Origin of the sequence: Alkalilacustris brevis (assembly GCF_003350345.1) — a bacterium.
GTDB lineage: Bacteria > Pseudomonadota > Alphaproteobacteria > Rhodobacterales > Rhodobacteraceae > Alkalilacustris > Alkalilacustris brevis.
The window spans coordinates 1-56,048 of record NZ_QNVJ01000039.1; the positions used below are offsets into that span (position 1 = coordinate 1).

Consider the following 56,048-nt stretch of genomic DNA (forward strand, 5'->3'; position numbering starts at 1 on the left):
CCCGAGGTGGGCGCGGATGCGCCCGCCTGGGGGGCGGGCGGGCGCATGCCCGGGCCGCAAGCGCCCCGGGCGGCATGAAACCTGTCAAGCGCGGGCAAGCCATGGCGAGCGTTACACGCAATCAGTTTCCCACCAATTTGCGCAACGCCACTTGGGACGGGCGCTGCCCGGTGCTTTGCACCGGGCAAGGGATGCCATCAGGCGACGCACAGCGCAGTCCCCCAACGAAAAAGGCCGGCCGCGTCACCCGCAGCCGGCCCCAATCCATGCGTCACGAATACCCGTCAGCTCAGCGTGCGCTCGACCTCTTCGCGCTCGAAGATCTCGATCACGTCGCCGGGGCGGATGTCTTCGTAGTTCTCGAAGGCCATGCCGCATTCCTGGCCCGAGATGACTTCCTTGACCTCGTCCTTGAAGCGCTTGAGCGTCTTGAGCGTGCCTTCGTGGATCACCACATCGTCGCGCAGCAGGCGCACACCGGCCGAACGCCGCGCCACCCCTTCGGTGACAAGACAACCCGCGACCTTGCCCACGCCGCCAGAGACCTTGAAGACCTCCTTGATCGTGGCATAGCCGATGAAATGCTCGCGCACCTCGGCGGAAAGCAGGCCCGAGGCCGCCGCCTTGATGTCATCCACAAGGTCGTAGATCACCGAGTAATAGCGGATCTCCACGCCCTTCTGATTGGCGCTGTTGCGCGCGGGTGCGTTGGCCCGCACGTTGAAGCCCAGCACCGGTGCGCCCGAGGCCTCGGCCAGGCCGATATCGGATTCGGTGATCGCGCCCACACCATAGTGCAGCACGCGCACGCGCACCTCTTCGTTGCCGACCTTCTCCAGCGCCTGCACGATCGCCTCGGCCGAGCCCTGGACATCGGCCTTCAGCACCACCGGCAGCTCGGCCACGGTTTCATCGGCCTTGGCCTTGGCCATCAGCTGTTCCAGCGTGGTGGCCGCACCAGCCGCCGCGCGCTTGTCCTTCGCGGCCTGATGCCGGTAATCGGCAATCTCGCGCGCCTGGGCCTCGGTCTCGACAACGTTGAGCACGTCGCCCGCCTCGGGCGTGCCGTTCAGGCCCAGCACCTCGACCGGCACCGATGGCCCGGCCTCTTCCACGCGCTCGCCCTGATCGTTGATCAGCGCACGCACCTTGCCCCACTGTTCGCCGACGACAAAGATGTCGCCGCGCCGTAGCGTCCCATACTGCACCAGCACCGTCGCCACCGGGCCACGGCCCACATCCAGCTTGGCCTCGATCACCGCGCCCATGGCCGCGCGATCCGGGTTGGCTTTGAGTTCCAGGATCTCGGACTGCAAGGCGATGGATTCCAGCAACTGGTCAAGCCCCATGCCGGTGGTCGCCGAAACCTCGACATCCTGCACGTCGCCTGACATGGCCTCGACCACGACTTCGTGTTGCAAAAGCTCGGTGCGCACCTTGTTCGGGTCCGCATCGGGCTTGTCGCATTTGTTGATCGCGACGATCATCGGAACACCGGCCGCCTTGGCGTGATTGATCGCCTCGATCGTCTGCGGCATGACCGAATCATCGGCGGCCACCACCAGCACGACGATATCGGTGACATTTGCACCGCGCGCGCGCATCGAGGTGAAGGCCGCGTGGCCGGGCGTGTCGAGGAAGGTCAGCACCGCCCCCGATTCCGATTTCACCTGATAGGCCCCGATATGCTGGGTGATACCGCCTGCCTCGCCCGAGGCGACGCTGGTCTGGCGAATCGCATCGAGCAGCGATGTCTTGCCGTGATCGACATGGCCCATGATCGTGATGATCGGCGGGCGGGGCTTCAGATCCTCTGCCCGGTCCTCGACAGTGTCGATCACCTGTTCGACATCGGAATCCGACACACGCACCACGTGATGGCCGAATTCCTCGACGATCAGTTCGGCTGTATCGGCATCGATCGACTGGTTCTGCGTAACCATCAGGCCGTTTTTCATCAGCGCCTTGACCACATCGGCCACGCGCTCGGCCATACGGTTTGCCAGTTCCGAGACCACGATGGTTTCAGGCACCTGCACGTCACGCACGACCTTTTCACGCGGGGCGGACTGGCCCAGCGCCTTCTGTCGCGCCCGTTCCTGCTTGCGCTTCATGGCAGCCATGCTGCGCTGGCGGCCTCCGTCGCCTGCCAGCGCCTCTTTCAATGTCAGCTTGCCTGAACGGCGCCCGCCGTCGTCGCGGGCCTTGCCGCCGCGTCCCTCGCGATCGGCCTGGCGTTCGCGATCGGCCTTGCGCGGCGCCGGGCGTGCCTGGGCGCGTTCGGACACGGGCGCGGTGGCTGCAGGATCGGCAGGTGCCGGTTCCGAAGCGGGCTCCGCCGCGCGCTGGCGCCCTTCCTCCGCCTCACGCTTTTCGCGCTCTTCCTCTTCGGCCTTGGCGCGCAGGGCATCCTCGCGCTCGCGCTCCTCGCGCTCCTTGGCCTCGATTTCCTCGCGGCGGCGCTGGCGCTCTTCCTCGCGGCGGCGCTCCTCTGCCTCGCGGGCGATGGCCTCATCCTCTTCGCGGGCCTTCGCCGCCTGAAGGGCCTTGAGACGGCGCTCCATCTCGGCATCGGTTATGCCGGCGGGCCGTCGCGACGGGTCGCCTGCCGGTGCCCCGGCCTTGCCCGAGCCAGCCCCGGCAGATTTCGCCCCCGCACCAGCTTTCGGCACCACAACGCGCTTGCGTTTGGTTTCCACCACGACGCTCTTGGTGCGCCCGTGGCTGAAGCTCTGCTTAACCTGGCCGGGCCGGGCCCCGCGCAGGCCAAGGGGTTTCTTACCGTCTGTATCGCTCATGCGTCCTGTCAATCCTTCCCGGCGTCATCCGCGCCGATCTGCCCGCGAATTCCCGCAAGCCTCGCAGCTTCCTCTACAACACGCGTTGCGAGTCCGCCAGCCGCGAGCGCGGCATGTATCACATGTTCGCGCCCGAATGCCAAACCCAATTCTGCAGCGCTCAGGGCGCCAACCCTCGTATTCGCCCCCTCTGGCGGCCGCAGTCTGCTTTTCTCGCGCGGCGATCCGTCAGTGGCCTGCAAAAGCACCGCCGCCTCGCCCTTGACCAGCCAGTCGCGCGTCTTTTCGTAGCCGCAGACCGCCTGTCCGCTCTTGCGAGCGAGCGAGACCAACTCAACCACCCGGCGCGCCAGCTGCTTTTCGACCATGTCCTCCAGGTCGCCGGGCACATTGACAGCCTGCCGGGCCGCCCGGGCAAAAAGACGCCGCGTCACCGCACGTTGCAGCGCCGCACGCTCGGCCGAAACCCAGATGCCACGCCCCGGAAGGCGCCCCAACACATCGGGCACGATCTGTGCTTCGGGGCCGACCACGAAGCGAATCATCCCCGAAGGCGCATCGCTGCGCCCGGTGGCGATGCACCGCCGTTCAGGCGCTTCACGCTCGGCCTTGCGTCCACCACGGGTCATATAGCCCCCTTGCGGCAAACGTTCCAGGCAACGCGTCAGACGCGCGGCTCTGATTCGCCTGTCAGTTCGGCACCGGCATCGGAATCGGCATCCACATCGGCATCGGCTTCCGCCTCTTCTGCTGGCGCAAGCTCGGCGGGATCGACCCAGCCAAGCAGCACCCGCGCCGTCATCACCAGATGCTGCGCTTCTTCAAGGCTCACGTCAAAGGGCTCGAGCAGCCCATCATCCTTGACACGTTCACCATCGACAGTGGTCCAGCCACCGGCAAGTTCCCAGTCGGCGCAGGTGGCGAAATCTTCCAGCGTCTTGATGCCGTCGTTCGCCAGAGCCTCGACCATCTGGGGTGTCAGCCCCTCGAATTCAAGCAGGCTGTCTTCCACTCCCAGGGCACGGGCGGCCTCGATCGCGCGGGTATTGGCCTCTTCAAGACGATCCCGCGCACGCGCCTGAAGCTCCTGCGCGGTATCTGCGTCGAACCCGTCGATCGACAGAAGCTCTTCCTGGTCGACGTAGGCCACCTCTTCGAGCGAGGCAAAACCTTCCGCCACCAGCAACTGCGCCAGAACCTCATCGACATCCAGCTCATCAACAAAGAGCTTGGTGCGCTCGGCGAACTCGGCCTGGCGGCGTTCGCTTTCCTCGGCCTCGGTCATGATGTCGATATCGAGCGCGGTCAACTGGCTGGCCAGCCGCACATTCTGCCCGCGCCGCCCGATGGCCAGCGAAAGCTGATCGTCGGGCACCACCACCTCGATCCGGGCGGCATCCTCGTCGATCACCACCTTGGAAACCTCGGCCGGCTGCAACGCGTTCACCAGGAAGGTCGCCTGATCCTCATTCCAGGGAATGATGTCGATCTTTTCGCCCTGAAGCTCGTTGACCACGGCCTGCACGCGGCTACCGCGCATCCCGACACAGGCGCCGACCGGATCGATCGAGGCGTCATGCGAGATGACCGCAATCTTGGCGCGCGAACCAGGGTCACGGGCCACCGCCTTGATCTCGATGATGCCGTCGTAGATTTCCGGCACTTCCATCTTGAACAACTCGGCCATGAATTCGGGCGCGGTGCGCGACAGGAACACCTGCGGGCCGCGCACCTCGCGGCGCACATCCTTGATATAGGCGCGAATGCGGTCATTGGGGCGATAGCTTTCGCGACCGATCTTGTCCGAGCGGCGCAGAACACCCTCGCCCCGGCCAATGTCAACGATGACATTGCCGTATTCCTCGCGCTTGACGACACCGTTGATGATGGTGCCGGCGCGGTCCTTGAACTCCTCGTACTGGCGGTCGCGCTCGGCCTCGCGGACCTTTTGCAGGATCACCTGCTTGGCCGATTGCGCGGCGATGCGGCCCATCTCGACGGGGGGCACTTCTTCGGTGATCTCGTCGCCGATCTGCGGATCTTCGAGAAACTCGCGCGCCTGCTCTACGGTCAGTTCGGCGTGATGGTTCTCGACCTCCTCGACCACGGTGCGCACCCGGGTGAAGGCCGCGCGGCCGGTCTGACGGTCGATATGCACGCGGATATCCAGATCGGCGCCATAGCGCGACTTGGCCGCCCGTGCGAGGCTGTCTTCCATCGCCTCGATCACCAGATCGGGGTCGATCATCTTTTCGCGGGCGACGGCCTCGGCCGTCTGCAAAAGCTCAAGCTGGTTGGCGCTGGTGATGACCATCGTCTCAGTCCTTCCCGGATGGGGTGTCGGTGTCAGGGCCGCCGCTGGCGGTATCTTCGGTATCAGTGTCGCTTTCGATCACGTCGAAATCGCCTTCATCAAGCACACCGGCTTCCTTGCGGGCGCGCAGCATTTCGGCGATCAGCTCGTCGGTGAGGATCAGCTTTGCGTCGGAGAGCCAGTCGAACTTAAGGCCAACGGTGCCCTCGGGCAGGTTGACCAGAATCTCATCGCCCTCGACCCCTGCCAGCACCCCCTTGAAGCGCCGCTGCCCGTCGATCAGCTCTGTCGTCTCCAGCCGGGCCTCGTAGCCCTGCCAGATGTCGAAATCCTTGAGCCGCGTCAGCGGCCGGTCGATCCCCGGCGAGGACACCTCGAGCGTGAAGGCATCCTCAAGCGGATCCTCGACATCCAGCACCGCCGAAACGGCCGTGGAGATGCGCGCGCAATCCTCGACGACGATGCCGCCATCAGGGCGGTCGGCCATGATCTGCAAGGTGGCCTTCTTGCCCCCCTGCAGACGCAAGCGCACGAGTTCGAATCCCAGCGCCTCGATGGCGGGGGTCACGATCTCGGCCAGGCGCCGATCCATGGGTGTCTTGGCGATAAGGTCGCTCAAAAGCGGCTCCAGAAACAAAAAAGCGGGCCAAGCGGCCCGCGAACATTCTCGGTGGTGCCCCGGGTTTGGACCCCGCAGCGCCGCTGTTGATGCCCATATAGGCCCGCACGCAGGCATTTGCAATAGAAAGCCTCGGGGGCAGGCCCCGGCCCGCCCCTTCAGCCGCCAGCCCGCGGGGCCGGGGCGGCATTTCAGCTGTCCTTCTTCCGGTCGCCGCTGCCGGTCGGCTTGTCCTTGTTGGTTTCCGGCCCCAACGCTTTCTCGAAATCCAGCCCAACCTGATCGCCGATCTTCCTGAGCACCGGCAATTGCACCGCCATGTCGAGCACCGCATCCAGTGCCTGATCGACAGCGCCGCGCCGCGCCTTGGCGTCGCCCGCCTCGCCCGTGCCCCGGCCAAGGCCCGAAAGCTGCGTGATGTTGATATTGCCGATCTTCTCGGCAGGTTTCACCATCTCGGCAACGATGCGCGGCATAGCCTCAAGCCGGGCCTTTTCAAGCTCCAGCGCGATCACCGCCTCCGAGCGGGTATTCTCGGCCTCGATCCGAGCGCGCTCGACCTCGACCTCGGCCAGCCGCAGCGCGCTCATGGCCTGGGCCTCAAGCCGGGCGGCCTCGGCCCGGTCGGCGGCGGTGACCTTGTCGTTCTCGGCGGCGATCCGGGCGCGCGCAGCGGCGGCTTCGGCCTCGGCACGTGCGGCCATGAGCGCAAGCTGGTGGCGGCGCTCGGCCTCGGCGCTGGCGCGGGCGGTCTCGATCTCTTCATGCGCGGCGGTGGCGCGGGCGCGGGCACTGTCGGCCTCGGCCCGCGCGGCGCTTTCCTCCTGCGACTTGCGCGAAATCAGGATGGCGCGTTCCTGTTCAGCCTCTTCCAGCACACGGGCGCGGGCTATCTCGGCTTCGCGGATGGCCTGCTCGCGGGCGATCTCAGCGGCCTGGATCTCCTGCTCCATACGGATGCGGGCAGCGGCCGAGTCGCGTTCGGCCTCGGCCTTGCGGCGCGCCACCTCGGCCAGTTGCGCGGCGATCAGGGTCTCGATCTCCTGGCTCTGGGAAATCTCGGCGCGACGCTCCTCAAGGTCGATCTCGAGCTGCCGCTTCGCCGTCTCCATCGCCGCCCGGCGCACGCTGACCTGGGTCTCACCGTCGATCTCGGCGCGCTCTTTCTTCGACTTGGCGATCACCTCGGCCAGCTTGCGCATGCCCACGGCATTGAAGGCGTTGTTCTCGTCCAGTGCGGCAAAGGGCGTCTGGTCAAGCGCGGTGAGCGACACGCTATCCAGTTGCAGCCCGTAACGCTCCAGCACCTCGCGCAGGTTGTCGCGCACCTCAGCCACGAAGGCGCCGCGATTCTCGTGCAACTCGTCCAGCGTCAGGCGCGCCGCGACCGAGCGCAGCGAATCCACCAGCATCCCGTCGAGCAACTCGCGCAGCTGATCTGGCTGGAAGCTGCGGCGCCCCAGGGTTTGCGCCGCGCGCGCGATAGCGGCTTCCTCAGGGGCGACTGAAACGTAGAACTCGGCCCCCACATCGACGCGCAGCCGGTCCTTGGTGATGATCGAGGCCTCGGCGCGGCGCTCGACGAGCAGGCGCAGGGTCTGCATATTGACCCGCGCGATTTCATGGAAATAGGGCAGCGCCAACACGCCGCCGTCGATGACGACGCGGCGCCCGCCAATGCCGGTTCGCACCAGGCTGACCTCGTTCGTCGCGCGCTCGTAGAACCAGGCGAACAGGGCCACCAGCCCCGCCAGCACTATCACTGCGACGATGATCCAGATGACTGCGCTCATTTTCTGTCCCTTTCGGTCGGGCGCACCACGCCGGGCGCGATAAGGTCAAAGCCCATGCGTGCCGCACAGGAATTCGGATGTCTGGCCGCCATCGGCAGGCAGGATGGCCCCGCGCACCGCACGCGACCTGTCAGACAGAAGGAAGGCCACCACCGAGGCCACATCCGCCACGCCGGGCGCATCATCGGATCCGGCAGCATGAATCACGGTGTTCATTCGCAAGCCTGCCGCCGCCTGGGGCGGGGGCGGCTGCAAGGCCCAGGCAGCCAGCGCACGAGCCATGAAACCGGCCAAGGCGCCGCCCGCGAGTCCCTGGGCTTCCAGAAAGCTTTCGACGTCTTCGAATCCCAGTTCGCGCGCGGCGCGTATGGCAGGCAAGGCCGCAACCCAGTCGGCGGCCTCGCGTCCGCCCAGCGTCACGACAGATGCGCCATCGGCCATGCGCGGCGCCAGTGCTGCGGTCAGCCGCTTGACCCCCAGCAGCCCGATTTGCAGGGCCGTAGCATCATCGACCCGCGCAGGAACGCCCAGCGCATTGACTAGCCCGTCCACGCCCTCGGGCAGCACCTCTGCAAGCGCGTCGAGACTGCGCGGGTCGCCCAGATCGGCGCGATAAAATTCTTCGACATGGTCGAACGCACGTTCGATATCCACGCCCAGGACCGTCGCGCCCATCGCGGTGCAGGTCTGCGCGCAGGCCCGCCCAACCCCGGAGGCCGAGCCGGTAACGACAATCGTCTTGCCCCTCAGAAACGGCAACTCGCCCCGGTGCGGTGTTTGCGGTTCATCCGTCATAGCCACTCTTGCCCTCAGAACATTGGCGGGTAATGCCGCCCGCCACGTTCAAGCGTGATCCAGCGCGTTTCGGTGAAGGTCTCGACCGACCAGCGCCCGCCATGCCGCCCCAGCCCGCTGGCCTTGGACCCGCCAAAGGGCACATGCGGCTCGTCATTCACCGAAGAACAGTTCACATGGCACATGCCGGTTTCCAGCTTGCGCGACATCGCCAGCGCGCGCGCCTCGTCGCGGGTGATAATACCGCAGGACAGCCCGTATTCGGTATCATTGTTGATCGCGATGGCCTCCTCGTCGGTCTTGAACGGGATAACCGGCACGACAGGGCCGAAGGTCTCGTCGCGGTAGACATCCATCTCCGGGGTCACACCGGTCAGGATCGTGGGTTCGACAAAGCGGCCCCTTACGCCCCCACCCAGCGCCAGCTTGGCGCCCTTGGCCAGCGCATCTTCGATCTGGCCTTTTACGCGGGCGACCTGCCGGTCGTTGATCAGCGGGCCGATCACGTTGCCCTTGTCGGCAGTGTCGCCGATCTTGAGCTTGCTCGCCCGTTCCACAAAACGGCGCAGGAACTCGGGATAGATCGACTCGTGGACGAGCACCTTCTCGACCGACATGCAGATCTGGCCCTGGTGCATGAAGCTGCCGAAATTCGCCGCTTGGGTGGCGCGCTCCATATCGGCGTCCTCCAGCACGATCAGGCTGTCCTTGCCCCCCAACTCGACACAGCATTTCTTGAGATGCGCGCCCGCCTTGGCCGCAATCGCCCGGCCAACCGGCGTCGAACCGGTGAACGAGATGCCCTTGACCAGCGGGTGTTCGACCAGTTCGTTGCCCATCTCGGCGACATTGTCGCGCGAACAGGTGACGACGTTGAACACCCCGGCGGGCAGCCCGGCCTCTTCCAGAACTTCGGCAAAGAAAAGCCCGCCCAGATAAGGCGTGTCTTCCGAGGGCTTCAGCACGATGGTGTTGCCCATCGCCAGCGGGAAGGCGAAGCCGCGCGACGTCAGGATGCCGGGGAAGTTCCACGGCGAGATCACCGAAACCACCCCCATCGGAAAGCGCACCGCTGTCGAGAACTTGCCATGCTCGGACGGCAGCACCTCGCCGATCGCATCGAAACAGGCTCCGGCGGCGGCGCGGAACACCTCGGGCACATAATGGGCTTCGAACATGCCCTTGCCGAACCAGCCGCCGCCTTCGGCCTGCGCGGCAGCCACGAAATCGGGCACGCGACGTTCCCAGATATCGGCGATCTTGAGCATGTAATGGGCGCGCTCGGTGAATTTTAGCTCCGACCACCCGGCAAAGGCAGCATGGGCGGCCTCGATGGCAGTGCGCGCCTCGGCTCGGCCGCCGTCGGGCGCCTCGGCCCATAGGCTGCCGTCATTGGGGTTGATGTCAGGAAAGGTCCGGCTCGCGGGTACCCACTGGCCGTTGATGAACATGCCCTTGAGTGCATGGCGGGGGCGTGCGTCCAGCATGTCAGTGCTCCTGCTTGCGTTCGAATTCATTGCTTCCGGGGCGGCGGCGCCAGACCTCGATGCGGGGGGCACGCCAGACCTCGATCACGGGCGGGCTGTCGGGGCGATCATCACCAACTGCGTCTGCGTCACGCGGTCCGGCAGCCTCGGGGCGCGGTGCATGTGACGGGGAAAGCCGCTCGCGCAGGGGCGACAGGGGCCGGGTCACGACACGCACCTGCGCGCGCGCGTTGGAAGCGGTACGCTCGATCTCGGACAGGGCCGCCCGCAGCCGGGACGTGGCCGCATCGGCAGACCCCGCGCGCGGGGCCGCGGCCATTGGCCGCCCGCCACCCGGCTCACTGTGCGGGCGCTGCCCTGCGCGGGTCACGAGCGCATCAATATCAAGCCCCGCCAGATCGCTGGCCGGCACCGTGCGGAGGGGCCGGGGCCGGGGGCGGAAGGCATCGGCACGCGGCGCGGGCTCGGCCGGCGGTGCGCTGTCTGCCTGTGCCTCGGTCCTGGTGGACGCCGCCACCGTATCGGGCGCCTGCGCCGCACCTGCCCCGCCCAGATAGGCCGCCTGCACGGCCGGATCGTTCATCAGTTCGCGCGCGGGGGCCTCGTGATCGATCTGCCCGTTCTCCAGCAGATAGCCACGGTCGGCGATGGCAAGACTCTGCCGGGCGTTCTGTTCGACCAGCAGGATGCCGAGACCCGCCTTGCGTACCTCGGCCAGGTTCTGGAACAGTTCCTTGCACAACAGCGGCGACAGGCCCAGCGAGGGTTCGTCCAGCATCAGGATTTGCGGACTGGACATCATTGCCCGGCCGATGGCGACCATCTGCTGCTCGCCCCCCGACATGGTGCGGGCAACCTGCCCGCGCCGCTCGGCCAGCTTGGGGAAAAGCCGCATGAGCCTGTCGAGATTGGCCTGCTGGTCATCTCGCGCCCGGCGGGGGTTGGCGCCAAGCGTCAGGTTCTCGCGCACGGTCAGATCACCGAATATGCCGCGCCCCTCGGGCACCAGCGCGATGCCGCGCTCGACCACCTTGTGCGAGGGCAAGCCAAGCAGCTCCTCGCTATCCAGCCGGACAGAGCCCGTCACGCGCCCCTCGCAAATGCCCGCGATGGCCTTGAGAAGGGTGCTCTTGCCCGCGCCATTTGCCCCCAGGATCACGACGATCTCGCCGGGTTTGACGGTCAACCCGGCGCTTTCCAGCGCGCGGTGCTTGCCATAGGCAACCGAGAGCCCCTTGACCTCAAGCATCGTCTTCATCCCCCAGATAGGCGCGGATAACTTCGCGGTCGGCCAGAACCTCGGCGGGGGTGCCCTCGGCGATCATGGCGCCCGATGACATCACCACGCAACGGTCGCACAGGCTGCGGATGGCATCCATGACGTGTTCGACCACGATGATGGTGCGCCCCTCGGCACGCAAGCTGTGGATCAGTTCGATCCCGGTTGTCAGTTCGGTGGGGTTGAGCCCCGCCAGCCACTCATCGAGCAGCAGCACCTCGGGTTCGCTGGCCAGCACTCGCGCCAGTTCCAGCCGCTTGGTGTCGATATAGGTCAGGCTTGCCACGGGCAGGTGGATATGGCGGCCCATGCCGACCTTTTGCAGCAGGGTTTCAGCAAAGGCCTCGGCCTCGTGACCCCAGCGGCGGCGATGGCCGAAGGCGGCACCGGCGACCACGTTCTCCATCACCGAAAGCTCGTTGAGCGGACGCACGAGCTGAAAGGTGCGCGAAACGCCGCGGCGGTTGATCTGATAGGCCGGAAGCCCAGAAATCTGCTGCCCGTTCAGGGTGATCGTCCCCGCCGTGGGCTGCAACGCGCCCGAGATCATGTTGATCATGGTGGACTTGCCCGAGCCGTTCGGCCCGATAATGCCCATCACCTCGTGTTCGCGCACATCGAAGCTCATGCCGTTCACCGCGACGAGGCCGCCAAAGCGTTTGGTCAGCCCGCGCACCGAGAGCACATCGCGCGTCATCGTCGTCGCCATCACGCGGCCCTCCCTTCGCGCCAGCGATGCAGGGCCTTCTCGTAAAGCCCGACAAAGCCGCCGGGCAGAACATACACGATCAGCAGAAAGGCCACGCCCAGCAACAGGTAGGTCTGGTTTGGCATGTTGCCCGAAATCACCTCCCACAGCAGGGTGAAGGGGATCACCCCCGCGATCGGCCCCCAGAGCCGCCGCGTCCCCCCCAGTAGCGCCATGATCACCACCTGGAACGACAGGATAGGACCGAAAGCCATCGAGGGCTCGATATAGACATAGCGCGGCGCCATGATCGCGCCGACGATGGCTGCGGCGGCGCCGGGCACCATAAACAGCAGCACCTTGGCCTGCGCGGTGTTGATCCCCGAATGCCGCGCGACGGTTTCGTCATTGCCGATGATGCGCAGCGCAAAGCCCAGGCGCGAGCGCCAGATCAGCCAGCCGACCAGCCACACCACCGCGGCGAGGGCCACCAGTTGCCAATAGATCATCGTCTCGGAGATGGAGGTCAGCACATAGAACCCCTGCCGCCCCGCCTGCACCTGCGCGAATGTCACGAGCTGGCGGATAAGTTCGGCCAGCCCGAGCGTGAAGATCACGAAATACACCCCCGACAGGCGCAGCGTGGCAACGCCCACCAGCGCGGCGACGATGGCCCCCGCCACGCCCGCGATCAGCGGCAGGGTCCAGTAGGGCAGGTGGTCGATCCCCAGCCCGGTGATATAGGCCCCCAGCCCGTAAAACGCCGCCGTCGCCAGCGAGATGTAATGCGTGGGCCCGGAAAACAACGCCCAACTTGTGGCCAGCACGGTGAACATGGCAACGGTCACGGCCAGCGTCATGACATAGCCACTGGCATAGAAGGGCATGAGCGCAACCAGCCCGACAAGCCCGGCGGAAATGGCCAGATTGCGGTAATCCGTCGCGCTCACAGTGTCGTCCTCCCGAACAGGCCTTGCGGGCGGAACAGCAGAACCAGCAGAAAGAGCACATAAGCCGCCGCAAGCGTCAGTCCGGGGCTGATCAGCGCGCCAACCGCCGTTTCGGCAATGCCGAGCAGCAGCGCCGCAATCACTGTTCCACGGATGTCGCCGACACCGCCCATGATGACGATGATCAGCGCCTTCATGGTGAAGATCACACCATCGGTCGAAGCATCGAGCGTGACGAACATTGAAATCAGTGCACCGCCCATCGCCGTGATCGCGCCGCCCAGCGCGAACGCCAGCGCCGAGACGCGGCGCACATCGATCCCCACCAGCCGGGCGTTTTCGGGGCTGACCGCAACGGCACGCAGGGTCATCCCCGGTCGCGTAAAGCTGAGCCAGAGCCACAAGGCCAGCGCGATCAGCGCGGCCAGCGCGAAGGCCACCACCCGGTTGAGTGCGAAGCTGCTGTCGAAAATCTGCACCCGCGTGGAAAGGTAGGAATAGTTGAAATACCCGCCGCCATAGATCATCAGCGCAATGCCGATCATGATGAAGCTCAGCCCGAAAGTGGCGAGGATGGAATCCACCTCCAGCGCGCCGCGGCTTTTCGCGCGCAGGACCAGCGGTTCAAGCATGATGCGGTAAAGCAGCCAGTTCACCGCGAAGGCCACGGGCGCAACCAGAAACAGCGCAAGGATCGGGCTGACCTGCCCTGCCGTATAGACCCAGAACGCAGCAAGCCCGCCTGCAACAAGGATCTCGCCATTGGCGAGGTTCATGATCCTTGCGACGCCGTATTGCAGGTTCAGTCCCATGGCGATCAAGGCATAGGTGCCGCCAAGCAGCAGGCCGGTAATGATGATGAACATCCGTCAGCTTCCATCCGGTTTGAGATTGCACGCGGCCCCGGCAATGGCCGGAACCGCACAGCCCGCGAGCGGCAGGACAATAGCCGCACCGCCTGCCTTGCGGCGACGGGTCGGCTCAGTCCCAGCCTTCCTTCAGGCGCACTTCTACGGCCCCCTCGCGCCCGCGCGAGGCCACGCCGCGGAACACCCCGTCCTGCCACTGGCCAACGGTCCAGAACGCTTCGTTATTGTTGTTTTCGTTGAAGCTGATCGGGCCGAGCACAGTGTCATAGGTGTTCTCGCGCAGGTGCTGCGCGATCGCGTCCCGATCGACCGAACCGATATCCTCGATCGCCTGGCCGAGTATCTCCATCGAGGCATAGGTGGTCGCCGAAGCCCAGTAGTCCGGCCCCTGCCCCATCAGTTCCTGATGCGCCGCGGCGAATTCCTGAAAGCGCGGGTCATCGGCATTCACCCCGCCCGGGCCGAGGATGTTGTTTGCAGCCTCGCCAAAACGGCCCCAGTAGGCGGGGAAAGGCGTGCCCACAGCGGTGTAGTAGAAGGGCACGTCGAAATCCTGGATCATCGCCTGCTCGGTGATCGCAAAACTGTCGGGCGGATACGACCACGCGATGAACGCGTCAGGGTTGGAGTTGCGCGCGCCATCCACGACCGTTGAAAGATCCTGCGTGCCCAAGGGATAGGACGAGTCATAGACAAGCTCGAACCCTTCTTCGGCCAGCACGCCGCGCGCCACGGTGGCCAGCTCGATCCCGAAGGCGTCGGCCACGTTGACCATGGCCACCCGGTTGCCGACCTGGCCGGCATCGCGCATCTCGGCCAGCAGGCGCACAGTGTCTTCGGCAAAGGCGCTGGTGGTGCCCAGCGTGAAGAACATGTTCGGGAACTGCTGTGAAAGCTGCGGCATCTGATCGGTGATGTTGGTCACCGAAAGCTGCGGATAGCCGAGGCGGTCGAAGATCGGGGCGGCGGCAAGGTTCAACCCGGTGCCATAGGGCGAAAGGATCAGGTCAACCTGATCCTGCGTGGCCAGACGAGTCACGGCCTGGATGGTTTGCTGCGGGTTTGTCTGGTCGTCATACTCGATCAGCTCGATGGTGGCGGGGCCGCTGTCAAGTTGAAGGCCACCCGCCGCGTTGGTCTGTTCGACCCACAGCCGGATCGCCGGCCAATGCGTCACTTCGGCGCCGCCGGCAAGGCCGCCGGTCTTGGGGGCTGCCGCGCCGATGCGGATGACATCCTGCGCCTGCGCGGCACCCAGCCCCGCCACCGACAGCGCGGCAGCCAGGGTCGTCAGCTTCAGGGCTGTTCTACGTTTCATGGTTTCTCCTCCTCTGTTGATCTTGGTCGAACGTTCTGCGTCCGTATTCTTGAAGTTTACAGCGGCCAGTCGCGTGGCGATTCGCGCTGACTGATCCATCGGATCTCGGTAAACTCATGCACGCCGGCTTCTCCTCCGAAGCGGCCGTATCCGCTGGCCTTCACCCCGCCCAGGGGCATGGCCGGGTCGTCATAAACGGTGGGGCCGTTGATATGACAGATCCCTGTCTCCAACTGGTCGGCCAAGGCGCGGGCGCGCGCAGTATCGGCGCTGAATATGGCCGCCGACAAGCCGTATTCCGTATCATTCGCGACAGTCAGCGCCTCTTCGTCGCCGCTGACACGGATTACCGGGGCGATCGGGCCGAAAACCTCTTCACGGTAAAGCCGCATCGAGGAATTGACATGATCAAGGATCGTGGGCTGCATCGTCGCGCCGCGGATGCCGCCACCAACCACCAGTTCCGCCCCTCGCGCCTGTGCATCCTCCAGCAGCGCAGAAAGCCGATATGTCGCCGCAGCCCCCACCAGCGCGCCCAGACGGCCCGTCCCACCGGGCGAGCCTTCTTCTTCGAGCAACGCGGCTGTCTGCGCGGCCATCACGGCAACAAAATCATCTGCAACACGGCGATCCACGATGATCCGATCGGTCGACATGCAGATCTGCCCCAGGTTGAAAAACGCGCCGAACACCGCCGCCTCGGCAGCGGCGTCGATATCGGCATCGTCCAGCACCAACAGCGGCGCCTTGCCGCTCAGTTCCAGTAACGCGGGCTTAAGGTGGCGCGCGCACAGCCCTGCAACCTCGCGGCCGACGCGCGTCGAGCCGGTGAAATTGACCCGCCGCACCGCCGGATGGGCAATCAGCGCCTCGACGATGTCATGCGCCTGCTCGGGCGCATGGGTGACAAGATTGGCGGCACCTTCCGGCAGGCCCGCCTCAAGCAGGCATTCGACGATCAGGCTATGGGTGCGCGGGCACATTTCGGACGCCTTCAGCACCACCGTGTTACCCAGCGCAAGCGGCGCCGCAATCGCCCGCACCCCCAGTATGACAGGCGCATTCCAGGGGGCGATACCCAGCACGACACCCACGGGCTGCCGGCGCAACCGGAAGCGGACCGCGCCACCCTCACCCGCCTGTTCGACATCACCCGGCCGATCACTCAGCGTGGCGGCCTGGCGCAGGATTGCCGCGGCCAGTTCACAGTTGAAACGCGCCCATGATTGCGCGCCCCCAGTTTCAGCCACCACAGAAGCCACGAAATCCGCCTCGCGCCGCTGGATCAGCTCGGCGGTGCGCTCAAGGATACCCGCGCGAAACGCAGGCGCACTGTCCGACCAGCCGGGGAAGGCCGCGGCCGCGGCATTGGCGGCGGCACAGGCATCGTCGCGCGTGCCCGCCGCGGCGCGGCTGGCGACATGATCCGACACCGGGTTGCGGCGCTCGAACACGCCGCCGTCAGAGGCCCTGACTTGCGCCCCCCGAATGATGAGATTCGTTTCCAGCACCTGTTCCCCCCGCGGCGAGGGCCTCGCCGGTTTCGCCCCCTTGCCCGAAACCGCCCTCACCGACATGACTTTCAGAAATACAGATTGCAGCAGGTAAAATAATGTCAATAACTGGTAAACTATTGTCGTTTTCCGGAGGCCCGCAGCCTTGCACTTCTCCTCGCCATCATCTCCCCCGCTTTCACCCGTTGCCCTGATCCGCGCCGACCGGCTGACCAGCGCGCTGCATGACCGCACCTTCAGCCTTGACCTGCCGCGCGCAGGGGCAAGTTACTGCGCGGTGCTGCTGACTGCCGGCACCGCACGGCTGACCGAGGGAGATCTGCCCGGTGACGGGCTTGAACTTGCGGCCCCCTGCCTGCTCTGGACCCCTTGGAACAGCGGCTATTTGTTTCGCCTGACGGCCGGGGCGACCGGCGCCTATGTGCTTCTGGGCGACGAGGTGCTGGCGCTGGCCGTCGGGCATAATGCCGAATCGGCTGAACTGACCCAGATCGCCCGCAGCACACTGATGCTTGTACTCGGCGACGAACGTACCGTGCTGAACGAATGCGTCACCGCGCTGGATGTGATCCGGCGCGAACAGCAGCAGCCCGACATCGGGTCGGAAAGCCTGATCGAAGGGCATGTGCGCGGGATTCTCGTGCATCTCTGGCGGCTCAGCGCTGCCGGCGGCTTCAGCACCACGCGCGACGAAGACCCCTCCGCCGCCCGGACGCTGCAGCGGTTTCGCCAATTGCTGGAGGTGAACTTCCGCAACCGGTGGCCCATTGCACGCTATGCCGAAACGCTGGGAATGTCTTCTGACCGCCTGCACGACATATGCCAGCGGAAGCTGGGCAAACCTCCCCGCCAGCTTGTCCAGGAACGCCAGATGCACGAAGCGCGCCTGATGCTGGAGCGTACGACCCTGACGCTGGAACAGATAGCTGGCGCGCTGGGCTTTTGTGACAGCGCGCAGTTCAGCCGCTTCTTCGCAACCCGCGCCGGGCTGCCGCCGGGACGCTACCGCAAGGAAGCGACCGCGCGCCGCGAACGTCACGAGAGCAGTCCCCTGCCCGGCTACACCGACTGGCCCTGACCGGCAGCCGCCGCCGGAAAACCCGGCCTGAGTGAGTTCTCAGCAGCGGCGCCTCAGCCGCGAATGGCATCGAGCAGGCGATGCACATTCTCGGGGTCGGCGTCCGGCGTGATGCCGTGACCGAGATTGAAGACATGCGGCCCGCCGCGCAGCGCCCGGACGATGGCGCGGGCCTCTGATACCAGCGCATCACCCCCTGTCACCATGTGCCGGGGGTCGAGCATCCCCTGCACGCAGCCGTTCACCTGGACATTGGCCGCGGCCCATTCCGGGCTGACCGACTGATCCAGCGCCACGCAATCGGCACCGGTCGCACGCGCAAACCCGGCATAAGCCGCGCCGGCGCCACGCGGAAAGGCAATGACAGGCACATCGGGATACCGGGCCTTCAGCGCTTCGATGATCGTCGCGATGGGCTGCTGGCAGTAGCGGCGGAAATCCTCGCCCTCAAGCGAACCGGCCCAGGAATCGAACAGTTTGACCACCTCGGCCCCGGCCTCGATCTGGGCGGCAAGATATTCGATGGTGGCTTCGGTAATGCGCGCCATCAGCGCCTCGAAGGCCCCGGGGTTTTCGGCCTTGAGCTTGTGCGCAGGGCCTTGGTCTGGCGTGCCGCGCCCGGCGATCATGTAGGTGGCCACTGTCCACGGCGCGCCGGCAAAACCGATCAATGTGGTCTCGCGCGGCAGCGCCGAGGCAACGTTGCGCACGGTCTGGTAGACGGGTGCTAGCGTCTCATGGATCTCGCCCGCCGGTTTCAGGGCCGCGACACCCTCATCCCCGGTAATGGTCGAAAGCCGGGGCCCCTCGCCTGTGACAAACCACAGATCAGCCCCCAGCGCCTGCGGCACCAACAGGATATCGGCAAACAGGATCGCCGCGTCGAACCCGTAGCGGCGGATCGGCTGCAGCGTGACCTCGGTGGCAAGGTCCGGGTTATAGCACAGCGACAGGAAATCCCCCGCCCGCGCGCGGGTGGCGCGATACTCGGGCAGATAGCGCCCGGCCTGCCGCATCAGCCAGACGGGAGGGGGAGAAAGAGCCTCGCCCGCCAGGGCCCGCAACAGTGTCTTTTGCGATGTCTCGCGCATGTTCCTGCGTCCTCCGGCCCGGTCGATCGTGCAGCCCCTCGTCCCTTGCGCGGCGCGGCTTGTCAAGGCGTGCGGCCCGGCTCACCGCCGGAACCGATTGCCGCAGGCAAGGCCCCCTGTCCCCGTTGCCACCACTGCTTCACCCGGCTATGCAGGCGCCCATGACCAAGACACGCCCCACCCCCGACCGCCCGCTGCGCATCGGCACGCGCGGCTCGCCGCTCGCACTCGCCCAGGCTGAGGAAACCCGCCGCAGGCTGATGCAGGCCCATGACCTGCCCGAAGCCGCGTTCAAGATCGTCCCGATCAAGACAACGGGCGACCGCGTGCAGGACCGCCCGCTGAAGGAGATCGGCGGCAAGGGGCTGTTCACCCGCGAAATCGAAGCCGCGATGCTGGAAGGCCGAATCGACATCGCCGTGCATTCGATGAAGGACATGCCGGTTGCACAGCCCGAGGGGCTGGTGCTCGACTGCTACCTGCCGCGCGAAGATCCTCGCGATGCCTTCGTGTCGCTCAAGGCCGGGTCGATTGCTGATCTGGAGGCCGGGCAGGTCATCGGCACCTCAAGCCTGCGGCGGCGTGCCCAGATGCTCAACCGCCGCCCCGACCTGCAGGTGGTGGAGTTTCGCGGCAACGTGCAGACCCGGCTGCGAAAGCTCGATGACGGGGTGGCCGATTGCACCTTCCTGGCCATGGCCGGGCTCACCCGCCTGGGCATGACCAATGTCGCGCGCGGCCCTGTCGACCCTGAGGAAATGCTGCCCGCCGTCGCCCAGGGCGCCATCGGTATCGAACGCCGCGAAGGGGACGCCGCCCTCGCCGACCTGCTGGCCGCGATCCACGACCGCGACACCGCCCTGCAACTGGCCGCCGAACGCGCCTATCTGACCGAACTGGAAGGCTCGTGCGAAACACCCATCGCAGGGCTCGCGATCCTCGAAGACAGCGAAATCTGGCTGCGCGGCGAGATCCTGCGCCCCGACGGATCGGAAAGCCTTGTGGATGAAGGACGTGCGCCCTTCAGCGATGCCGCCGACCTCGGCCGCGAAGTGGCTCGCAAGCTGATGGAACGCGCCCCCGAAGGATTCTTCGACTGGCGCACGTAAGCCTGAGCCTGAGCCCAGGCGCCTGCCACGCTCCGGGCGCACCCTGCATCGCCGAAGCGGTAAACATGCGTTCCGGCAGAACCAGATGCGCACCCGCCCCCTTCTTCTTGGGAAAAATATCCTCGCCGAAGGCGGCCCGGCGGTGGCAACAGGCGCCGTCAGCGCGGCTCGGGCGCGACGGCGGCAAGAGGTCCGCATGAAAAAGGCCCGGCACAGGGCCGGGCCAGTCTTGCAGGGAAGAGAGCGCCAGCCATACGACCGGCGAAGAGAAAAGAGACGGCAACAGCCGTCAACTCACCAGGCGGTAGCCGCCTGACTCGGTAACCAGGATACGTGCATTGGCCGGGTCCGGTTCAATCTTTTGTCGCAGCCGGTAGATATGGGTCTCCAACGTGTGGGTCGTGACGCCCGCGTTATATCCCCAGACCTCGTGAAGGAGCACGTCGCGCTGCACCACCCCTTCGGGTGAGCGGTAGAGATACTTGAGAATGTTGGTCTCTTTCTCGGTAAGGCGAATCTTCCGGTCGTTCTCATCATAGAGCATCTTCATCGCCGGCTTGAACGTATAGGGCCCGAGCTGGAAGATCGCGTCTTCGGATTGTTCGTGCTGTCGCAGTTGCGCGCGAATGCGGGCCAGCAGCACGGGGAACTTGAAGGGCTTGGACACATAGTCGTTCGCCCCGGCATCGAGCCCGAGAATCGTATCGGCATCGCTGTCATGTCCGGTCAGCATGATGATCGGGCATTTCACCCCCTGCTTGCGCATTCGGCGGCACAACTCGCGCCCGTCAGTGTCGGGCAGCCCGACATCAAGGATCGCCAGGTCATAGGGCCCGGCCTTGACCTTCTCCATCGTCTCGGCGCCATCGGCGGCCTCGAAGACGTCGAAGTCTTCGGTCATCACCAGTTGTTCCGACAGCGCCTCGCGCAGGTCGCCGTCATCATCCACAAGCAGAATTTTCTTCAGCTTCGCCATGGGGTTGTTCCTCCTTCTTGGTGGAAGGGAGATGCGGTCGCGGCACGGTCTTGCCAAGGATTGCAACAACAGGCTCACGCCCACGTGTCGATATGGGGGTAAATGTTTCACTTTTCGAGCGGCAGCGTTACATAAGGCGGGTCATCGCCACAGCCGGAACGGGTTCATGCCGCTCAGACCCAGCATCATCGAATACCTCAACCGCGCGCGCGCGGATCTGCGTATGGGGGTGCCGGTGGTGCTTGCGGGCGCGCAGGGCGGCGCGCTTGTGATCGCGGCCGAGGCGCTCGATCCCGCGCGGCTGGCCGAGTTGCGGCTGCTGGGCGGGGATCTGGTGCTGGCGATCACCGCGCACCGGGCCGCCACGCTGAAGGCGCGCGCCTATGACGGCGACCTGGCGCGGGTCAGGGTGCCTACGGATGCCGGCCCGCAATGGATCAGGGCCATCGCCGACCCTGCCGATGATCTGCGCAGCCCGATGAAGGGACCGCTGATTTCCGAGCGCGATGGCGACGCCAGCCTGCACCGCGCCGCGCTGTCGCTGACGAAATCGGCGCAACTGTTGCCTGCGGCCCTGGTGCTGCCGGTCTCCGACGCCGCAGCGATGGCCGCAACGCATGGGCTGACGCTGGTCCGGCTGGAGGAAGCCCGCGCCGAGCTCGACCGCGCCTCACCGCTGCATCCGGTCATCTCGGCGAACCTGCCGATGGCGGCCAGCCAGGCCGGGCGCGTGCATGTTTTCCGCCCCGAGGATGGCGGCGTCGAGCATTACGCCATCGAGATCGGCGCCCCACCACGCGACAAGCCGGTGCTGGCGCGGCTGCACTCGGCCTGTTTCACCGGCGATGTGCTGGGCAGCCTGAAATGCGATTGCGGCCCGCAACTGCGCGCGGCGCTCCAGCAGATGGGGGATGAGGGCGCGGGCGTTCTGCTTTACCTCAACCAGGAGGGGCGCGGCATCGGCCTGGCCAACAAGATGCGCGCCTACAGCCTTCAGGATCAGGGGTTCGACACGGTCGAGGCCAATCACCGGCTGGGCTTTGAGGATGACGAGCGCGACTTCCGCATCGGCGCGGGGCTTTTGCGGCGCATGGGGTTTTCCGCGGTGCGTCTGCTTACAAACAACCCGGCCAAGTTGCGGATGCTTGAGGCCAACGGCATCGAAGTAGTGGAGCGCGTGCCGCTCAGGGTCGGCGAGACCCCACAAAACGCTGCCTATCTTGCAACCAAGGCGGCAAAATCCGGGCACATGCTGTGAGGCCTGGCGATCTGGTCGTCACCCGCTGGGGCTGCCGGTTTCGCGGGCGGGTCTTTCCCTGCTCCATCGGGCGGGGGGGCTTTGCCGCCAACAAGCGCGAGGGCGACGGGGCCACGCCGCTGGGCGTGCATCGGATCACCGGGTTGCTTTATCGCGCTGATCGGGTGGCGGGGATGCCCGGCTGGGCGCAGCCCATCGGCCCGCGCGATCTGTGGTCGGATGATCCCGGCGATTCGGCCTATAACCAGCCGGTGCGCGCGCCCTACCCGTGCAGTGCCGAGCGGCTGCGCCGGGCCGATCCGCTTTATGACATGGTGCTGCTGACTAGCTGGAACTGGCCCGATCCGCAGCCGGGACGGGGTTCGGCCATATTCCTGCATGTCTGGCGGGGGCCACGGGTGCCGACGGCGGGCTGCGTGGCGTTACGGCGCGACCACCTGCGCTGGATCATCGCGCATATCTCGCCCGGCGCGCGGGTGGTGGTGCGGGGGTAAGCCGCGCCAGAAATGGATGAGCCGCGCCAGCGACAGGCCGCGGGCTGTCGACCTCCGGCGGCGAAACAGCAGCGCTTTATGCCGGAAAAGTCCGAAAGACATGCGAGCGACGCGCCTGCATCCACAAGATCGACAGGCCGAGGGGGCGGCCTGTCGATGGCGCGGCGGGCCTGCGGCCCTTGTTCCGCGCCCGCGCCCCTACCCGCCCCGCGCGCCGAATATGGCGGAGCCCACGCGCACATGGGTTGCGCCCAGGGCGATGGCGGTTTCGAAATCGTCGCTCATGCCCATCGACAGCCCGCTCAGCCCGTTGCGCGCGGCGATTTCGCCCAGCAGGCGGAAATGGGGGGCGGGGTCTTCTTCCACGGGGGGGATACACATCAGCCCTTCAAGCGGCAGGTCCAGCGCGCGGCATTCCTTGATGAACCCGTCCGCATCGCCGGGCAGCACGCCGGCCTTTTGCGGCTCGGCCCCCGTGTTCACCTGCACGAAAAGCGGCGGGCAGGCGCCGCGTTCCTGCGCCAGCCGGGCCAGCGTGCGCGCCAGCTTGGGGCGGTCGAGCGAATGGATCGCATCGAAAAGATCGAGCGCCTGGCGCGCCTTGTTGGTCTGCAAGGGGCCGATCAGGTGCAGCGCGACCCCGTCAAACCGCGCCTGCCAGTCGGGCCATTTGCCGGCGGCCTCCTGCACGCGGTTTTCACCGAAGATGCGATGGCCTTCCTCCAGCACGGCCTCGACCCGTTCGGGCGGTTGCAGTTTTGACACGGCGATCAGGCACACGGAGCCGGGCGGGCGGCCTGCGGCCTCTTCGGCGGTGTGGATACGGCGGGTGATCTGCGAAAGCGACATGGCCTTACCTTACCTGTTTGCGGGCAAGAGGCCATATCGCGGCGGGGAATGGAAGGGCCAGCGGGGCGTGTCGCGCTGTGCGATTCCGATCAGAGGGCATGCGCCCGCCCGAGGGGGGCGCGGATGCGCCCGCCTGTCGTGCCGCAGGCACGCCTACGGCGTGACGGGGCGGGCGGGCGCATGCCCGGGCCGCAAGCGACCCGGGCGGAATGAAACGGATACAAGCCAACACGAAAGCGCAGGCAGCGCCCGACCCGAGGGGTGGGCGTGAAGCGCCCGCCCCGTGGGGGGCGGGTCGGGCGCTGCCTGTGCTAGCGCACAGGCGGTAACTCACTTTAACGAAGCGTTTAACCGGCCCGCCCCCCTACTCGCCACTCCAGCGCAGGGGTTGGGGGCGGCGCAACTCGGGCGGCAGGGCGCTGCCGAATTGCAGCGTGCCGCCTTGCCCGCGCGTGGCCGGATCGGCGCGGTCGCCGTCGCCCAGCCCCACGCCATAGCCCAGCCCGCCATCGGTCTGCCCGCGAAAGTGGAAATGCACGCGCATCCGGCTGACAAAGCGCATCCCGCCCTCGGACCCGCCGTCATAGGCCACGCCCATCCGGGCATCGCCGGTGATGGACACGCCGCTCTGGCTCGCGCCGCTTTGCCCCTGCGCAAAACCCGGCTGGGCAAGGGCCTGCGCGGGCAAAAGCGCGGCAAGGGCAAGGATCAGAGGCAGACGCATGGGGCACAAATCCCTATTCATGCGCGAAAGGGTGGCGCAGCCGGCCCGAGCCGTCAAGCGCGGGCATGGTCACAAAGTGGAGGGGCACGAAACGGAGGGGTAAGAGGTGCAGGGGCGCGAAACGGCGCGCATGAAAAAGGGCGCAGGTGTTGCCACCCACGCCCCTTGAATATGCGAACCCCGGCGCGCAGGGGCGCCGGGGCTGCAATCCGATCAGATGATCAGAAGCGGAACGCCACGCCGACATCGGCGGTGGTTGCACCGTTCTGAACATCGTTGATGCTGGCACCGATGGTGGCGCCGCCACCCAGCGCGTAGGTCACGCCAGCACCGACGTGGTTGTTGCCGGCGAAGTCACGCTTGGCGCGGAACTGAACACCAACCGCATCAAAGCTTGCGTTGATGTCGAAGCCATACTGGTTTTCTTTCGTGGTGCTGTCGTCCAGGCGGCCAGCGAAAGCACGCAGCGAGATGTTGTCAAACGACGCCTGACCGCTAATCATGATGTGCTTGAGCTTTGTGCCAGGAGCAGCAAGATCATTATCAGCCTGCTCATAGCCGATGCCGACGCCGAAGCCATCCGCCGAGTATTGCGCACCGACCGAGTAGGCGCTGACTTCACCTGCCTCGGTCTTGAGCTGACCCGAGCTGACCGCGAAGGTGAAGGCATCCATCGAGTAGGTGTAGAGAGCACCGGTGGTCTCGCCAACACCCAGAGCCGAGGCCCGCGAACCGCCAGCGTTTTCCATCACGCCGATGTGACGGGTGCGGAACCAGGTCGCTTCAAGGGCGCTGTCCACATCACCCATTTCAATGGTGCCGAACTCGCCGCCGATGAAGACCGAGCCGCCATCCATCATAGTGTTACCAGCGGCATCATCTGCCTGGTCAGCGCGGAACGAACCACCGAAGCTCAGGCCGCCATCGGTTTCGCCGGCCATGTTGAATTGCACGCGCAGACGGCTCTTGAACAGGGCCTTGGATTCAGTACGGGTGTCACTGTAGTCGACACCCATCCAGCCGTTACCGCTCAGCGTCACGCCTTGCGCCGAAGCCATGCCGGCCGACAGCGCGAGAGCTGTGGTAGCAATAAGGATCTTTTTCATGGTTTCCCTCGTGTCTGTATGAGAACGCGTCTCTCGATAAGATCAGCCCAATCCGGTTGGTCCGATTTGGGTCTGTATCTCTTTCCCGCTTTCGGGGTGTGTTTGCAACGCCGCGCCGCGTGCCCCGCTCACTCCGGACTGGGCTGGTGCAGCTTTGCCACAGTCGGCGTGCCGGGCCTGCCGGGGCGGGGCCTGTGCGCGGCGGGTTCGTGGGGGCACAGGGGCCGGGCAAAATGCCTTATGCCTTGTTCGGCTGCGTTTGCTCGGCTAGAGATGGCGCAGGGACAAGGAAGGGACGCATCGGCATGTTGGGCACCCACACTCTTCGCGCTGGCACCATTTTTCGCGCGGCCGTCTTGATCGGCCTTGTCGCATCGCTGGGCGCGTGCGGCGGCACCCGGCTGGGCGACATGTTCGGCAGGGGCGAACCGGTGGAGGAACAGCGCCCGCTGGAACGCGCCGACGCGCAGCGCGAATCGACGATCTGGGATCTGTTCACCAATGTCGAATCGGCCAACACCACGGTCGAGGTGAACAGGTATCTGTGGAACGCCACGCTCGAGGTGCTGGATTTCCTGCCGGTGCAGACGGTGGACCCGTTCTCGGGCGTTCTGGTGACGGGGTTTGGCACGCCGCCCGGTGGCGGGCAGGCGTATCGCGCGGCGGTGCTGGTGAACGACCCCGCGCTTGACGCGCGCTCGCTCAAGGTGGCGCTGATGACGCGCTCGGGGCCGGCCAGCCCGGCGACGATTCGCGCGGTGGAGGATGCGATCCTGACCCGCGCGCGGCAGATGCGCATTCGCGACATGGGGCTTTAGGGCGGACCGCATACCAAGGTGACAAGGCCGGGCGGGAGGTGCCCGGCCTTTTTCATTGGCGGTGTGGGGTGATTGTATCCCCGCCTGTGCGTCAGCACAGGCAGCGCCCGACCGGCAAACCGCCTGACCGCGCAATCACACTCCCGCCCGTGCGCAAGCACGGGCAGCGCCCGCCCGCCCCCCAGGCGGGCGCTTTCAGCGCCCCCCTCGGGCGTGCGCTGCCCGTGCTGTTCAGGTGGTGCACACTTGCCCCCCACCCTATTGACCCCGCCGCACACTGCCCCGATATGCTGCGCCCATGGCGAAACGCAAATCCTCGCGCGCGGCCCGCAAGGCACAGGCGCACCCCGGCGGGCTATGGGCACGGCTGCGCCGGCGCGTGCTGCGCTGGGGGCTGATCGCGGTGGCGGCGGTGCTGGGGCTGGTGCTGCTCTTTTCGCAAGTGAACCCGCCCTGGGGGCTTTACATGATCGGCGAATACCGCCGCACCGGCAGCGTGGATCGCCAATGGGTGCCGATGGCCCAGATCAGCCCCCAGATGGCCCGCGCGGCAGTGGCGGCGGAGGATGCCAATTTCTGCCTGCACTGGGGGTTCGACATGGGCGAGATCCGCCAGGCGCTGGCCTCGGGCGGCGGGCGCGGGGCCTCCACCATCAGCCAGCAGGTGGTCAAGAACGTGTTTCTGTGGCACGGGCGCAGCTGGCCCCGCAAGGCGATGGAGGCCAGCCTCACCCCGGTGGTGGAGCTGTTCTGGAGCAAGCGGCGCATCCTCGAGGTCTATCTGAACGTGGCCGAGTTCGATTCGGGGGTGTTCGGGGTGGAGGCCGCCGCGCGGCATTACTTCGGCGTGGCGGCGGCGGATCTGAGCCCGGTGCAGGCCGCGCGGCTGGCCGCGATCCTGCCCGACCCAAAAGGCCGCGACCCGGTGCGCCCCTCGCCCTTCGTCCAAAGGCGGGCGGCGGCAATCATGGATGGCGCGGCGACAATACTTGCCGATGGGCGCGCAGGCTGTTTCCAGCATTGAATTTCCGCCGCCCATTGGCCATGGAAAGGTGCACGAGCAGGCAGGTGCCCGAGGAGAAGAAACGTGACCGCAAGCGCAACGACCCGACTCTACCACGTTCAGCTTTCGCCGTTTTGCCGCAAGGTGCGGCTAACGCTGGCCGAAAAGAAGATCGAGGTGGAGCTTCTGGAAGAACGCTATTGGGAGAAAGACCCCGATTTCCTGCGCCGCAACCCCGCCGGCAAGGTGCCGGTGATGCGCCACGAAGGGCGCGTGATGTCGGAAAGCCAGGCGATCTGCGAGTATCTAGACGAAACCCACCCCAACCCGCCGTTGCTGCCCAAAGGCGCGCTGGAACGCTACGAGGTGCGCCGCTTGTGCGCCTGGTTCGACGACAAGTTCCACGAGGACGTGACCTCGAAGCTGGTCTATGAGCGGGTGAACAAGAAAATCATGGGCCAGGGCCATCCCGATTCGCGCAACGTGAAGACCGGGGCGCAGCGGATCAGGTATCATCTGGATTACATGACATGGCTTCTGGATCAGCGCCGCTGGCTGGCCGGCGATGTGATGACCCTGGCCGATTTCGCCGCCGCCGCGCATCTGTCCTGCCTCGATTATATCTCGGACGTGGACTGGACGCGCTATGCGACGGTGAAGGACTGGTATGCCAAGATCAAGTCGCGCCCGGCCTTCCGGCCGCTGCTCGCCGACCAGATCCCCGGCTACCCGCCGCCGCCGCAATACACCAACCTCGATTTCTGAACGCGGCAAAGGCGGCCATTGGCAAAGGACAAGGCAATGACCGGGGCCAAGACCAAAGCCGAGATCATCGCACAGGCCCGCGCCGAGGGCTTCGCCGCCGCAGGTGTGTGCCGCCCCGACGCGATCCCGCAGGCGGCACCGCGCCTCGCCGCCTTCGTGGCTCAGGGCCGCCACGGACAGATGAAATGGATGGCCGAACGCATGCACTGGCGCGGCAACCCTGCCGCCCTCTGGCCCGCGGCAAGATCGGTGATCATGCTCGCTGAGGCCTACACCCCGCCGCATGATCCGCTGGCAATCCTCACCCGACGCGACCGCGGCGCGATCTCGGTCTATGCGCAGAACCGCGACTATCACGACGTGGTCAAGAAACGGCTCAAACGGCTGGGCCGCTGGATGGTGGCGCAGTGGAGCTGCGAGATAAAGGTCTTCGTCGACACCGCCCCGGTGATGGAAAAGCCGCTTGGCCAGGCCGCCGGGCTGGGCTGGCAAGGCAAACACACCAACCTGCTTGGCCGCGAACTGGGCAACTGGTTCTTCCTCGGCGCAATCTTCACCACGCTCGACCTGCCCCCCGACGCGCCCGAACAGGACCATTGTGGCAACTGCACCGCCTGCCTCGACATCTGCCCGACCGGCGCCTTCCCCGCCCCCTTCCAGCTGGATGCGCGGCGCTGCATCTCCTACCTGACCATCGAACATGATGGCCCCGTTGACGAAGACCTGCGCCCCCTGCTGGGCAACCGCATCTACGGCTGCGACGACTGCCTCGCCATCTGCCCCTGGAACAAGTTTGCCGCCACCGCCCATGAGGCCCGGCTCGCGCCGCGCCCCGACCTCACCGCGCCGCGCCTGGGGGACCTCAGTCAACTCGATGATGCAGGCTTTCGTACACTCTTCTCCGGCTCGCCGATCAAGCGCATCGGACACAAGCGCTTCTTGCGCAATGTTCTCTATGCCATCGGCAATTCACGAACCCCCGCCCTCGCCGAAAGCGCGCGCGCGCATTGCGACCATCCCGACCAGACAGTCGCGGACGCCGCGCGCTGGGCAGTGGCGCGGCTCGCCCCGTCAGGGCCCTGATACCGAAAAACCCCTTCTTCTTTGCAGAAATATCCTCGGGGGGAGGCCCCGCCACGCGGGGCCGGGGGGGCAGACAGCCCCCCGCCACGGCGGATGTCAGAAATCCTCGCCGAAGCGGTTCGCCACCAGCGTTTCCAGCGCATCGGCAAGGACGGTGGCGTCGGGGCCATCGACACGCAGGTCGATACTGCTGCCGCGCGCCGCGCCGAGGGTCAGCAGCCCCATGATCGAATCGCCCGATACGCAGATGCCGTCCTTCTCGACCTCGACCCTGGCGTCATGGGATTCGACGGTTTCCACGAAACGGGCCGACGCGCGGGCGTGCAGGCCCTTTTCGTTGACGATCTTCACTGTGCGGCAGATCATCCGGTCTCTCGTCCCGTGGCCAGATCCAGGCTGTTTATGTACTTGCGCCCGGCCTCCAGCGCGGCCTCGACCGCTTCGCCCACGCTCAGGCGGCGCGACTTGGCCAGCTTGATGAGCATCGGCAGGTTGGCCCCATAAAGGATCCGGCGATTGGGCACCACGCAGGCGCGCAGCGACAAATTTGAAGGCGAGCCGCCGAACATGTCGGTCACGACGACCACGCCCGCGCCGGCATCCACGCGGTCGGCGGCGGCGCAGATCTCGGCCTGTTTCAGCACGCGGTCATGGCCCTCCTCGATGGAGATGGCGCAGACACCTTCCTGCTTGCCGACCACATGCTCGACTGCTGCGAGATATTCGCGCGCCAGACCGCCATGTGCGACGATGACTATGCCGATCAAACCACTCACCCAGCCTTTACCCCGGTTCCCCTGTCGCTACGGCGTTCCAGTTCCCTGTGACGCTTAGACACCCGCCAACCGCTCTGTGCAAGGGCAGCCGCCACCGATTCCACCATCATCACCGAGCGGTGTTGCCCCCCGGTGCACCCGAAGCCGATCGCCAGATGCGCCTTGCCCTCTTCGGCATGGGCCGGCAACAGGAACTCGATCAGGTCACGCACCTTCGACAGAAACACCCCAAAACGCGAATCGGCCCGGATATGGGCGGCAACCTCCGGATCGCGTCCATCGCGGGCACGCAGGCCGGGTTCCCAGTGCGGGTTGCGCAGAAAGCGGCAGTCGAACACCATGTCGAGGCCGCGCGGCACCCCCCGGCGATAGGAAAAGGAATGCACCGAGACCGCAAGGCCCGGGTTTTCGCTCCCGGCGAACCATCGGTGCAATTCGGCACGCAGATCGTGCGGCGTCATTTCCGACGTATTGATCAGAAAGTCCGCGCGCTGGCGCAGAGGTTCCAGCAATTCGAGCTCCTGCGCGATTCCTTCAGACGGGTGCTGCGACGGCGCAAAGGGATGGCGACGGCGGGTCTCGGAATAGCGCCTGAGCAGCGCATCGGCCGAACAGTCCAGGTAAAGCAGGCTCGCCATGATATTAGGGTTGCGGTCGAAAGAGTCGAACAGTTCAAGAAACCCCGCAACGCTGAAACCACGGGTGCGGGCATTGATGCCCAGTGCCAGAGGGCGGCCCAGCGGCGGCCCTTCCAGCAACCGCACCGAAAGTTCGAGCGGCATGTTGTCTATCGTCTCGTAGCCGAGATCCTCGAGCGTGTTGATCGCCGTTGTGCGCCCGGCGCCCGAGGGGCCGGTCACACAGATAAGGCGATGCTCCTTGTCCATCTCCGCGTCTGGGGCAGTCTGGGTCATGGCCGATCACTCCTACCCTTCTGGAGATATTGCAATATCGCCGCCGGAAAATGCGCGCTCTCTACAGCGTGAAGCAAAGGCAGGGCGCATCCGAGGATTTCCCGGCTTTGCGGCGGGGGCAGCCGGCGGGTTTCGCGCTGCGACAGATCGACAACAAGGGAAACCGGTGCCGCAGCCAGGGTATCGGCCGCCAGCAGCCCGACACCGCGCGCCTCGATCAAGCCGCGGATCGCGGAAGGCGCGCTTGCCACGAGATGCGTGCCTTCGCGGCGCAGAACGGTCTGGTCATCGGCAACCAGTAGTGCGCCCCGCGCCATCAGTTCCAGCGCAAGACCCGACTTCCCCGATCCCGAAGGCCCCAGGATGAGAACAGCGCGCGCGCTGTCTTCGGGCGAGGCGATCGCAACCGTGCTGGCATGGATTTGCAACCCGTCCTCCCCTGCCTGCTGCAGCGCGTCGACAGACGGTCGGCGCGGCGCGGCGGGCGCAAGGGTATCTGGCCGCCCCGACACGGACGCACCGCTCAGACAGGAAGACCCACGACGAAGCGCGCGCCCAGCGGCTCGGACGTGGGGTCGGCATCGGTGGGGCGGATATTCTCGGCCCAGATCACCCCGCCATGCGCCTCGACGATCTGTTTGGAAATAGCCAGGCCAAGCCCCGAATGGTTGCCGAACTGCTTGACCGGGCGCTCGGAATAGAACCGTTTGAAAACCTTCGTCAGCGCCTGCTCGGGGATGCCCGGGCCGGTATCCTCGACCACGACGAGCACCCGGTTCTCGCGATGGCGCACCCAGACTCGAACCGCGTCGCCATCTTCGCAGAACGAGATGGCATTGGTGATGAGGTTTACAAAAACCTGCGCAAGTCGCGCTTCGAGCCCCTGAATGAAGATCGGCTCCTGTGGCAGGTCCGAGATGAAATCGATACCCTTGGCCGCGGCTTCCTGCCCGAGATATTCGTTCAGGTTGCGCAATGTCTGAAGCAGATCGAAACGCTCCTCCTGCTCCTTGACCAGTTCACTGTCGAGCCGCGAGGCGTTCGAAATGTCCGACACCAGCCGATCGAGGCGGCGCACGTCGTGCTCGATCACACTGAGCAATTTCTCGCGCTGGTCGTCCCGCCGGGCGACGCGCAGCGTGCCCACCGCCGACCGTAACGAGGCCAGCGGGTTCTTGATCTCATGCGCAACATCGGCGGCAAACTGTTCGTTCGCCTCTATCCGGTCATACAGCGCGGCGACCATACCGCGCATGGCCACCGAAAGGCGCCCGATTTCATCGGGCCGCGCGGTCAGGTCGGGGATGCGCACCCGTTCGGGGCTGAGCTTGCGCGCGTTGCGGTCACGCCCCAGTTCGGCCGCAGCGGCCAGATCGGAAAGCGGGTTGGCGATGGTCGAGGCGAGCACGAGGCTCAAACCGATCGACACCAGAAGCGCCAGCACGAACATCTGCAAGACCTGTTCGCGTTCGTTGCGCACAAGGCGGTCGATCTCGCCCGCCGCACTGCTCAGCGCGATCACGGCCTGCACATCGCCGGCCACCTGAACCGGCGTCGCGACGGTGAAATAGATGCTGCCTTCGGGGGTATTGGCGGTCTCGACCTGCATTTGCCCGGCCCACGCCGCAGGGAAAAGCGCCTCTGCCAGGCTTTCGGCGTTCTGGATGCCCGCGCCTTCCCGGCCGGGATTCAACAGCCCGGACACACCCTCCCACGCGGCGTTCAGCAGGTCGGTAATGAGGGTGCTGCCGCCATCCGGTCGCGCACCCGGCAAATCAGGTCGCGGCAGCGTGCCCTGCCGCGATGCCACGATCTGCCCCTCTGCGTCGAAATAGAACACCTGCGTTCCCGTGCGCAGCGAAATGCGTTCGAGCGTGGCTGCCACCGCCGCGGGGCCGGGCGGCGCGCCTGTGCTTTCGAATTGCAGGCTGAACGCGTCGGCGATCAGTTCCGACTGCGCCACAAGCGCGGCCGCGCGTTGCTGCACCAGGCTGTCACGGAACGGGTTGAGGTAAAGCACCCCCGCCACCAGCACCATCAGCGCCAGCAGATTGAACACGATGATCTTGCGTGCCAGCGGCGAACGATTGAGCGAGATCAGCCCCCGCCTCTTGCGATGGTCACGCAACTCCTCGGCGATGGCGGCCTGCGGTTGGGTCCAGTCCTCGCCAAGAACGACCTCGCCCTGATGGGTCGGCCGCGCGCCATGCGCATCTATCGCCGGAGGCTTGGTCATTCCTCGTTGTAGCGATAGCCGATGCCGTAGAGTGTCTCGATGGCGGAGAATTCAGAATCGACCGAGCGCAGCTTCTTGCGCAGCCGCTTGATATGGCTGTCGATCGTGCGGTCATCGACATAGACCTGATCATCATAGGCCACATCCATGAGCTGATCGCGGCTTTTCACGAAACCGGGCCGCTGGGCAAGCGCCTGCAACAGCAGGAACTCGGTCACGGTAAGTGTGACATCCTTTTCCTTCCAGGTCACGGCGTGGCGCAGCGGGTCCATGGTAAGGCTGCCGCGCACCATGACCTTGTTTTCCTCGGTCGTCGCAACCTCGCCGGTGGCCAGCACCTCCTGTCGGCGCAGGAGCGAACGGATGCGCTCCACCAGCAGCCGCTGCGAGAAGGGTTTCTTCACGTAATCATCGGCCCCCATGCGCAGGCCGAGCACCTCGTCGATCTCGTCATCCTTGGAGGTGAGAAAGATCACCGGCATCGTGGTCTTCTGGCGCAGCCGCTGCAGCAGGTCCATCCCGTCCATGCGCGGCATCTTGATGTCGAGCACGGCCATATCCGGCAAACGCTTGTTGAACGCATCTAGTGCCGACTGACCGTCATTATAGGTTTCGACCTGGAAGCCCTCGGCTTCAAGTGTCATGGAGACGGAAGTCAGAATATTCCTGTCATCATCTACAAGCGCTATCCTGGACATCGGATTTTTCCCTCATTCTGCTCTTATTGCCTGATTTTTGCCGTATTCTCGTGTCTTCGCGGCGTGGAATCAACAAAATAACGCTATGGAAATTACGATTCGCCAAACCGATACAGTAATGTCGCAAAACTTGACGATGTTGGAGTCGCCATGGCGCTTTCACCGAAGGCAAGCCACTGATTGCGCTAACTTCCCGCTGGTTGCGCTAACGCAACGGCCTGTCCTGTTCCATATCTCTGACGACATGTTATAGCAGCCGCGACGGCCCGCCCTGCGGCGCCGCTGCGCGACGGCAACCCGGCCGCCGCCGATGACCTCTGGATCTAAGCGCCGCACATTGTGGCATCGGGAGCGAAACAGATGACAGAAGGACGGGTTAACCCCAGTCAACGTTTGGAAAACCAGGGCTTCAACGGTCTCGGCCATGTCTGGTATAACCTGATCGAGCCTGATCTCGTTTCAGCGGCGCTGCGTCGCGACGAGGGCACGCTCGGCATCGGCGGCACATTGCTGGTGGAAACGGGCACCCACACGGGGCGGTCGCCGAAAGACAAGTTCGTCGTGCGCACCGCGGCCGAGGAAGACAAGATCTGGTGGGAGAACAACCAGCCGATGGACGCGGCGGCGTTCGATCAGCTTCACGCCGACATGCTCGAACACATGCAAGAGCGCGAGTATTTCGTGCAGGATCTCTACGCCGGGGCCGACCCGGACTATCGTCTGGATGTCCGCCTGGTGACCGAACTGGCCTGGCATGGCCTGTTCATCCGCCATCTGCTGCGCCGCCCCTCGCGCGAGGAACTTGACGTCTTCGTCCCCGAATTCACGATCGTCAACTGCCCGACCTTCTATGCCGACCCCGAGCGCCACGGCTGCCGGTCGGAAACCGTGATCGCGATGAACTACGAGAAAAAGCTCATCCTGATCGGCGGATCTGCCTATGCCGGCGAGAACAAGAAATCCGTGTTCACGCTGCTAAACTACCTGCTGCCTGAACAAGGCGTGATGCCGATGCATTGTTCGGCCAACCACGCGATGGACGACCCCGATGACGTGGCCATCTTCTTCGGCCTCTCGGGCACTGGCAAGACGACCCTTTCAGCCGACCCGGGCCGCATCCTGATCGGCGACGATGAACACGGCTGGTCAGACAAGGGCACCTTCAACTTCGAAGGTGGCTGCTACGCCAAGACCATCAGCCTGAGCCCCGAGGCCGAACCCGAGATCTATGCAACGACCACCATGTTTGCCACGGTGATCGAGAACATGATCTTCGATCCCGAAACCAAGGAACTGGATTTCGAGGATGGTCGACTGACCGAAAACATGCGCTGCGCCTATCCGATGGATTACATCGCGAATGCCTCGGAAACAGGGCTTGGCGGGCATCCGAAGAACGTGATCATGCTCACCTGCGATGCCTTCGGCGTGCTGCCTCCCATTGCGCGGCTGACCCCGGCGCAGGCGATGTATCACTTTCTGTCGGGCTTCACGTCCAAGGTGGCGGGAACCGAACGCGGCGTGACCGAGCCCGAGCCGACCTTCTCGACCTGTTTCGGCTCCCCTTTCATGGCGCGCCGCCCCGAAGTCTACGGCAAGCTGTTGCAGGAGAAGATCGCCAAGCACGGCGCGAATTGCTGGCTGGTCAACACCGGCTGGACGGGCGGCGCCTATGGCGTGGGTTCGCGTATGCCGATCAGTGCCACGCGTGCGCTGCTGACCGCCGCGCTTGACGGCTCGCTGTCCGAGGTCGAGTTCCGCAAGGATGCGAATTTCGGCTTCGAGGTGCCCGTGGCCGTGCCCGGCGTGGCCGAAGTCCTGCTTGACCCGCGCCGCACCTGGACGGACCCGGCAGCCTATGATGCACAGGCAAAGAAACTGCTGGCGATGTTCGCAGAAAACTTCGCTCAATATCTGCCCTACATTGACGAAGACGTGAAATCAGCCGCACTGGGCTGAGGACACGACCGTAAAGACAAATGCAGGCGCCCGCTCAAACCAGAGCGGGCGCCTTGCATTTCAGGGCAGCACAAGTGCCGTCGCTTCAGAGATATTCTGACGGATTCGCCAGGATCGGCTGCTGCCCGCCCGGCAGAGTCATGATGCAGGCATCCTGCGCAAGCGGCGGCATCACGGTGCGCCCGCTCGGACCGGCCCGCAAAGCGGCCTCGCGCACAGCCGACGGGCATTCGGGCAGGCGCACGGTCCGCACGCCCTGCCGGGCTAGGCATTGCTGCATGATCTGGCCGCGCTCTACCGGATAGGAGGCCGAGGCGCTTTGCACCGCTGCAAGGCGCTCGCATTCGCCCGAGATCCGGCTCATGTCGGACACCGACATTCCCACAGCGTAAAGGCCGCTGTGCACCGGGCCGGAGGGGCGCTCCTGCGGGGCGTCGACCACCCTGTAAACAGGCCCAGACGGCACCGGCTCGCAAGCGGCAAGGGCAAGTGCCCCCAATAGCAAAAACGGCGCGCGGCGGAAAAGGCGGCGGGAAAGGCGGCAGGCAGAATCGGGCAGCATGTCACAATCCTCTCACTCGTAATCGTGACTTACAGCTTCGGGTCGCGCGCGCCGCAGAGTCAAGAGCCGAGCGCGCCGCCCGGGCCGCAATCACGCCAATCAGACCACCAGCGCCCGCCGCACCAGATTGAGCCCCGACAGCATCAGCACCACCAACGTCCAGCGCACGAAAGTCACCTGGTCCAGTTTGTCCTGCAGTTTGAAACCCAGCCACATGCCCAGCACCGCCGGCACCACCATCAGCGCGGAAAGCGGCAAGGTCTGGGCGTTCAGCACCCCAGATTGCATATGCGCCATCGCCAGCATGACCGACCCAAGCATGTAGATGACGCCCTGTACACGCACATTCTCGGTCTTTTCGACCCCGGCCGATAGCAGATAGGCAATCAGCGGCGGCCCCCAGACGCCCGAAATGCCCCCGTAGAAGCCACCGATCGCCCCGAGGCCTACCTCCCAGCGGCGCTTGTGGACCATGTTGAACCGCAGCGACCGCCCCATGAGCTGGATCGCGGCATAAAACGTGATCGGACCCCCCAGCAGCGCGAAGACGATGCCTTGCGGGATCGAGGTCATGATCTGTGCGCTCAGCGCGATCCCGATCACGATCACCAGCAGCATCCGCCAATAGTCGCGCACCACTTGCACGGCAGCGCTCCAGCCCTGCCGAAAGGCCTGCTGCACATTGGTCACAAGCGTCGGAATGATAAGCAGCGCCAACGCAATCTCGGCCGCGAGGAACGAGCCAAGCCCCGAGATCATGATCATCGGCATGGCGAAGCCCACCACCCCCTTGACCACGCCGGCAAACAGCGTGACCCCTATGGCAAGACCAATAAGAAGCGGCTCCACCCCGAACACGTCGGCCCTCACACAACCGTTACTCCGTGGGTTTAGCGGGTACCCCAGTGGCCAGCCGAACGAAAGGGCAATTTCAGCGCGACATATAACTATCAACATGCCGGTAAAATGAGAATTTTTATTGCGCTGCAGCCGCAAAGTGCCCTAAAGGGTTTCGCAAGATCAGTAAGGAGAACGCCATGCCACATGACGGCCCAGACACGAGCAATATCAGCCTGCAGGCCGTTCTCCTGCCCGATCTCCTCGCGCTTGCCGATGCAGCGCAAGGCGCAGTGGCATCTCTCTGCGATGCAGCAACAACGCGGTTGCGTGACGAGTTGCGCACAGAGGGCCGGCCTGACCCTGCCGCCATTGACCGCGGCCAGCGCGCGGCCCATGGGCTGGCCTGGCTGGCCACCTATGCCGAGGCGCTGCGTCAGATGCTGGCATGGGCCAGACGGTTGGACAGCGCGGGCAGCTTCGGCGAAATCGAGGGTCTGCTGCTCCAGATCGCGTTTGGTGAATACCTTGCGCAGATCATGGGCGGCATCCCGATGAGCCAGGGCGAAATCCTGCGCCCGCATGACCTGGGGCTCGCGGCCGAGGCCCGGCAGACACTGGCGCGGCCCGAAGTCGAAAAACTGATCGAGCAGGGCAACAGCGCCGCCGCACGGGCGCGCCTTGTCGCCCTGATGCGCGAGGCGCAAGGCTACGCCACTTTCGGCGCCAGCGGGCTCGACGAAGAGTTGGAAATGATCCGCGATCAGTTCCGCCGCTTCAGCGACGAACGCATCGCGCCGCACGCCCATGGTTGGCACCTGCAAGACGCACTGATCCCCGCCGAAGTGATCGACGAACTGGCCGAGATGGGCGTCTTCGGCCTGACCATTCCCGAACAGCTTGGCGGGCTGGGGTTGTCGAAATCGGCCATGGTCGTGGTGTCCGAGGAACTGTCGCGCGGCTATATCGGGGTGGGCAGCCTGGGCACGCGTTCCGAGATCGCGGCCGAGTTGATCCTGTGCGGCGGCACCGAGGACCAGCAGGCGCATTGGTTGCCGCGCATCGCCAGCGGCGAGGTGCTGCCCACCGCCGTCTTCACCGAGCCAAACACCGGGTCCGACCTGGGCGCGCTGCGCACCCGCGCCGTTCGGCAGGAGGATGGCGATTACAAGATCACCGGCAACAAGACCTGGATCACCCATGCCGCGCGCGCCAATGTCATGACCGTTCTGGCGCGCACCGATCCGGACAGCACCGATTATCGCGGGCTGTCGATGTTTCTGGCCGAAAAGACCCCCGGCACCGATGCCGCCCCCTTCCCCGACGCGGGACTTACCGGCGGCGAGATCGAAGTGCTGGGCTATCGCGGCATGAAGGAATACGAACTGGCCTTCGATGGCTTCGCCGTCAACGGCGAAAACCTGCTGGGCGGCGCCGAAGGGCAGGGCTTCCGGCAACTCATGCAGACATTCGAGAGCGCGCGCATCCAGACCGCGGCGCGCGCCATCGGCGTGGCGCAGAACGCGCTTGAGCTTGGCCTGCGCTATGGCGAGGAACGCCAGCAATTTGGCCGCCCCCTGATCGACTTTCCAAGGGTGTCCGACAAACTGGCGATGATGGCGGTCGAGATCATGATCGCGCGACAGCTCAGCTATTACGCCGCCACCGAAAAGGATGCCGGGCGGCGCTGCGACCTCGAGGCCGGGATGGCCAAGCTGCTGGCCGCGCGCGTGGCCTGGGCCGCGGCTGACAACGCGTTGCAGATCCACGGTGGCAACGGCTTCGCACTGGAATACGAGATCAGCCGGGTGCTGTGCGATTCGCGGATTCTCAACATCTTCGAAGGGGCGGCCGAAATCCAGGCGCAGGTGATCGCGCGGCGATTGCTGGATTGAAGCGACTCCGCTTAGAACTGACGGGCCGGGACGGCACTGACTTCCGCAAGACAAAGAAACCACGAGCAACGGCTCAGGAACCGCCCGATCGCGTGGCCTGACGGGTCAGCACATCGATCAGCCGCTGCCGCGCGGGCGGTAGCGGCTTGTCGCCCAGCGCGGGCGCGACATGGGCGTGCAGGAAATGCCCGGTCGTGCGCAACCCGGCCAGGATTTCCGGCAGTTCCGATGCGGCGCCCTGCCCCAACATGCAGCCCGGCAGCGGCAATAGCCGCTCGGCCCATTCCCCCGCACCCGCCCTGCTGACCGCGCGCCCGGTGCGCGGCGAGACATAAGCCAGGTCATCGCGGCTGCCCGTCACCGCGCACGCCCCCAGGTCGAGCCCGTAGCCCGCCTCTTCGACCATCCGCATCTCCCAGCGCAGATAGGCCAGTGGCCAGCCATCGATGCGGCCCAGCGTATCCATCAGCGCAACCGTGGCATGGTAAAGGGCGGGGTGGGCCTCGCGTTCGGGCAGGACGAACCCCAGCAATGCGCAGGCCGACCCCAGCGCCATCAGCGCGCCGCGGTCGCCCAGAACGGCGTCGGCGCGGCTGCGCAGCGGCTCTGCGGTGAAATGGCCGATATGCGCATCGAGCCGCGCGCGCCAGGTCAGGTCAAGCTGCGCGCCCGGCTGCAGGACGGGCGCCATGCGCCGTCCGGAACCGCCGCGCACGACGCCTGCATGCCGCCCGTGATGTTCGGTGAATACCTCGACGATCGCGGCACTTTCACCATGCCGGCGCACCGAAAGAAGCACACCCTGATCGCGCCATTCCATGGCCAGCGGTATCCCTCACCCTGCTTGACACGGCAACACGGCACATCCGCATGGGCGCCCCCGCAAGCTGGTTCAGCGCCGACGCAACCGCTCGAGCAGGTCCATCGAGACATAGCCATCCGGGGCCATGCCCGCGGCGCCCTGATAGGCGCGCACGGCTGCCACCGTCATCGGGCCAACGCGCCCGTCAACACCGCCGGTGTCATACCCGCGCGCCGTCAGCAGGCGCTGAAGCTCTTCGCGCTCGGCACTGTTCAGCGGGCGGTCGTTGCGCGGCCACGAGGCCACGAAGGGGCCGCCCCCGCGCAGCCGGTCCGAAAGATGGCCAATCGCGATCGCATAGGCATCGGCGTTATTGTAGCGCTTGATCGTGTCGAAGTTCGATGTGACCAGAAGCGCCGGCCCCTGCACGCCAGCGGGAAACAACAGCCGGCCGCCACCTTGCGCGGGCATCTCGGTGCCGGGCGCGGCTCGCACCCCCAGCGCGCGCCATTCGCCGAAGCTGCGGCGCGTGCCGGCCTGACCGGCATCGAAGCCCGAGGGCAGTTGCACCTCGAGCCCCCAGGGCAGCCCCTGCGTCCAGTTGTGCCGCGCCAGATAGGCCGCAGCCGAGGCCAGCGCATCGGTGGGATCCTCCGACCAGATGTCGCGCCGGCCATTGCCGCTGAAATCGACGGCATATTCCAGAAAGCTTGTGGGGATGAACTGGGTGTGGCCCATCGCCCCGGCCCAGGAGCCGCGCATCGTCTCGGGGCTGACATCGCCGGCCTCGATTATCCTCAGCGCCGCGATCAGCTGGTTTTCGGCAAAGCTGGCGCGGCGGCCATCATGGGCAAGGGTGGCCAGCGCCTCGATGATCGGGGTGTCGCCCCGCATCGACCCATAGGAGCTTTCCAGCCCCCAGATCGCGACCACCACCTCCTTGGGCACGCCATAGCGCGCCTCGATCCGTTGCAGCAGGGCGGCATGTTCGCGCAGCTTCGCGCGCCCGTTGCTGATGCGCGCCGCGGATACCGCACCATCGAGGTATTGCCAGATCGGGCGGACGAATTCGGCCTGGTTGCGGTCGCGCGCGACGATGTCGTCGTTGAAGCGCACATTACGAAAAGCCCTGTCAAAGGTCTGGGCCGAGATGCCTTCGCGCAAGGCGCGCGTTCGAAAGCCCTGCACCCATTGCTCGAATCCACGGCTGCGTGTCACCTGTGCGCCCCCCTGACCGGTCGCCGCCGGGCGCAACTCGGGCATGAGCGATCTGTCGGGCGCGTTGGCGCCCGTGCACCCCGGTATGGAAAAAGCTGCCAGCCCCAAGGCCACGAAAACATTACGCATTGCCTGCTACCTGCTCACATTGGAGTTCTTGTTGGGGCAAGTGTAGCGCGAATCTCATCCCCGGCAAAGCATGGGAACAGGTCAAAGCGGAAAACGGCACAACCGCCGCTGCGAATTAGCGGCCGGCTGTAAAAGCTCAGTCGGACAGCCCCGGTTCATCAAGCATGTGATGCCCGGCGCGGTCTTCCACCTCGATCACCCAAAGGTCGGGGTCGCGGCTGCGTTGGCGGGCGATGACCGCATCTACATCGGCTTCGCGCCCCTCGGCCGCCACGATCCAGGCGCGCCGGTCTTCCACAAGATCGAAGGACCGTTCAAAAAGCCGCGCCTGTCCATCCAGCGTGGACAGCTTGACCAGCACACTTCCCGCAGTGTCGTCGCCATGGGCCACCACAAAGGCCGGGATCGCCGCCTGGCGCAGCCGCGCAAGATAGGCCTGCACCCAGAATTCCGCCGTGAGGCGCGGCATCATGGCGCGGCCCTCCGGCGCGATGCGTCCGGATCACCCACCATCGCGGAAATCGAGGCCCATCTCGGAATAGCGTTCGGCCTCGTCCTGCCAGTTGGGGCGCACCTTGACCTGCAGGAACAGATGCACCTTGCGGCCCAGAAACTCGACCAGTTCGCTGCGCGCAGCCTGACCCACGGCCTTGATGGTTTCGCCCTTGCTGCCCAGAACGATGCCCTTGTGACCGTCGCGCGCGACATAGATCACCTGGTCGATCCGGGTGGAACCATCGCGGCGATCTTCCCAGTTCTCGGTCTCGACGGTCAGTTGGTAGGGCAGTTCCTCGTGCAGACGCAGGGTCAGTTTCTCGCGGGTGATCTCGGCGGCGATCATGCGCATGGGCAGATCGGCGATCTGATCCTCGGGGTAAAGCCAGGGGCCGGCGGGCAGCGCATCGGCCAGCCAGTGGCGCAGGTCGTCCACACCATGGCCTTTTTCGGCCGAAATCATGAAGGTGCGCTCGAACGGGAAGGCATCGTTGAGGGATTTGGCCAGCCCCAGCAGCACCTCGGCCTTGACGCGGTCGATCTTGTTGATGGCCAGCGCGACCCGCTGCCCCGGCGAAAGCCGTTCGCGCAGGGCCTCAAGAATGGCCTCCACGCCCTCGGTCACGCCGCGATGCGCCTCGACCATGAGCACCACGATATCAGCATCCGACGCCCCGCCCCAAGCGGCCGCGACCATGGCGCGATCCAGCCGCCGGCGCGGGCGAAACAGCCCCGGCGTGTCGACAAAGACGATCTGCGCCGCGCCTTCCATCGCCACCCCGCGAATGCGGGTGCGAGTGGTCTGCACCTTGTGCGTCACGATCGAGACCTTGGCCCCCACCATGCGGTTGAGCAATGTCGATTTGCCGGCGTTCGGCTCGCCGAGCAGGGCGACGAAGCCCGCGCGGGTTTCGCCCTCGGCGGGCTGGGCATCGCCGCCCGTATCTGTCGATTCATCTTGCGACATCTTCGTTCCCTTCCAGGCGCTTCAGCAGAGCCTTGGCCGCGGCCTGTTCCGCCTGCCGTTTCGACCCGGCTTCGGCCTGCGCGTTGGCGCCGCTTTCCAGCCGCACCTCGACAGTGAAGCACGGCGCATGGTCCGGGCCTTCCCGCGCCGTTTCCACATAGACAGGCGGGGCTTCGCCACGCGCCTGAACGAGTTCCTGCAGCGCCGTCTTGGCGTCGCGCTGCACTGATCCCGACTGCGCAATGCGCTTGCCCCAAAGCCGCAGCACGACCGTGCGCACGACCTCGAAGCCCGCATCCAGATGGACGGCGGCGATCACCGCCTCCATCGCGTCGCCCAGCAACGCATCCTTGCGGCGCCCGCCCGAAAGCATCTCGGACCGGCCCAGCCGCAGGACATCGCCCAGACCAATCTCGCGCGCCACATCGGCACAGGTTTCCTTGCGCACCAGCGCGTTGTAGCGCGGGGCAAGCTGGCCCTCGCGCGCCTGTTCATCGGCCGACAGCAGCGCTTCGGCCATCACCAGCCCCAACACGCGGTCGCCCAGAAATTCAAGCCGCTGGTTGTCGGGCCTGCCGGGCGTGCCGATCGAGGAATGGGTCAGCGCCCGGACCAACAGCTCGGGCCGCCTGAACTGATGCCCCAGCCTTTCGCAAAACGCCTTCTGCTCGCTTGACGGTTTCACTCAAGCCTCACGAAGAAACGATCACTCCGCCATGTCCAGAAATACAGCATCGAGCGCCCGGCTGAAGAAAAGACAACGTGATTGGCACGGCCGATCAGATTTTCGAACGGCACGAAGCCGACCCCGCCCGCCGATTGCGGCGAGCGGCTGTCCTGACTGTTGTCGCGGTTGTCACCGATGAAAAAGAAATGCTCATCGGGGACCACGAAGGCCGAAGTATTGTCGGAAAAGCTGTCGCCGATGTTCAGCACGTTGTAGCTGCGCCCATCGGGCAGGGTTTCGCGCAGAAGTTCCTTTTCACAGATGCCGCCCTCGCCCACCGGCGCGTTGGCACAGCGCGGGAACTGGCCCAGCGGGCCCTGGCGCTCGAACACTTCCTCGAAGGTGCCGGCAGGCTCCTGCGGCAGCGGCTCGCCGTTGAGCACGACAAGCCCGTCGCGCATCTGCACACGGTCGCCCGGCAACCCGATCACCCGCTTGATGAAATCGGCCCCTGTCACCGGGTGGCGAAACACCACGATATCACCGCGCTCGGGCGCCGAGCCGAGAATGCGCCCGGAGAAGGGGCACAGGCCGAAGGGGCAGGAATAGCTCGAGTAGCCATAGGCCATCTTGTTGACGAACAGGAAATCGCCGATCAGCAAAGTTTCCTTCATCGAACCGGAGGGAATCCAGAACGGCTGAAAGAACAGTGTGCGGAAAAGTCCGGCGATCAGCAGGGCATAAACCACCGTCTTGATGGTTTCCCAGATGCCGTCCTTGTCGGTGCTGCTCTTGCTTGCCATTTGGGTGCCTCTCATGTCGGAATGGCCGCTTCTTTGGGCGGTGGGGCGCGGGGAGTCAAGCGATCAGGATGCAGCCTTGCCGGAGGCACCCACACCGCCAGGCCCGCCCGAGGGCAGCGGCACCGCCTCGATCACCACGAAGGCCTGCGCCCAGGGGTGGTCGTCGGTCAGGCTGACATGGACAATGGCGTGATGCCCCGGCGGTGTCATCTGCGCCAGGCGATCGGCGGCCCAGCCGGTCAGTTCCATCTGCGGCTGGCCGGACGCCATGTTGCGCACCGACATGTCACGCCAGGCGATGCCCATGCGCAACCCGGTGCCCAGCGCCTTGGAACAGGCCTCTTTCGCGGCCCAGCGCTTGGCATAGGTGCCGGCGACGTCGGCGCGCGCCTCGGCCTTGCGTTGCTCGACTTCGGTGAAGACACGGTTGCGGAAACGGTCTCCGAACCGCGCAAGCGTGCCCTTGATGCGTTCGATATTGGCCAGATCGGTGCCCACGCCAAGGATCATCGCGACAAACCCTTCCGCCACGCGGCACATCCGGTCATGCGCGCGCCGCGTCCATGCGCGTGCGCATCTCGGCCATCGCCGCATCCAGCCCGCGAAAGATCGCCTCGCCCACCAGGAAATGCCCGATGTTCAACTCGGCCAGTTCGGGCAGAGCCGAGATCGCCCCGACGGTCTCGTAACTCAGCCCGTGGCCCGCATGCACCTCCAGCCCCAGCGCGTGGGCATGGGCCGCCATCCGGCGCAGCCGCTCGAATTCGGCATTGCAGGCTGCGTGCAGCCCCTGCGCGTGCAACTCACACCAGGCGCCGGTGTGCAACTCCACCACCTGCGCGCCGACCGCCACCGCGGCCTCGACCTGTGCCGCTTCGGGCGCAATGAACAGCGACACACGCGCGCGCGCCTCGCGCAGGGGCGCGATGAAATCGGCGAGCCGTGCAGCATCGCCCGCCACATCCAGCCCGCCTTCGGTGGTGCGTTCCTCGCGCCGCTCGGGCACCAGGCACACTGCATGAGGCCGGTGACGCAGGGCGATCTGCTGCATCTCTTCGGTGGCGGCCATTTCAAGGTTCAGCGGCACTTTCAACTCTTCCATCAACCGGGCGATGTCTTCGTCGCGGATGTGCCGCCGGTCCTCACGCAGGTGGGCAGTGATCCCGTCGGCCCCGGCGCGTTCGGCCTGCAACGCGGCGCGCACCGGGTCAGGCAGATCGCCGCCGCGTGCGTTGCGGATCGTCGCGACGTGATCGATGTTCACCCCAAGCCGCAAGTGTGACGGCATACGCGCCTCAGCCATGTTCTATTCCTTCTCTCAAGACCGCCGCCCGCCTGTTCCAGCGTCACAAGATACCCCGTTGCGCAAGGAAATCGACCCCCGTGCAGGGGGTGTCATTCCCGCTGGCGCCCGGGCCTTTCCCCCGGTGCCTCGCTCCCGCCCCTCGGCGGCCCCTTCGGACCGGAAGGCGAAGCGGCTTGCTCCGCAAGCCCGGCCTCGCGCGCGGCGGCAACCTGCCGGCTGCGCGCGAAACGCTCGCGCAGCTTGTTGCGCCGCCGGGTCTGGTAGCGACGGATCAGCGGCACCGAGACGAAATAGACCGCCGTCGATACGATCAGCCCCGGCACAAGGCAGCCAGTCATGTAGGGCAGAAACACCCGGAAGAAGAACAGCCGCAGGCGAAACCAGTTGGGATCACCGCCCGTGACGATGGCAACGAAGTTATACCATAGCTCGGCCCAGGCGTAGCCCATCGCCGCCATGATCTGCGGAAAGTGCATCCCCCCGCCCTGGCCCAGAATCCACGCCCCAAGCTGAACCGAGACCTCGGCTATGATCGGAAACGTGAAAGGATTGCCCAGGAACGTGCCAAGCAGGGCCGCCAGGATATTGCCCCGGATCGCCCTGGCGAAAAGCGCGGCAAAGATGAAATGTAATCCGAAGAACGGCGTGAAGGACGACATCATCCCGGCCGCGATGCCCCGCGCGATGCGTTCGGGCGTATCAGGCAGACGGCTGAGCCGATGGCCCATGTAGCTCATGGCGCGGCGCCAGCCGCCACGCGGATACACGATCCCAAGAAGGATCTCGCCGATCGTCCTCTTGCTGCGTCTGCGAAAAACCACCGGGTGCCTGCCGATCAGCTATCAGGGCTTGCGCCCGGGGTCTCGGTAGCGGGACAGTTGCGCAACATCGCTTTCGGCCTCCAGCGCCGTCATGACCGTGTGCAGGTGCTCCACGTCCCTGAGGTCTACCTCGATGATCAGCCGGTAGTAGTCCGGCTTGCGGTCCATGAACTTCAGGTCCGAGATATTGGCACGCTGCTCACCGATCAAGGTGCATATGCGGCCAAGTACCCCGGCATCGTTGCTTATGGTCAGATCGATACTGACCGTATGCGCCGCCGGGTGCCGCCCGTCATGCCAGCGCAAATCGATCCAGCGGTCGGGCTGATCCTCGAATTCGGCCAGCACCGGGCAATCGATCGTATGGGCGACGATACCCTTGCCGCGATAGGTGATGCCGACGATCCGCTCGCCCGGCACGGGCTGACAGCAGTTGGCACGCTGGAAACTCTGATCTGGGGGCAGGCCGACGACCGGGCGGTGCACATCGACCTCTTCACCCTCGACCGAGGAAAGCTCGGGGTAGAGCGTTTCAATCACCCGGCGCGCGGTGATCTCGGCGCTGCCCAGCCGGGCCAGAAGCTCGTCGCGGCTGCGCAGGCCAAGTTGCCTTGCCGCCGTGCCAAGAGCCTTGTCGGTGGCCTTGCGGCCCACATGCTCGAAAGCCACGCGCGCCAGTTCCCGCCCAAGCCGGATGAAACGCTCGCGATCCTCTTCGCGCAGGCTGCGGCGGATCGCGGCCTTGGCGCGGCCGGTCACGACAATGTCTATCCAGGTGGCTTGCGGGCGCTGGCCCTCGGCGGTGATGATCTCGACCGACTGACCGTTCTTGAGCCGCGTCCAGAGCGGCACGCGCAGCCCATCCACCTTGGCCGAAACACAACTGTCCCCGATCCGGGTGTGGATCGCATAAGCAAAATCCAGCGGCGTGGCCCCACGCGGCAACTGCACCACATCGCCCTTGGGGGTGAAGCAGAACACCTGATCGGAATACATCTCGAGCTTCACATGTTCGAGAAACTCGTCATGGTCCTCGCCATTGTCGAAACGGTCGGTCAGCGTGGTGATCCATTTCGCCGGATCGACGGCAAAGCGGTTCACCACCCTTTCGCCATCGCGGTAAGCCCAGTGCGCGGCAACGCCGGCCTCGGCCACCTCGTGCATCTCGCGCGTGCGGATCTGAACCTCGACGCGCTTGCCGTCGCGCCCCGAGACCGTCGTGTGCAGCGAGCGGTAGCCATTCGATTTCGGCTGGCTGATGTAGTCCTTGAACCGCCCCGGAACCGAGCGCCAACGCTGGTGGATCACCCCCAGGATACGGTAGCAATCGGCCTCGGCATCACAGATCACGCGAAAGCCGTAGATGTCGGACAGGCGCGAGAAGGAAAGCTCCTTCTCGCGCATCTTGCGCCAGACCGAATAGGGTTTCTTCGCGCGGCCATAGACATCGGCCTGGATGCCGTTCTTCTCTAGCTCGGCACGAATATCGGCGGTAATCTTGTGCACCACGTCGCCCGTCTCGCGCTGCAGCGTGATGAACCGGCGGATGATCGAGGAACGCCCTTCGGGGTTGAGCACCCGGAAAGCCAGGTCTTCCAGTTCCTCGCGCATCCACTGCATCCCCATGCGCCCGGCCAGCGGCGCATAGATATCCATCGTCTCACGGGCCTTCTGCGCCTGCTTTTCCGGGCGCATCGACTTGATCGTGCGCATGTTGTGCAGCCGGTCGGCCAGCTTGACCAGAATCACCCGCAGATCGCGCGACATGGCTATCAGCAGCTTGCGGAAGTTCTCGGCCTGCTTGGCCTCGGAGGACGAAAGCTGAAGGTTGGTCAGCTTGGTCACGCCGTCTACCAGTTCGGCGATCTCGTCTCCGAACAGCCGCGCGATCTCGGGGTAGGTGGATTTGGTGTCTTCGATCGTGTCGTGCAGAAGCGCGGTGGCGATGGTCGCATCGTCAAGCCGCATCTCGGTCAGGATGGCCGCCACGGCCACGGGATGGGTGAAATACGGCTCGCCGGAATGGCGCTTCTGCCCCTGGTGCATTCCTTGGGCATAGTCATAGGCCCGGTGCAAAAGGGCCTCGTCGCAACCGGGGTTGTAGTTGCGCACCAGCGCAATCAGATCGTCAATGTCAATCATGTGCGCAACCTCCCGCGCCGCTCCCGCAGGCGCGGACGAGACTTCGACAGAACGGGAGGGAGCGCCCGGCGACGCCTCAGCCCTGCCCCTGGGCGTCCATGAGTGCGCGCAGCAGCTTTTCTTCATCCATGTCGTCTTGCGGGGCTGCGGGGCGATCCGCTTCGCCGCCCATGAGCAACGCCATGTTGTCGTCTTCGGGCTCGTCCACCTCGATCTGGGTCTGGTGGTCCTCGATCATCCGCTCGCGCAGATCGTCGGCCGATTGCGTCTCGTCGGCGATTTCACGCAGGGCCACGACGGGGTTCTTGTCATTATCGCGATCAACGGTGATCGGCGCGCCGGACGCGATCTCGCGCGCACGGTGTGCGGCAAGCAGCACCAGCTCGAACCGATTCGGAACCTTGTCAACGCAATCTTCGACCGTAACGCGGGCCATGGGCTATGCTCCAATCCGGATGGGGCGGTTTCACAGTTCAAGGGGCGGTATCTAACCCGACACTTCCGGGTTTTCAATACACGATCAGGCGACACCGTGCCACCGCCGACTCAAAGCCGCCGCACAGCCGCCTTTTCCGCCTCCGGCAAAGCCGCGAGCATCTGCGCAACCGTTTCGCCGGTCAGCGGATGTAGCCATTCCGGCGCCACTTCGGCAAGGGGAATCAGCACAAAGGCACGTTCGGCCATGCGGGGGTGGGGCAACAGCAGCTCCTCCGGCGCGAGGCGCATCTGCTCGTCAAGCGGCATCGCACGCCAGGCCGCCTGTGTCCTTGCGTCAGGCAGCACCGCATCGCCCCAGGCAAGCAAGTCCAGATCGAGGCTGCGCTCACCCCAGCGTTGAATCCGCTCGCGGCCAAAGGCCGCCTCGATCTCGTGCAGCCGCAACAGCAACGCCTCGGGGCCAAGCCTTGTCGCCAGCACCGCGGCCGCATTCACAAAGTCCGGCCCTGCGCCCGCAGGAAAGCACGGAGTGCAATAGAAGGCGCTTTGGCGCAACAATACATCGCCCTCCGCAGCAAGCCGCGCGACGGCCGCGCGCAGGGTCAATTCCGGCCCTCCGGCCCATGACCTGGTGTTAGCACCAAGTGCAATCAGGGCGATAGTAACCCCTTCCGGCCAAGCTGCATCTTGCGGCATCACGAGAATCCTATAGATTCCCCCTCTATTCGGAGGGGGTTTTCTTTCTTCCCGGCACCACTCACGGAAAGCGGCCCCCTCCGGCCATTTTTTGGAAGGAACGCAAATGTTTTACAAGGACGAACGGCTTGCGCTGTTCATCGACGGGGCCAACCTCTACGCCGCTGCACGGGCGCTGGGGTTCGATATCGACTACAAGCTGCTGCGGCACGAATTCATGCGGCGCGGCAAGCTGGTGCGGGCATTTTACTACACCGCACTGCTTGACAGCGAAGAGTATTCACCGATCCGCCCGCTGGTCGACTGGCTGCACTATAACGGCTTTGCCATGGTCACCAAACCGGCCAAGGAATACACCGACAGCATGGGCCGGCGTAAGGTCAAGGGCAACATGGATATCGAACTGGCCGTGGATGCGATGGAACTGGCGCCGCGCATAGATCATATCGTGCTGTTCTCCGGCGATGGCGATTTCCGCCCGCTGGTGGAAAGCCTCCAGCGCCAGGGCGTCCGGGTTTCGGTCGTCTCCACCATCCGATCCAGCCCACCGATGATCGCCGACGAGTTGCGCCGGCAGGCAGACAACTTCATCGAACTCGACGAGTTGCGCGATGTCATTGGCCGCCCTCCGCGCGAGCCGCGCAGCGAAGAAGCCGAGCCCGCCGACGAATAGAGGCCGGGGCCTGCGGGCGCTCACCGAGCACAACGCGGGCCCCACCCGACAGGGCCTCACCACCAGAGCGTCAGTGGGGGTGGACGGCGCGCCGTCCACGGCTTACCTGATCGGCAAAGCCCGGAGCATGCGCATGACGGCCGAAAAACCCGCCCTCACCCTCTACCTCGCCGCCCCGCGCGGCTTCTGCGCGGGCGTGGATCGCGCCATCAAGATCGTCGAGATGGCGCTGGAGAAATGGGGCGCGCCCGTCTATGTCCGCCACGAGATCGTGCATAACCGGTTCGTCGTGGACGGCCTGCGCGCCAAGGGCGCCGTTTTCGTCGAGGAACTCTCCGAATGCCCCGACGACCGCCCGGTGATCTTTTCCGCGCATGGCGTGCCCAGGGCCGTACCCGCCGAGGCCGCGCGGCGCGAAATGATCTATGTCGATGCCACCTGCCCGCTGGTCAGCAAGGTCCATATCGAGGCCGAACGCCACCACCAGAACGGGCTGCAGATGGTGATGATCGGCCATGCCGGCCACCCCGAGACGATCGGCACCATGGGCCAGCTTCCGCCCGGCGAGGTGCTGCTGGTCGAAACCGTTGCCGATGTTGCAAAGCTTCAGGTGCGCGACCCGGGAAAGCTCGCCTTCATTACCCAGACGACACTCTCGGTCGATGACACCGCCGAGATCGTCGCCGCCCTCAAGGCCCGGTTCCCCGCGATCATCGGACCGCACAAGGAAGACATCTGCTACGCCACCACCAATCGGCAGGCCACCGTCAAGGTAATCGCCCCGAAAATCGACGCGCTGCTGGTGATCGGCGCGCCGAACTCTTCCAACTCGCGCCGGTTGGTCGAAGTCGGGCGCACCGCCGGGTGCGGCCATGCACAGCTTGTCCAACGGGCGGCCGATATAGACTGGCGCGCCCTGGCAGGCGCGCGCGCCGTGGGTCTCACTGCCGGAGCCAGCGCCCCCGAAGAACTCGTCAATGAGGTCATCGACGCGTTCGCCGACCGCTACCTGCTGACGCGCGAGACCGTCGAAACCGCTCGCGAGAACGTGGAGTTCAAGGTGCCGCGCATCCTGCGCGAGGCCCGCGCCTGATCCTCTATCCGGCAATGCCGACGCGGCGGGAGATTGCGGAAATCAGGTTTTTCAGTACGATCCCGAATTGCCGAAAACGCGCGCACTTCCTTCAGCCGATGCGCCCACCCTGCGCCCTTCTTCTTGGCCCAAATATCCCTGCCGGAGGCCCCCGCCAGCCAGCAGCGCAACACCTGCGGCGCAGGGACAAAGCCCTCAGTCCTGCGACAGCCCCGCATCGGCCGCGATTTGCGCACGGGATTTGCGCCCGCGTTCGGTGGCCGATTTGAGCTGCCCGCAGGCGGCCATGATATCCTCGCCGCGCGGGGTGCGGATCGGGCTGGCGTAGCCCGCCTTGTGGACGATATCGGCAAAGGCCTCGATCCGCTCCCAGTCGCTGCGCTCGTAAGGGGCCCCCGGCCATTCATTGAAGGGGATAAGGTTTATCTTGGCGGGGATACCCGCGATCAGCTTCACCAGCCGGCGCGCATCGGCATCGGAATCGTTCACCCCTTTGAGCATGACATATTCAAAGGTGATCCGCTCACTGTTCGACAGGCGCGGATACTCACGTAATGCCTCGAGCAGCGCGGCAATGTTCCACTTCTTGTTGATCGGCACCAGACGATCGCGCACCTCGTCGGTGGTGGCGTGAAAGCTCACTGCCAGCAGGCAGCCGATTTCTTCGGCGGTGCGCGCGATCTCGGGCACCACGCCGCTGGTCGAAAGCGTGATGCGCCGGCGCGACAGGGTCAGGCCTTCGCCATCCATCACCACATGCATGGCGTCGCGCACATTCTCGAAATTGTAGAGCGGCTCGCCCATGCCCATCAGCACCATGTTCGAGATCAGGCGCGTCTCGTTTTTCGGCGCGCCCTTTTCGGGCCATTCGCCCAGGTCGTCGCGCGCCACCATGAGCTGGCCGACGATCTCGCCCGCGGTCAGGTTACGCACCAGCCGCTGGGTGCCGGTGTGACAGAACGAACAGGTCAGCGTGCATCCCACCTGGCTGGAGACGCACAGCGTCCCGCGCCCCTCCTCGGGGATGTAGACGGCCTCCACTTCGTGCCCGCCGGCAATGCGCAGCAGGTACTTGCGCGTGCCATCGAGCGAGACCTCGCGCCGCACCACCTCGGGCAGGGCGATCTCGAACTGCTCGGCCAGCTGGGTACGATAGACTTTCGCAAGATTTGTCATCTGCGCAAAATCACGCACGCCCCAGTGATAGACCCATTGCCAGATCTGGCCCACCCGCATCCTGGCCTGGCGTTCGGGAGTGCCGGCCTCGATCAGGGCCTCGCGCAATTGCTCGCGCGTCAGCCCGACAATGTTGCGCCGCGCGCCCTGATCCGCCTTGCGCGGAAGGGTCAGCACATCCTGGGTAATCGGCGCGATTGCGTTGGCCATGACAGTCACCGGCTGGGTTTGGGTTTGGAACCGGGCCTCATACAGCTTCCCGCGCGGTCAGGCAACACCCGCACCGATGCGGGCCGGGCGCTTACAGCTTTGCGAATTTTCGCTGAAACAGTCGAAAAGCTGTAAATTCTTGATGTTTCGCAACTCCGAACCGAAAAAGTCTATCAACTTTTTCTGGAGTTTCTTTAGCTGCAATTGGCCTCGACCGCCTCGACGATCGCGGTGAACCCGAACAGCGAGAAAGTGTCCTGTGTGTTTGTCCCGCGCGCGGAACGGCCTGTCACGACAGCCTCGGCACCACGTTTGAAGGCTTCGAGGATGCGCGCGTCGTCTTCCGGACTTGCCGCCCAAGCCCATTCGCCGCTGGTGAAAAGCTGAAAGGTGTCGTCGCCCACCTCGACCGAGACAGTCGAATCCTCGGCAAAGGGATAGCCACCTGTAAACGAGACTTCACCCGCAATTCCCTGTTCAGGGCGATAGCTGACGAAGATCATGATGTCGCCGCGCCGCACCGACACCACGTTGCCATCACGTGTATTGACCGTTTCCTTGGGGCTCGACACGGCCCAGCAGGCTTTCGGCTCTTCCTCCATGAAGGCGCTCCAGTCGGTTTCGACCGCAACGCGGTTGGTGGACTCTTCCTGTGCCGCCGCCATGCTGGCGAACCCCAGCACGGACGCTGCCGCCACTACCCCAACTATGCCTGTTTTCATATGTCCCAACGCCTCCAGCTGATCTTGTCCCGGCCCCGGCACGATTATGCCTCATGCACGGCCCCTGCACGATTGCGCAGCAGGGCCGCCCGTTCAACTCGATATGCGCGTAATAACGTGTTTTTCCCGAACGGCAAAAGCCCCCTGGGCAAAATTTCGCGCAACTTCGCGTGAGAAAGCAGGCGTCCGCCGCGCGGTGGCCACGATCAAGACGGGCAGCGCGGCGCGCGCAGGCTTGCATCGGCGCAGGTGCGGCGCATAGTGGGCGCGCGCGATTATCGTTTCAGCAGAGAGCCCCGTAATGCCCTCCATTCTGCTTCTGGTCCTGATCGGCGCCGCAGCCGGATATCTGGCGAAACGGCTGATGGGCCTCGATACCGATGTCCCCACCACGATCTTTCTGGGTATCCTGGGTGCGGTTCTCGGCAGCTTCGGGCTGCGGCTGCTCCTGACCGCGGCGCATTGGTTTGCGCTGCTTGTGGTCGCCGTGCTGGGCGCGATGCTGCTGGTCTGGCTCTGGCGGGTGCTGGTCGAGGGGCGTTAGCGGGGCCCTATTGCCGCGGTGGCCGCGCCTTGTAGGACGGTAGCCGCCAGCCGAACAGAAGGCTGCCCGCACGCAACGCGAACGTGACCGCCGAACACAGCAGCAGCGCCACCGGCAGCGCCACCTCGACCTGATCGGCGAATGTGCCGGCGGCCGCTCCGGCGAACGCCGCCGTCACATAAAGCTCGCCCTGCTTCAGCACCAGGGGCACCTCGTTGCAGACCACATCGCGCATCAGCCCGCCAAAGCAGCCTGTGGCCACCCCCATGATCACCACGGTCACCGGATGCGCCCCCAGGCTCAGCGCCACGCCGACGCCCGCGGGCACCGCCACCGCCAGCGCGCAGGCATCGAACCAGCGCAGCGCCCGGTAGCGCGATTCGAGGAGATGCGCGGTAAAAAACACCCCCACTGCCGCAACGGATGCCAGCACCACATAGCCCGGCTCGGCCACCCAGAAGACCATGTCGCGCCCCAGCAGCAGATCGCGCAGCGTGCCGCCACCCACGGCCGTCAGGCTTCCGATGAAGACGAAGCCAACGATATCGAGCTGTGCCCGACTCGCCACCAACGCGCCCGAGAGCGCAAAAATGAAGACCGCCGCGTAATCGAGGGCCGGAACCATTCCCATGGCGCTATCCCTGCCCGTTGCCCGTTATGGCCCGCCTGGGGCGATACGGGGCCATGCCCGCGCGTGCCAGTTCATCGGCGCGCTCGTTCTCCGGGTGGCCCGCATGGCCCTTGACCCATTCCCAGTGCACCTTGTGGCGCGCCTGGGCATCATCGAGCCTGCGCCAAAGTTCCTCGTTCTTCACCGGCTTGCGGGTCGAGGTCTTCCAGCCATTGGCCTTCCAGCGCGCCAGCCAGTCGGTGATGCCGTTCTTCACATAGGCGCTGTCGGTCACGATGGTGATCTCGGACGGGCGGCTGAGGCTTTCCAGCGCGGCAATAGCGGCCAGCAACTCCATGCGGTTGTTGGTTGTGTCGGCCTCACCGCCCTTGAGTTCGCGCTCCTTCACGACAGCGTCGCCGCGCCGCGCCTGCATCAGCACCCCCCAGCCGCCCGGCCCCGGATTGCCGCTACAGGCGCCATCGGTAAAGGCAATAAGCTCGGTCTTGTCGCGCACGGCTGGCTCCATATGCTAAGTCATTCAGACACGGCCAAGCAGCCGGTCAAGCATGCGTGTGCTCAACGCCCGGCGCAACAGCCCGATCAGATGGGTGGGAAAGGTGACGTAGTAACGCGGTCGCGGGCGTCGCGCCTCGATCGCGTGGATCAGCTTGCGGGTGACAGCCTCGGGCGGCAGCTCGAACCGGTCGCGGCCAGCGCTTTCATACAGCCGCTTGCGCAGGCGCGTTCGGTACTGCTCGGCGCGCGGCGAGGCTTCCCAGTCGATCCAGCGCTCGAAATGGGCAATGGCGTTTTCGCGCAGGCGGCTGGTGATGGGGCCTGGCTCGATCAGCACCACATCGATATTGGCGTCGCGCATTTCCAGCCGCATCACGTCGCTCAGCCCCTCCAGCGCGAACTTGGTCGCGACATAGGCCCCGCGCCATTTCAGCCCCGCAAAGCCCAGAACCGAAGAACATTGCACGATCCGCCCGTGCCCTTGCGCCCGCATCAAGGGAATCACCGCACGGGACAGGCTGTGCCAGCCAAAGAAATTGGCCTCGAATATGGCGCGCAGGGCATCGGTGGGCAGGTCTTCGACGGCGCCGGGCGTGGCGTGAGCGCCATTGTTGAACAGCGCATCCAGCCGCCCGCCGGTCGCTGCGGAAAGTTCCGCCACCGCCGAATGAATGCTGGCCTCGTCGGTATAGTCTATGCGCAGGGTCTCAAGCCCCTCGGCACGCAGCCGGTCGCAATCGGCCGCCCGCCGGCAGGCCGCAAAGACACGCCATCCCCGCGCCGCCAGCGCATGTGCCGCATGATACCCGATGCCCGACGAGCAACCGGTGATCAGTATGACGCGCTGTTCCATGCCTGCCTCTTGCCTTTTTGCGCCGACATCCAGCCGCTCGCGCGGCCGCATTGCTCGTTAAGACCAGCATCGCGTGCAGGGCGCAAGCCCGCGCAAGGGCGACGCGCTCATGCAGCCCGAATTGCCACTGGACCGTGCGGCGCGCGCACTCTAAACCCGGCGACATGACCGATGCGCCCGACACACCCCAAAGCCCGATCGAAGGCCAAAGCACCGAACCGCTGCGCCGCGCGCTGGGGACGCGCTATCTGCAATATGCGCTTTCCACCATCATGCACCGGGCCCTGCCCGATGCGCGTGACGGGCTCAAACCTGTGCACCGGCGCATCCTTTTCGCCATGCGCGAACTGCGGCTGAGCTCGACCGGCGCGTTTCGCAAATGCGCCAAGATCTCGGGCGATGTGATGGGCAACTATCATCCCCACGGCGATCAGGCGATCTATGACGCGCTGGCGCGGCTGGCGCAGGATTTCAACATGCGCTACCCGCTGGTCAACGGGCAGGGCAAT

Annotated in this window: 57 protein-coding genes (1 of these 57 running past the window's edge); 14 read left to right on the forward strand and 43 right to left on the reverse strand. The window is 65.4% G+C overall.

Annotated features, from left to right (window positions below; all coding sequences use genetic code 11):
* Positions 1-284 precede the first annotated feature (284 nt).
* From infB to DQ229_RS05460, 13 genes are all read right to left on the reverse strand, one after another.
* Positions 285-2,798: a translation initiation factor IF-2 gene (gene infB / locus DQ229_RS05400; protein WP_114965259.1), complete on the reverse strand. Its 2,514-nt coding sequence runs from the start codon at positions 2,796-2,798 to the stop codon at positions 285-287.
* An 8-nt stretch (positions 2,799-2,806) separates the two neighbouring features.
* Positions 2,807-3,427, reverse strand: coding sequence for an RNA-binding protein (locus tag DQ229_RS05405; RefSeq protein ID WP_114965260.1), 621 nt, complete (start codon positions 3,425-3,427; stop codon positions 2,807-2,809).
* Positions 3,428-3,462: 35 nt separating this feature from the next.
* On the reverse strand, positions 3,463-5,112 hold the full coding sequence (gene nusA / locus DQ229_RS05410) for a transcription termination factor NusA (RefSeq protein WP_114965261.1): 1,650 nt from the start codon (positions 5,110-5,112) through the stop codon (positions 3,463-3,465).
* Positions 5,113-5,116: 4 nt separating this feature from the next.
* On the reverse strand, positions 5,117-5,731 hold the full coding sequence (gene rimP, locus DQ229_RS05415) for a ribosome maturation factor RimP (RefSeq protein WP_114965305.1): 615 nt from the start codon (positions 5,729-5,731) through the stop codon (positions 5,117-5,119).
* A 191-nt stretch (positions 5,732-5,922) separates the two neighbouring features.
* Positions 5,923-7,524 carry a flotillin family protein gene (locus tag DQ229_RS05420; protein WP_114965262.1) on the reverse strand — a complete coding sequence of 534 codons (1,602 nt, stop codon included), beginning with the start codon at positions 7,522-7,524 and terminating at the stop codon, positions 5,923-5,925.
* A 45-nt stretch (positions 7,525-7,569) separates the two neighbouring features.
* Positions 7,570-8,319 carry an SDR family oxidoreductase gene (locus DQ229_RS05425; protein WP_114965263.1) on the reverse strand — a complete coding sequence of 250 codons (750 nt, stop codon included), beginning with the start codon at positions 8,317-8,319 and terminating at the stop codon, positions 7,570-7,572.
* A 14-nt stretch (positions 8,320-8,333) separates the two neighbouring features.
* Positions 8,334-9,806, reverse strand: coding sequence for an aldehyde dehydrogenase family protein (locus tag DQ229_RS05430; protein ID WP_114965264.1), 1,473 nt, complete (start codon positions 9,804-9,806; stop codon positions 8,334-8,336).
* Between the two features lies 1 nt (position 9,807).
* The gene (locus DQ229_RS05435; RefSeq protein WP_238380967.1) at positions 9,808-11,064 is read right to left on the reverse strand and encodes an ABC transporter ATP-binding protein; all 1,257 of its coding nucleotides are present in this window, start codon (positions 11,062-11,064) and stop codon (positions 9,808-9,810) included.
* On the reverse strand, positions 11,048-11,794 hold the full coding sequence (locus DQ229_RS05440; RefSeq protein ID WP_420796855.1) for an ABC transporter ATP-binding protein: 747 nt from the start codon (positions 11,792-11,794) through the stop codon (positions 11,048-11,050). Before DQ229_RS05440 ends, DQ229_RS05435 begins: the two co-directional genes overlap by 17 nt.
* The gene (locus DQ229_RS05445; protein ID WP_238380968.1) at positions 11,794-12,723 is read right to left on the reverse strand and encodes a branched-chain amino acid ABC transporter permease; all 930 of its coding nucleotides are present in this window, start codon (positions 12,721-12,723) and stop codon (positions 11,794-11,796) included. The genes DQ229_RS05440 and DQ229_RS05445 overlap by 1 nt, the downstream gene beginning before the upstream one ends.
* Complete coding sequence (locus DQ229_RS05450) at positions 12,720-13,589, reverse strand: branched-chain amino acid ABC transporter permease (RefSeq protein WP_114965265.1); 870 nt, start codon at positions 13,587-13,589, stop codon at positions 12,720-12,722. Before DQ229_RS05450 ends, DQ229_RS05445 begins: the two co-directional genes overlap by 4 nt.
* Positions 13,590-13,704: 115 nt before the next feature.
* Positions 13,705-14,910 (reverse strand): amino acid ABC transporter substrate-binding protein, encoded by a 1,206-nt coding sequence (locus tag DQ229_RS05455; RefSeq protein ID WP_114965266.1) that lies wholly within the window; start codon positions 14,908-14,910, stop codon positions 13,705-13,707.
* Positions 14,911-14,966: 56 nt separating this feature from the next.
* Positions 14,967-16,364, reverse strand: coding sequence for an aldehyde dehydrogenase family protein (locus DQ229_RS05460; protein ID WP_238380969.1), 1,398 nt, complete (start codon positions 16,362-16,364; stop codon positions 14,967-14,969).
* Between the two features lie 205 nt (positions 16,365-16,569).
* On the opposite strand from DQ229_RS05460, the gene DQ229_RS05465 reads away from it, so the two are divergent.
* A complete protein-coding gene (locus DQ229_RS05465; protein WP_114965267.1) occupies positions 16,570-17,502 on the forward strand; it encodes an AraC family transcriptional regulator in 933 nt (310 codons plus the stop codon).
* Between the two features lie 53 nt (positions 17,503-17,555).
* On the opposite strand, the gene hemE is transcribed toward DQ229_RS05465, so the two are convergent.
* Positions 17,556-18,593, reverse strand: coding sequence for a uroporphyrinogen decarboxylase (gene hemE, locus DQ229_RS05470; protein WP_114965268.1), 1,038 nt, complete (start codon positions 18,591-18,593; stop codon positions 17,556-17,558).
* Between the two features lie 161 nt (positions 18,594-18,754).
* Between hemE and hemC the strand changes: the two genes are divergently transcribed.
* Positions 18,755-19,702 (forward strand): hydroxymethylbilane synthase, encoded by a 948-nt coding sequence (gene hemC, locus DQ229_RS05475; protein WP_114965310.1) that lies wholly within the window; start codon positions 18,755-18,757, stop codon positions 19,700-19,702.
* A 289-nt stretch (positions 19,703-19,991) separates the two neighbouring features.
* On the opposite strand, the gene DQ229_RS05480 is transcribed toward hemC, so the two are convergent.
* A complete protein-coding gene (locus tag DQ229_RS05480; RefSeq protein WP_114965269.1) occupies positions 19,992-20,678 on the reverse strand; it encodes a response regulator transcription factor in 687 nt (228 codons plus the stop codon).
* Positions 20,679-20,844: 166 nt separating this feature from the next.
* Here DQ229_RS05480 and ribA point away from each other — a divergent pair, with 166 nt between their 5' ends.
* Together ribA and DQ229_RS05490 are read left to right on the forward strand one after the other, a co-directional pair.
* A complete protein-coding gene (ribA, locus tag DQ229_RS05485) occupies positions 20,845-21,936 on the forward strand; it encodes a GTP cyclohydrolase II (RefSeq protein WP_114965270.1) in 1,092 nt (363 codons plus the stop codon).
* Entirely contained in the window at positions 21,933-22,430 is a 498-nt protein-coding gene (locus tag DQ229_RS05490) for a L,D-transpeptidase family protein (RefSeq protein WP_114965271.1), read from the forward strand. The genes ribA and DQ229_RS05490 overlap by 4 nt, the downstream gene beginning before the upstream one ends.
* Before the next feature lie 198 nt (positions 22,431-22,628).
* On the opposite strand, the gene DQ229_RS05495 is transcribed toward DQ229_RS05490, so the two are convergent.
* From DQ229_RS05495 to DQ229_RS05505, 3 genes are all read right to left on the reverse strand, one after another.
* Positions 22,629-23,279, reverse strand: coding sequence for a YggS family pyridoxal phosphate-dependent enzyme (locus DQ229_RS05495; RefSeq protein ID WP_114965272.1), 651 nt, complete (start codon positions 23,277-23,279; stop codon positions 22,629-22,631).
* 364 nt (positions 23,280-23,643) lie between these two features.
* The gene (locus DQ229_RS05500; protein ID WP_162300761.1) at positions 23,644-24,003 is read right to left on the reverse strand and encodes a porin; all 360 of its coding nucleotides are present in this window, start codon (positions 24,001-24,003) and stop codon (positions 23,644-23,646) included.
* Positions 24,004-24,224: 221 nt separating this feature from the next.
* Positions 24,225-25,109: a porin gene (locus DQ229_RS05505; protein ID WP_114965274.1), complete on the reverse strand. Its 885-nt coding sequence runs from the start codon at positions 25,107-25,109 to the stop codon at positions 24,225-24,227.
* Positions 25,110-25,414: 305 nt separating this feature from the next.
* On the opposite strand from DQ229_RS05505, the gene DQ229_RS05510 reads away from it, so the two are divergent.
* The 4 genes from DQ229_RS05510 to queG all read left to right on the forward strand — a co-directional run bounded on the left by DQ229_RS05510 (position 25,415) and on the right by queG (position 28,778).
* Positions 25,415-25,927 carry a DUF3576 domain-containing protein gene (locus tag DQ229_RS05510; protein ID WP_162300762.1) on the forward strand — a complete coding sequence of 171 codons (513 nt, stop codon included), beginning with the start codon at positions 25,415-25,417 and terminating at the stop codon, positions 25,925-25,927.
* 298 nt (positions 25,928-26,225) lie between these two features.
* Positions 26,226-26,951 (forward strand): monofunctional biosynthetic peptidoglycan transglycosylase, encoded by a 726-nt coding sequence (mtgA, locus tag DQ229_RS05515; protein ID WP_114965275.1) that lies wholly within the window; start codon positions 26,226-26,228, stop codon positions 26,949-26,951.
* Between the two features lie 63 nt (positions 26,952-27,014).
* Positions 27,015-27,695 (forward strand): FtsZ-binding protein FzlA, encoded by a 681-nt coding sequence (fzlA, locus tag DQ229_RS05520; RefSeq protein WP_114965276.1) that lies wholly within the window; start codon positions 27,015-27,017, stop codon positions 27,693-27,695.
* 36 nt (positions 27,696-27,731) lie between these two features.
* Positions 27,732-28,778 carry a tRNA epoxyqueuosine(34) reductase QueG gene (gene queG / locus DQ229_RS05525; RefSeq protein WP_114965312.1) on the forward strand — a complete coding sequence of 349 codons (1,047 nt, stop codon included), beginning with the start codon at positions 27,732-27,734 and terminating at the stop codon, positions 28,776-28,778.
* 96 nt (positions 28,779-28,874) lie between these two features.
* Here the strand turns inward: queG and DQ229_RS05530 are convergent, their stop codons facing one another.
* The 6 genes from DQ229_RS05530 to DQ229_RS05555 all read right to left on the reverse strand — a co-directional run bounded on the left by DQ229_RS05530 (position 28,875) and on the right by DQ229_RS05555 (position 33,402).
* On the reverse strand, positions 28,875-29,144 hold the full coding sequence (locus tag DQ229_RS05530; RefSeq protein ID WP_114965277.1) for an HPr family phosphocarrier protein: 270 nt from the start codon (positions 29,142-29,144) through the stop codon (positions 28,875-28,877).
* Positions 29,141-29,545 (reverse strand): PTS sugar transporter subunit IIA, encoded by a 405-nt coding sequence (locus DQ229_RS05535; protein WP_114965278.1) that lies wholly within the window; start codon positions 29,543-29,545, stop codon positions 29,141-29,143. The genes DQ229_RS05530 and DQ229_RS05535 overlap by 4 nt, the downstream gene beginning before the upstream one ends.
* Before the next feature lie 5 nt (positions 29,546-29,550).
* Positions 29,551-30,468, reverse strand: a complete 918-nt coding sequence (rapZ, locus tag DQ229_RS05540) for an RNase adapter RapZ (RefSeq protein ID WP_114965279.1) — start codon at positions 30,466-30,468, stop codon at positions 29,551-29,553.
* Positions 30,465-30,896 (reverse strand): HPr kinase/phosphorylase, encoded by a 432-nt coding sequence (locus tag DQ229_RS05545; RefSeq protein WP_114965313.1) that lies wholly within the window; start codon positions 30,894-30,896, stop codon positions 30,465-30,467. Before DQ229_RS05545 ends, rapZ begins: the two co-directional genes overlap by 4 nt.
* 95 nt (positions 30,897-30,991) lie before the next feature.
* Positions 30,992-32,704, reverse strand: coding sequence for a sensor histidine kinase (locus DQ229_RS05550; protein WP_114965280.1), 1,713 nt, complete (start codon positions 32,702-32,704; stop codon positions 30,992-30,994).
* The gene (locus DQ229_RS05555; protein WP_114965281.1) at positions 32,701-33,402 is read right to left on the reverse strand and encodes a response regulator transcription factor; all 702 of its coding nucleotides are present in this window, start codon (positions 33,400-33,402) and stop codon (positions 32,701-32,703) included. The genes DQ229_RS05550 and DQ229_RS05555 overlap by 4 nt, the downstream gene beginning before the upstream one ends.
* Before the next feature lie 360 nt (positions 33,403-33,762).
* Between DQ229_RS05555 and DQ229_RS05560 the strand changes: the two genes are divergently transcribed.
* Positions 33,763-35,361 (forward strand): phosphoenolpyruvate carboxykinase, encoded by a 1,599-nt coding sequence (locus DQ229_RS05560; protein ID WP_114965282.1) that lies wholly within the window; start codon positions 33,763-33,765, stop codon positions 35,359-35,361.
* A gap of 85 nt (positions 35,362-35,446) precedes the next feature.
* Here DQ229_RS05560 and DQ229_RS05565 read toward each other — a convergent pair whose 3' ends face one another.
* On the reverse strand, positions 35,447-35,803 hold the full coding sequence (locus tag DQ229_RS05565; protein ID WP_162300763.1) for a hypothetical protein: 357 nt from the start codon (positions 35,801-35,803) through the stop codon (positions 35,447-35,449).
* Between the two features lie 219 nt (positions 35,804-36,022).
* Positions 36,023-36,793 (reverse strand): sulfite exporter TauE/SafE family protein, encoded by a 771-nt coding sequence (locus DQ229_RS05570; protein ID WP_238380970.1) that lies wholly within the window; start codon positions 36,791-36,793, stop codon positions 36,023-36,025.
* A 167-nt stretch (positions 36,794-36,960) separates the two neighbouring features.
* Between DQ229_RS05570 and DQ229_RS05575 the strand changes: the two genes are divergently transcribed.
* On the forward strand, positions 36,961-38,655 hold the full coding sequence (locus DQ229_RS05575) for an acyl-CoA dehydrogenase family protein (protein WP_114965285.1): 1,695 nt from the start codon (positions 36,961-36,963) through the stop codon (positions 38,653-38,655).
* A gap of 73 nt (positions 38,656-38,728) precedes the next feature.
* On the opposite strand, the gene recO is transcribed toward DQ229_RS05575, so the two are convergent.
* The 12 genes from recO to folK form a co-directional block, all read right to left on the reverse strand.
* Positions 38,729-39,475 (reverse strand): DNA repair protein RecO, encoded by a 747-nt coding sequence (gene recO / locus DQ229_RS05580; protein WP_114965286.1) that lies wholly within the window; start codon positions 39,473-39,475, stop codon positions 38,729-38,731.
* 72 nt (positions 39,476-39,547) lie between these two features.
* Positions 39,548-40,804 carry a lytic murein transglycosylase gene (locus tag DQ229_RS05585; protein ID WP_114965287.1) on the reverse strand — a complete coding sequence of 419 codons (1,257 nt, stop codon included), beginning with the start codon at positions 40,802-40,804 and terminating at the stop codon, positions 39,548-39,550.
* 136 nt (positions 40,805-40,940) lie between these two features.
* Entirely contained in the window at positions 40,941-41,276 is a 336-nt protein-coding gene (locus tag DQ229_RS05590; protein ID WP_202909514.1) for a DUF1491 family protein, read from the reverse strand.
* A 30-nt stretch (positions 41,277-41,306) separates the two neighbouring features.
* Positions 41,307-42,266, reverse strand: coding sequence for a GTPase Era (gene era / locus DQ229_RS05595; RefSeq protein WP_114965288.1), 960 nt, complete (start codon positions 42,264-42,266; stop codon positions 41,307-41,309).
* Positions 42,253-42,951 (reverse strand): ribonuclease III, encoded by a 699-nt coding sequence (gene rnc, locus DQ229_RS05600; RefSeq protein WP_114965289.1) that lies wholly within the window; start codon positions 42,949-42,951, stop codon positions 42,253-42,255. The genes era and rnc overlap by 14 nt, the downstream gene beginning before the upstream one ends.
* A complete protein-coding gene (lepB, locus tag DQ229_RS05605; protein ID WP_114965290.1) occupies positions 42,948-43,736 on the reverse strand; it encodes a signal peptidase I in 789 nt (262 codons plus the stop codon). The genes rnc and lepB overlap by 4 nt, the downstream gene beginning before the upstream one ends.
* 63 nt (positions 43,737-43,799) lie before the next feature.
* A complete protein-coding gene (gene acpS, locus DQ229_RS05610; RefSeq protein WP_114965315.1) occupies positions 43,800-44,246 on the reverse strand; it encodes a holo-ACP synthase in 447 nt (148 codons plus the stop codon).
* Between the two features lie 34 nt (positions 44,247-44,280).
* Entirely contained in the window at positions 44,281-45,039 is a 759-nt protein-coding gene (locus tag DQ229_RS05615; protein ID WP_114965291.1) for a pyridoxine 5'-phosphate synthase, read from the reverse strand.
* Between the two features lie 92 nt (positions 45,040-45,131).
* Positions 45,132-45,779, reverse strand: a complete 648-nt coding sequence (locus tag DQ229_RS05620) for a DUF2062 domain-containing protein (RefSeq protein ID WP_238380971.1) — start codon at positions 45,777-45,779, stop codon at positions 45,132-45,134.
* 105 nt (positions 45,780-45,884) lie between these two features.
* On the reverse strand, positions 45,885-48,005 hold the full coding sequence (locus DQ229_RS05625; protein ID WP_114965293.1) for a RelA/SpoT family protein: 2,121 nt from the start codon (positions 48,003-48,005) through the stop codon (positions 45,885-45,887).
* 76 nt (positions 48,006-48,081) lie between these two features.
* On the reverse strand, positions 48,082-48,441 hold the full coding sequence (gene rpoZ / locus DQ229_RS05630) for a DNA-directed RNA polymerase subunit omega (protein ID WP_114965294.1): 360 nt from the start codon (positions 48,439-48,441) through the stop codon (positions 48,082-48,084).
* 110 nt (positions 48,442-48,551) lie between these two features.
* Positions 48,552-49,139, reverse strand: coding sequence for a 2-amino-4-hydroxy-6-hydroxymethyldihydropteridine diphosphokinase (folK, locus tag DQ229_RS05635; RefSeq protein WP_114965295.1), 588 nt, complete (start codon positions 49,137-49,139; stop codon positions 48,552-48,554).
* A 106-nt stretch (positions 49,140-49,245) separates the two neighbouring features.
* Between folK and DQ229_RS05640 the strand changes: the two genes are divergently transcribed.
* The gene (locus DQ229_RS05640) at positions 49,246-49,812 is read left to right on the forward strand and encodes a LabA-like NYN domain-containing protein (RefSeq protein ID WP_114965296.1); all 567 of its coding nucleotides are present in this window, start codon (positions 49,246-49,248) and stop codon (positions 49,810-49,812) included.
* Between the two features lie 133 nt (positions 49,813-49,945).
* A complete protein-coding gene (gene ispH / locus DQ229_RS05645) occupies positions 49,946-50,905 on the forward strand; it encodes a 4-hydroxy-3-methylbut-2-enyl diphosphate reductase (protein ID WP_114965297.1) in 960 nt (319 codons plus the stop codon).
* Positions 50,906-51,100: 195 nt separating this feature from the next.
* On the opposite strand, the gene rlmN is transcribed toward ispH, so the two are convergent.
* Positions 51,101-52,291 (reverse strand): dual-specificity RNA methyltransferase RlmN, encoded by a 1,191-nt coding sequence (rlmN, locus tag DQ229_RS05650; protein WP_114965298.1) that lies wholly within the window; start codon positions 52,289-52,291, stop codon positions 51,101-51,103.
* 194 nt (positions 52,292-52,485) lie between these two features.
* The gene (locus tag DQ229_RS05655; RefSeq protein ID WP_114965299.1) at positions 52,486-53,013 is read right to left on the reverse strand and encodes an invasion associated locus B family protein; all 528 of its coding nucleotides are present in this window, start codon (positions 53,011-53,013) and stop codon (positions 52,486-52,488) included.
* Positions 53,014-53,314: 301 nt separating this feature from the next.
* Here DQ229_RS05655 and DQ229_RS05660 point away from each other — a divergent pair, with 301 nt between their 5' ends.
* The gene (locus DQ229_RS05660) at positions 53,315-53,557 is read left to right on the forward strand and encodes a GlsB/YeaQ/YmgE family stress response membrane protein (protein WP_114965300.1); all 243 of its coding nucleotides are present in this window, start codon (positions 53,315-53,317) and stop codon (positions 53,555-53,557) included.
* Positions 53,558-53,564: 7 nt separating this feature from the next.
* Here DQ229_RS05660 and DQ229_RS05665 read toward each other — a convergent pair whose 3' ends face one another.
* Genes DQ229_RS05665 through DQ229_RS05675 form a run of 3 tightly spaced genes read right to left on the reverse strand, consistent with a single transcriptional unit; the run spans position 53,565 to position 55,539 of the window.
* Complete coding sequence (locus DQ229_RS05665; RefSeq protein WP_114965301.1) at positions 53,565-54,188, reverse strand: trimeric intracellular cation channel family protein; 624 nt, start codon at positions 54,186-54,188, stop codon at positions 53,565-53,567.
* A gap of 4 nt (positions 54,189-54,192) precedes the next feature.
* A complete protein-coding gene (gene rnhA / locus DQ229_RS05670) occupies positions 54,193-54,684 on the reverse strand; it encodes a ribonuclease HI (RefSeq protein WP_238380972.1) in 492 nt (163 codons plus the stop codon).
* A 24-nt stretch (positions 54,685-54,708) separates the two neighbouring features.
* Positions 54,709-55,539: an SDR family oxidoreductase gene (locus tag DQ229_RS05675; RefSeq protein ID WP_114965316.1), complete on the reverse strand. Its 831-nt coding sequence runs from the start codon at positions 55,537-55,539 to the stop codon at positions 54,709-54,711.
* A gap of 164 nt (positions 55,540-55,703) precedes the next feature.
* Here DQ229_RS05675 and DQ229_RS05680 point away from each other — a divergent pair, with 164 nt between their 5' ends.
* On the forward strand, positions 55,704-56,048 hold the 5' end (the start) of the coding sequence (locus DQ229_RS05680) for a DNA topoisomerase IV subunit A (protein ID WP_114965303.1). Its footprint extends 1,965 nt past the window's final position; the window shows 345 of its 2,310 coding nt (coding positions 1-345); the start codon lies at positions 55,704-55,706; the stop codon falls past the right edge of the window.

Bases quoted from the DNA above. Each gene is read 5' to 3' on its own strand.
- infB (WP_114965259.1), bottom strand. From the start codon at position 2,798: ATGAGCGATACAGACGGTAAGAAACCCCTTGGCCTGCGCGGGGCCCGG.
- DQ229_RS05405 (WP_114965260.1), bottom strand. From the start codon at position 3,427: ATGACCCGTGGTGGACGCAAGGCCGAGCGTGAAGCGCCTGAACGGCGG.
- nusA (WP_114965261.1), bottom strand. From the start codon at position 5,112: ATGGTCATCACCAGCGCCAACCAGCTTGAGCTTTTGCAGACGGCCGAG.
- DQ229_RS05420 (WP_114965262.1), bottom strand. From the start codon at position 7,524: ATGAGCGCAGTCATCTGGATCATCGTCGCAGTGATAGTGCTGGCGGGG.
- DQ229_RS05425 (WP_114965263.1), bottom strand. From the start codon at position 8,319: ATGACGGATGAACCGCAAACACCGCACCGGGGCGAGTTGCCGTTTCTG.
- DQ229_RS05430 (WP_114965264.1), bottom strand. From the start codon at position 9,806: ATGCTGGACGCACGCCCCCGCCATGCACTCAAGGGCATGTTCATCAAC.
- DQ229_RS05435 (WP_238380967.1), bottom strand. From the start codon at position 11,064: ATGAAGACGATGCTTGAGGTCAAGGGGCTCTCGGTTGCCTATGGCAAG.
- DQ229_RS05440 (WP_420796855.1), bottom strand. From the start codon at position 11,794: ATGGCGACGACGATGACGCGCGATGTGCTCTCGGTGCGCGGGCTGACC.
- DQ229_RS05450 (WP_114965265.1), bottom strand. From the start codon at position 13,589: ATGTTCATCATCATTACCGGCCTGCTGCTTGGCGGCACCTATGCCTTG.
- DQ229_RS05455 (WP_114965266.1), bottom strand. From the start codon at position 14,910: ATGAAACGTAGAACAGCCCTGAAGCTGACGACCCTGGCTGCCGCGCTG.
- hemE (WP_114965268.1), bottom strand. From the start codon at position 18,593: ATGCGCGAGACATCGCAAAAGACACTGTTGCGGGCCCTGGCGGGCGAG.
- hemC (WP_114965310.1), top strand. From the start codon at position 18,755: ATGACCAAGACACGCCCCACCCCCGACCGCCCGCTGCGCATCGGCACG.
- DQ229_RS05480 (WP_114965269.1), bottom strand. From the start codon at position 20,678: ATGGCGAAGCTGAAGAAAATTCTGCTTGTGGATGATGACGGCGACCTG.
- ribA (WP_114965270.1), top strand. From the start codon at position 20,845: ATGCCGCTCAGACCCAGCATCATCGAATACCTCAACCGCGCGCGCGCG.
- DQ229_RS05495 (WP_114965272.1), bottom strand. From the start codon at position 23,279: ATGTCGCTTTCGCAGATCACCCGCCGTATCCACACCGCCGAAGAGGCC.
- DQ229_RS05500 (WP_162300761.1), bottom strand. From the start codon at position 24,003: ATGCGTCTGCCTCTGATCCTTGCCCTTGCCGCGCTTTTGCCCGCGCAG.
- DQ229_RS05505 (WP_114965274.1), bottom strand. From the start codon at position 25,109: ATGAAAAAGATCCTTATTGCTACCACAGCTCTCGCGCTGTCGGCCGGC.
- DQ229_RS05510 (WP_162300762.1), top strand. From the start codon at position 25,415: ATGTTGGGCACCCACACTCTTCGCGCTGGCACCATTTTTCGCGCGGCC.
- mtgA (WP_114965275.1), top strand. From the start codon at position 26,226: ATGGCGAAACGCAAATCCTCGCGCGCGGCCCGCAAGGCACAGGCGCAC.
- queG (WP_114965312.1), top strand. From the start codon at position 27,732: ATGACCGGGGCCAAGACCAAAGCCGAGATCATCGCACAGGCCCGCGCC.
- DQ229_RS05530 (WP_114965277.1), bottom strand. From the start codon at position 29,144: ATGATCTGCCGCACAGTGAAGATCGTCAACGAAAAGGGCCTGCACGCC.
- rapZ (WP_114965279.1), bottom strand. From the start codon at position 30,468: ATGACCCAGACTGCCCCAGACGCGGAGATGGACAAGGAGCATCGCCTT.
- DQ229_RS05550 (WP_114965280.1), bottom strand. From the start codon at position 32,704: ATGACCAAGCCTCCGGCGATAGATGCGCATGGCGCGCGGCCGACCCAT.
- DQ229_RS05555 (WP_114965281.1), bottom strand. From the start codon at position 33,402: ATGTCCAGGATAGCGCTTGTAGATGATGACAGGAATATTCTGACTTCC.
- DQ229_RS05560 (WP_114965282.1), top strand. From the start codon at position 33,763: ATGACAGAAGGACGGGTTAACCCCAGTCAACGTTTGGAAAACCAGGGC.
- DQ229_RS05575 (WP_114965285.1), top strand. From the start codon at position 36,961: ATGCCACATGACGGCCCAGACACGAGCAATATCAGCCTGCAGGCCGTT.
- recO (WP_114965286.1), bottom strand. From the start codon at position 39,475: ATGGAATGGCGCGATCAGGGTGTGCTTCTTTCGGTGCGCCGGCATGGT.
- DQ229_RS05585 (WP_114965287.1), bottom strand. From the start codon at position 40,804: ATGCGTAATGTTTTCGTGGCCTTGGGGCTGGCAGCTTTTTCCATACCG.
- DQ229_RS05590 (WP_202909514.1), bottom strand. From the start codon at position 41,276: ATGATGCCGCGCCTCACGGCGGAATTCTGGGTGCAGGCCTATCTTGCG.
- era (WP_114965288.1), bottom strand. From the start codon at position 42,266: ATGTCGCAAGATGAATCGACAGATACGGGCGGCGATGCCCAGCCCGCC.
- lepB (WP_114965290.1), bottom strand. From the start codon at position 43,736: ATGGCAAGCAAGAGCAGCACCGACAAGGACGGCATCTGGGAAACCATC.
- acpS (WP_114965315.1), bottom strand. From the start codon at position 44,246: ATGATCCTTGGCGTGGGCACCGATCTGGCCAATATCGAACGCATCAAG.
- DQ229_RS05615 (WP_114965291.1), bottom strand. From the start codon at position 45,039: ATGGCTGAGGCGCGTATGCCGTCACACTTGCGGCTTGGGGTGAACATC.
- DQ229_RS05620 (WP_238380971.1), bottom strand. From the start codon at position 45,779: ATGAGCTACATGGGCCATCGGCTCAGCCGTCTGCCTGATACGCCCGAA.
- DQ229_RS05625 (WP_114965293.1), bottom strand. From the start codon at position 48,005: ATGATTGACATTGACGATCTGATTGCGCTGGTGCGCAACTACAACCCC.
- rpoZ (WP_114965294.1), bottom strand. From the start codon at position 48,441: ATGGCCCGCGTTACGGTCGAAGATTGCGTTGACAAGGTTCCGAATCGG.
- folK (WP_114965295.1), bottom strand. From the start codon at position 49,139: ATGCCGCAAGATGCAGCTTGGCCGGAAGGGGTTACTATCGCCCTGATT.
- DQ229_RS05640 (WP_114965296.1), top strand. From the start codon at position 49,246: ATGTTTTACAAGGACGAACGGCTTGCGCTGTTCATCGACGGGGCCAAC.
- ispH (WP_114965297.1), top strand. From the start codon at position 49,946: ATGACGGCCGAAAAACCCGCCCTCACCCTCTACCTCGCCGCCCCGCGC.
- rlmN (WP_114965298.1), bottom strand. From the start codon at position 52,291: ATGGCCAACGCAATCGCGCCGATTACCCAGGATGTGCTGACCCTTCCG.
- DQ229_RS05655 (WP_114965299.1), bottom strand. From the start codon at position 53,013: ATGAAAACAGGCATAGTTGGGGTAGTGGCGGCAGCGTCCGTGCTGGGG.
- DQ229_RS05660 (WP_114965300.1), top strand. From the start codon at position 53,315: ATGCCCTCCATTCTGCTTCTGGTCCTGATCGGCGCCGCAGCCGGATAT.
- DQ229_RS05665 (WP_114965301.1), bottom strand. From the start codon at position 54,188: ATGGGAATGGTTCCGGCCCTCGATTACGCGGCGGTCTTCATTTTTGCG.
- DQ229_RS05675 (WP_114965316.1), bottom strand. From the start codon at position 55,539: ATGGAACAGCGCGTCATACTGATCACCGGTTGCTCGTCGGGCATCGGG.